The sequence below is a fragment of the Bifidobacterium mizhiense genome (assembly GCF_020884755.1).
GTDB lineage: Bacteria > Actinomycetota > Actinomycetes > Actinomycetales > Bifidobacteriaceae > Bombiscardovia > Bombiscardovia mizhiensis.
Genome location: NZ_BPWE01000001.1, coordinates 1 through 57671, shown reverse-complemented (window position 1 = coordinate 57671; position 57671 = coordinate 1). Strand labels below are relative to the sequence as shown.

Below are 57671 nucleotides of genomic sequence, written 5' to 3'. Positions count from 1 at the left end.
CGGCGCGGTATCGGCCCCCATGTTGGGCACCCGCTGGTACGCTGCGCAGGGTCAGGGAGCCTACATGGCGCGCCAGGGTGAAGCTCCCCAGGCCATCCACGTATCAAGAGTGGACCGGATGGAAGACGCCTCCATGTCCTTGTCGTCGCTGACTGGGTGGAAGGCCATAGGCCGACGGGAGAGACTTCTGGACTTGACCGATCGGATCTGGCGGCTGCGCGGATTCGGGGACTTTTGGCAGTACATGCTTCTGGCCCAGGGTGCCATCGACCTGGCGGCCGAACCGGAACTTGACCTCTATGACATGGGTGCCCTGGTCCCCATTGTGACCGAAGCCGGTGGCAGCTTTACTGACCTGGCGGGCAACCCGGGTCCATGGGGTGGCAATGGCCTTGCCAGCAACGGTCTTCTGCACAAGGAAGCCCTGGCGGCCTTGGGTGATTGAAACATATGACATATAGAAGAAGGCCGGTGACCACATGCATTGCTGTGGTCACCAGCCTTCTTGGTTCTCAGGACCAAGTTCTGAGGACCGAACCCTTATCTCAATCATCCCTCATTCGACCATCAGTCGGGTTGAGGGGGCAGGTCCGGTCAGCGGTCAGGCCTGGAACTTGTTGCCGTAGGCATCGCCCTGGCTGGCGACGACCTCGGCCTGACGGGCGATGGAGAGCTCCTCGTTGGTGGGGATGACGCAGACGGCGACCGTGCTGTCGGGGGTGGAGATGATCCGTGCCTCCTTGGAGCGCTGGTCGTTCTTCTCCTGGTCCAGCTTTACGCCGAAGGGCTTCAGCTGCTCGATGACCTGGCGACGCACGATCTCGTCGTTTTCGCCCACGCCAGCCGTGAAGGTGATGGCGTCCAGGCCGCCCATCTGGGCCGTGTAGTTGCCGATGTAGCCGACGATGCGGTGGACGTAGATGTCCAGTGCCAGCTTGGCATCCTCGTCGCCCTCGGCGATCAGCTTGTGGACTTCGCGCATATCGCCGTGGCCGGTCAGGCCGGTCATGCCGGAGCGCTTGTTGAATAGGGTGTCCAGTTCATCCACGCTCATGTGGGCGTTGCGGATCAGGTGGAAGACAACGGCAGGGTCAATGTCGCCGGTGCGGCCGCCCATGACCAGGCCCTCCAGGGGGGTCAGGCCCATGGAGGTCTCGACGGGATGTCCGGAGACCTGTGCTGACGCGGAAGCCCCGTTGCCGATGTGCAGGACGATCTGCCGCAGACCTTCTGCAGGCTTGCCCAGCAGGCCGGGAACCAGCTGGCCCACATACTGGTGGCTGGTGCCGTGGGCGCCGTAGCGACGGATGTGGTACTGCTTGGCGATGTCCTTGTTGAGGGCGTAGGTGGAGGCCTTCTTGGGCAGTTCGAAGAAGAAGGAGGAATCGAAGACGAAGACCTGCGGGGTCTGCGGCATCAGCCGGCTCATGACCTCGGCGCCCTCAGCCTCGGGTCCGTTGTGCAGGGGGGCCAGCACGGCCAGATCCTTGACCTGGCTCAGGGTCTTCTTGGTCAGGAGGGCAGGCTTGGGGAAGATGGCTCCACCCTGGACGACACGGTGACCAACGGCGATGATGCCGGCCTTGTCCAGATCAGGGCCATACTCCTTGAAGAAGCCCAGGACGCGCTTGAGTCCGGTCTCATGGTCGTGGATGGGCTCCTCAAGCTCATGCTTCTCGCCATTGACCTCGTGCTTGTAGTGGCCGTCGGTGGGCTCGCCGATCTTCTCGACCAGACCCGAGGCCAGGCTCTGGCTGGTCTCCAGATCGACCAGCTGGTACTTGATCGAGCTTGAACCCGAATTGATGACTAGGACGGTTTTCGCCATTGGGGCATCCTCCTGATGTGCTTGTATAGAGCCTGCGCTCCTCGATCAGTCTTCAAGATTACTCGTCGGCCCTTACAAGCCGCGGTATATAGCCAGGCCGACATGGTTTTGGGGCTGCTACCGGACCCTTCTTGAAAATAGGTTCCAGCAGCAGCCCCAGAGGTTCATATAGACCTTATAGGGACGGCGATCAGTCCTGGGCCTCGACGGCGGTCAGAGCCACGGTGTTGATGATGTCGGCCACCAGAGCGCCGCGCGAGAGGTCGTTGACCGGCTTGTTCAGCCCCTGCAGGACCGGTCCGATGGCCAAAGCTCCCGAGGTGCGCTGTACGGCCTTGTAACCGATGTTGCCGGCGCTCAGGCTGGGGAAGACGAAGACATTGACCTTTCCGGCAACCGGATCACCCTTGGCCTTGGTGGCTGCCACGGTGGGCGACCAGGCCGCGTCGAACTGGATGGGGCCCACGATGGGCAGGTCCGGCGCCTTCTCCTTGGCCAGGCGGGTGGCCTCTTCAACCAGGTCGACATCCGGGCCCTTGCCTGAGCCCAGGGTGGAGTAGGAGAGCATGCCCACGCGCGGATCCACGCCGAAGGAGCGAGCGGTTTGGGCCGACTGGATGGCGATGTCGGCCAGTTGCTCGGACGACGGGTTGAGGTTGATGGCGCAGTCGGCGAAGACCGCCACATGGTCGGGGAAGCACATGAGGAAGGCTCCGGAGACCAGCGAAGCGCCCGGCTTGGTCTTGATCACCTGCAGGGCTGGACGGACCGTGTTGGCTGTGGAGTTGATGGAGCCGGACACCAGGCCGTCGGCCTTGCCCAGCACTACCAGCATGGTGCCGAAGTAGGAGGGGTCGGCCAGCTGCTTGCGCGCCTGCTCCGGAGTCATGCCCTTCTTGGCACGCAGTTGGCAGAGACGATCAACCATGGGTGCCAGCACCTGCTCGTCGTCCATGGGCTGGAATGAAGCCTTGGCCAGGTTGTCGAGGCCAAGCTCCTTCCCGCGGGCCAGAATGGAATCCTTGTCGCCCACGATGATCAGGTCGACGATGTTCCGCGCCAGCAGGTAGTCGGCCGCCTTGATAATGCGGTCCTCGCCGCCCTCGGGCAGGACAATGGTCTTCTTGTTGGCCTTGGCCTTGGCCAGCAGATCGTTCTGGAATGCTACAGGAGTGGTGGCCTTGGGGCTGGCGGCGTCGGCGGCCTTCAGCACCTGGTCGACATCCACCTCCTGCTGGAATGTCTGGCTGGTGGCCTGGCGGGCCTGATCGGCGGACGGATCCGTGTCGAAGTCCATCTTGGAGACGGTCCAGGTCGGCAGATCGTATTCCTGGAAGGCCTGGGTAAGTGGCGCTTTCTGTTCAGGCTGGCATCCGGTGATGAAGACACCGGCGAGCACGGCTCCCTGCGCCTCGATGGTTCGCCGGCAGGCGGCCACGGTCTTTATGACCTGACCGGGTTCCCTGCCGATGGTGCAGACGGCCAGCATGACCGGGGACCTCAGGTCGGCGGCGATCTGCGCGTTCAGGGCAAACAGGCCGGGGTCGAAGAGCTTTGAGGCATCGCTGCCCACGATCAGGACGCGCTCGGGATGGGTGGCCTCCACCAGCCCGTCATAGGCATTGAGGACATCGGCCCGGGTCTGCATGGGATCCTCAGTGGCGTGCCCGGGGCACTTGCCACGGCAGATCTCTGGATCCGTGTCGGGGAATGAGCTGGCTGCAACCAGTTCCGGGGTCAATGGGTGCTTCCTGCAGGCGATTGGCCTGAATACGGCCGTTTTAGTTTTGGCGCTCAGGGCCTTGGTCAGGCCGTAGGCCACGACATTGCGGCCGTTGGCGGCTTCTGGGCTGATGATGGTGATGCTTGCAAGACTCACTGTGTCTTCTCCTGTCCGGACGTGGTTGCCTTGATGACTGCTTTGTTCACAACCTTGTCCAGTATACAGAAACCGCCCGCCATGCGGGCTGCGCATGACGGGCGGTTCCAGAGTCGGATCAGCGTATCACTCGTTGTCTCCGGCGGTCGCGGCGGTGGCGGAGATGGTCTCCTGGCCGGCGCGGTTGGCATCGGGCCAGACCCAATCGGTGTAATCGGGGTGGTCGTAGCCCTTGTCCACTGCGAACTGGAAGGCCTCGTCGCGGAACTTGGTCCACTTGTCGATCTGGTCGGCGTACTTGCCGGCGTCCACCAGCTTCAGGGCGGAGGCGGCCAGGCACCAGCGGTCCATGTTGTTGACGCGCACCATGTCGAACGGCGTGGTGGTGGAGCCCTGCTCCTCGTAGCCGTGCACGGAGAAGTTGTCGTGGTTGGGACGTCCGTGGATCAGGCGGTAGATGGAGCCGGGGTAGGCGTGGAAGGCGAACAGGACCGGCTTGTCCTTGCTGAAGAGCTTGGTGAACTCCTCGTCGGACAGGGCCTGATCGTTCTCCTCGGTGTCCTGGATCTTCAGCAGGTCGACCACGTTGACGAACTGGACCTTGAGGCCCAGCTTCTGCAGCATGTCGTCGGCGGCCAGGGCCTCCTGGGTGGGGATGTCGCCTGCGGTGGCGATGACGACATCAGCATCCTCGGCATCCTTGGCGTTGGAGGCCCAATCCCAGCGGGCGGCCCCCTTCTCCAGCTCGGCGGCGGCCTCGTCCACGCTCTGGTAGGTGGCGGCAGGCTGCTTGCCGGCGAAGATGGCGTTGATGCAGTTGGTCGACTTGTAGCAACGCTCGCCCACGTTCAGCAGCATGTTGGCGTCGGCGGGGAAGTAGATGTTGACCACGTGATCGTTGTTGAAGTTCTTGTTCAGCAGGATGTCGACGAAGCCGGGATCCTGGTGGGAGAACCCGTTGTGGTCCTGACGCCAGACGTGCGAGGTGACCAGGAGGTTCAGGCCGGCGATGGGCTTGCGCCACGGGATCTCGCGGACGGTGGCCTCCAGCCACTTGGCGTGCTGGTTGATCATGGAGTCGATGACGTGCACGAAGGACTCGTAGGAGCTCCAGATGCCGTGGCGTCCGGTCAGCAGGTAGCCCTCCAGGAAGCCTTCCATCTGGTGCTCGGAGAGCTGCTCGATGACCTGGCCGGTATGGGCCATGTGCTCGTCGGTCAGCTCCGACAGGTAGTCGGCATCCCACTGCTTGTTGGTCACTTCGTAGGCGGCAGCCAGACGGTTGGAGGCCGTCTCGTCAGGCCCGAAGATACGGAAATCGGTGGGGTTCTTGGCCAGCACGTCGCGGGTGTAGTAACCCAGGACGCGGGTGGCCTCGGTGGCGCCCCAGCCATGGCCGTGCTTCTTGACGTCGATCTCGTAGTCGTGGATGTCAGGCAGCTCCAGCGGCTTGAGCAGACGCCCGCCGTTGGCGTTGGGGTTCTCGCCGATGCGCAGGTCGCCCTTGGGCATGAAGCTGGTGACCTCGGGACGCAGGGCGCCCTTCTCGTCGAAAAGCTCCTGGGGCTTGTAGGAGGCCAGCCAGTTCTTGAGGACCTGGAAGTGAGCCTCGGTGTCGCGGGCGGAGGTCAGCGGCACCTGGTGGGCGCGCCAGGATCCCTCGGTCTTCTTGCCGTCGATGAACTTGGGGCAGGTCCAGCCCTTGGGGGTGCGGAAGATGATCATGGGGTAGAAGGGACGAGTCATGTCGTCGGTTTCGGCCCGGGCCTTGATGTCGCAGATCTTGTCGAAGACGGTCTCCAGCATGTCGGCGAAGCGACGGTGGATGGACAGATGATCCTCGTCGTCGAATCCGGCAACGAACTCGAAGGGCTCATAACCCATGCCATGGAAGTACTCATGCAGCTCTTCGTCGGAGATGCGCGAGAGAATGGTCGGGTTGGCGATCTTGTAGCCGTTCAGGTGCAGGATGGGCAGGACGATGCCGTCGGTGCGGGGGTTGACCAGCTTGTTGGACTGCCAGCCGGTGGCCAGGGGGCCGGTCTCGGCTTCGCCGTCGCCCACGATGCAGGGCACGAAGAGGCTGGGGTTGTTCATGATGGCGCCATAAGCGTGGGAGAGGGCATAGCCCAGCTCGCCGCCCTCGTGGATGGACCCGGGGGTCTCAGGCGCGAAGTGGGAGGGGATGCCGCCCGGGTAGGAGAACTGGCGGAAGAACTTCTGCAGGCCAGCCTCATCGTTGGTGATCTTGGGGTAGTACTCGCTGTAGGTGCCATCCAGGTAGGACTGCGAGGTGCCGGCGGGGCCGCCGTGGCCGGGGCCCATGATGATCACGGTGTTCTGCTGATGGTCGGCGATCAGACGGTTGATATGGCCCAGCAGGAAGTTCAGGCCGGGGGTGGTGCCCCAGTGGCCGACCAGACGATGCTTGACATCCTCCCGAGTGAAGGGCTCCTTCATCAGGGGGTTGCTGCGAAGATAAATCTGTCCGATGGAAAGATAGTTGGCCGCCCGCCAATACTTGTCGACGGCCTCGAGGGTCTCCTCGGCGATTGGGGTCTCCAGCTTCGCCCAAGGGGTGCCGATAACAGGATTCGTCATGTGTACTCCTGCACTTTAGTGCGATTGTTTATTTACCTCGGTTACGGGCTTGTACAGTGTCATTCCAGGCATCTGTCGGGTCCGTACCCAATGCCTACATGGTACGTGAACGAGCAGACTTTTCTGAACGTTTTCTTGCAGTGTGTGTTCGCTCTTGTGAGAAAATGCGAGGGAATTGTCTGCTTGCAGACATGAACTTCCATTGGGGCTGCCGATCTGGGCTCAATGACGGTAGCATTGTCGAAAACTGCAACCATACTGGACTTGTTCGAGGGCCTCGAATCGTCGCTCCCGGGCATCCATGGCAGATACAGCATACATATATAAGGAGTCTTATGGCACAGGGTCCCGTCCTGGTGGTCGATTTCGGTGCGCAGTACGCCCAGCTGATCGCTCGTCGAGTCAGGGAGGCGGGGGTCTACTCCGAGCTGGTGCCTCATTCGATGAGTCTGGACCAGATGCTGGCCAAGGATCCCAAGGCGGTCATCCTTTCCGGCGGACCTGCATCCGTCTACGTGGACGGGGCACCCACCATAGACAAGAGGATTTTCGAGGCGGGGGTGCCCGTGCTGGGCATCTGCTACGGCTTCCAGGTCATGGCTCATGAGCTGGGCGGCGAGGTGGACAAGGCGGCCCTGGGGGAGTACGGCAAAACCGAGGCCTTCATCGACAGCGCCAAGGGAATACTGCAGGATTCACCCGCCCGGCAGGATGTGTGGATGAGCCATGGCGTCGCCGTCAATCGTGCGCCTGAAGGCTTTGAGGTTCTGGCGCATACCGAGGGTGCTCCGGTGGCGGCCATGCAGGATCCCTCCCGGGGGCTGTACGGGGTCCAGTGGCATCCCGAGGTGACCAACACCCCTCTGGGGCAGGACCTGATCGACCGCTTCCTGCACCAGTGCGCGGGACTGCCGTCGGACTGGAACGCTTCGGGCATCATCGAACAACAGGTGGAGAAGATCCGCCGCACGGTGGGTGATGACCAGGTCATCTGCGGCCTGTCGGGCGGCGTGGATTCAGCTGTGGCGGCCGCTCTGGTCCACAGGGCCGTCGGCGACCAGCTGACTTGCGTCTTTGTGGATCACGGTCTGCTGCGTAAGGGGGAGGCCGAGCAGGTCAAGCATGATTTCGTTGCCGCCACTGGCATCAAGCTAATCGCAGTAGATGCCTCACAGGACTTTCTGACCGCGCTCAAGGGTGTTTCCGAGCCTGAGCGGAAGCGCAAGATCATCGGGGAGAAGTTCATCCGCACCTTTGAAAAGGCCCAGCGGCAGGTGATTGAGGAGGCCGGCAAGACCGGTAAAGAAGTCAAGTTCCTGGTGCAGGGCACGCTCTACCCTGACGTGGTCGAGTCTGGTGGTGGAGATGGAGCGGCCAATATCAAGTCTCACCATAATGTGGGCGGTCTGCCTAAGGACGTCAAGTTCAAGTTGATCGAACCTCTGCGTACCCTCTTCAAGGATGAAGTCCGAGCCATCGGCACCGAACTGGGCCTGCCTGACCAGATCGTCTGGCGTCAGCCCTTCCCGGGCCCTGGTCTGGGCATCCGCATCATCGGCGAGATCACCCAGGAACGTTTGGAGACCCTGCGTGAGGCCGATGCCATCGCCCGCGAAGAGCTGTCCAAGGCTGGGCTGGATCGGCAGATCTGGCAGTGCCCGGTGGTGCTGCTGGCCAATGTGCATTCAGTAGGCGTGCAGGGCGACGAGCGCACCTATGGCTCGCCGATCGTGTTGCGTCCTGTTTCCTCTGAGGATGCCATGACCGCCGACTGGACGCGTCTGCCCTATGATGTGCTGTCTACTATTTCCACGCGGATTACCAACGAGTGCCCGGGCATCAACCGCGTGGTCCTGGACTGCACCTCCAAGCCGCCGGCAACCATCGAGTGGGAGTAAGGCATCTGGGCTGATAAGCCGTATGGCAATGCATCATATGGCTTATCAGCCCATTCAGCTGGTTTCTAACCACTTGAGCGCCGAGAGCTAATAGAAGAGTTCAGGTGCTGTAATTCCTCGTTTACTTTTCGATGATGGCCGCGTTGATCCGGTCAACCAGCTCACGGGGATGTTCTACCCCGAGCACCAGTCGGTCATAGCGCTCACCCTTGAGTTGGATGACAATGGGACTTTCCGGTCTGGTGACATTCCAGAATGTCTTTTCCCCGTGCTCAATGTATGTGCCGGCCCATTTACCGGGAACATGAAGGCCGGGCGCACGCAGGCCTTTGGCATCATCAAGAATGCCCGGATCCTCGCTCGCACCCAGAACATGCTCAAGCGGCACGGCCAGTTTCCCCTTGAACGACCACATCTTATCCAAGCCCTGCGGTTCAACTTCCAGCGTCCGCCCGACAATTGCCACCTTGTTGTTCATGACTCGCTTCTTTCATCATCAGACTGCAACCGAATATGTGCACGCTGCAGTAGCGTCTCGCCAAGGAGCGTGGCGATATCAAGGGCCACAGCGTTGGTATCGTCAGATCCCGAGCTGGACAGCTTCGCAAGGTAATCCCTGACCAGCCCACGAACCTCAAGATCATGATCTGACAGCTCCATGAGTGCCACCAATACCAGATTGAGCACTCCTGAATCGCCCGACCCAGAATCCGTTGCATCACGGAGCGCAGCCACGAACATGCCACGCTTGCTGCCGAAGGCACCGTAGAGACTGCCCCGGAGCAGACCCGTGGCCTTGACGAGAGCATCAATCGACGTTCCCTCATAGCCATGCTCCAGGAAAACCTCGCGGGCGCGGGCAAGTACCTCATCATCATCGAAACTTCTCTTGCGACCCATGCCCGTCAAGATAGCATTAGTTGACTAATCGGTCAAGAATGATAAGCGGTCATTTGATGGGCGCCTTCAATGAATGTTCGTATTCCTGCAGCCATTCCTTAGTCACTGGTTCGATTCGTGTTCCGCCCTTGCCATCCGGATTGGCCATGAGTATGCGTATCGGCTCGCCCTTCTGGGCTGTGCAGAAGGTGAATTCCACGTTGGTGGCGACCCCCCATTCTCCTCTTGCGTTGAGTGCGATCATGGAGATCTCGCCGACCTTGCCGTAGCGGTTCCTCAGGAGGTCGTCAAATCCGTAGACTGCAGTATCGCAGGCCTCCTGAGGGGTCAATCCACTTCCCATAAGGGCAACGATCCGATAGGAGAGGCACCCTTTCATGATGTCTTCTCCCAGCCCGGTGGCGGCCGCCCCTCCGATGGTGCTGTCCACATAAAAGCCCGAGCCGGGTAGGGGAGAATCGCCTACTCTGCCAGGTTCCTTCATGAAGAGCCCCGATGTTGATGTACCGGCAGCCATCGAACCGTGTGCATCCAAGGAGATGGCCCCGACCGTATCGTGCCCTCGATAGGGGCCGGCAGACTCCGGTGTCGTGGTCTTGGCGGCTTCCAACTCCCAACGCTTTCTGGCCCTGTCCGTCAGCATATTGCGCATTTCGAACCCGCTGACCTGGGCGTAACGGGTCGCCCCCTGCCCGACCAGAAAGCTGCTGGTATGGCGTCGGCTCAGCCGTCTGGCCACGGATATGGGGTGGAGCACATGCTGGATGCCGGCCACAGCGCCCATTGCCATGCTGTTCCCGTCCATGAAGGCGGCGTCCATCTCCATCTCACCTTCCCGGTTGGGCAAAGCTCCATAACCGACGGAGGTGTAATCGGGGTTGGCTTCAACCTCTCGGATCAGCGCCTCGACAGCATCACCCGCCTGGCCACCCTCCTCAAGACCGGAACTTGACTTGACCATCCCTTCATAGGCCATCCGCCATGTAGCAATGGATGCCCAGGTGGACTGATCGTGGCTGACTATCTGTGGGGATGAATCACTCATTTCCTTGGTTCTTTCTGTCGGTGCGGTCGTTGACTGCTCTTGGGTGGAGCACAGAAACTGTTTTAAAGCAGAAGAGCAGGCGAGACCTCAGCCGGTCGATGAATGATCGAGCTGATGGACCCTGCTCCTGAGGGGACAGCCGTCAGTAGCGGGCTTACCTCGCCCGCATGCAGACAGCAACGATGTCCTCTGCCTTATCTCTTCTGTCAATGATAATTAATAAAGATACTTTTGTTTCGGAATGTCTTGCCAGCGTTCCAATTGCTTTATCGGCGTTAGCTTTTGCGTACATCCCTTAAGGCTGACATAAAAGGCCGAGTTTCAACAATTCGTTTGGTGATCGCTGTATGGCAGATCCGGCCGATTCGGCCTGACGCACCATCTTCGGCATGTACAGTTTCCAATTTGATATATACTATTAACAAACTATTATCTATTGAAATAGTTCGGGACCAAGATGGTCCATTGAATCAAGTTGTTTGCAGTACATGAGTGAATCAATCACTCGCCATCGTAAATGCGAATGCGATGACAGTTCCGAGGAAGGGACTTTCATGGAGTCAAAAGAGAAACAGGTGAACACCAGCTCACCGATTTTGATGTTGGGCATCTTGTCCATATCGTTCCTGATGTCGGTTTCCAATGCCGTATCAGGGACAATCCCGTTGATGAAGCAGTACTTTTCCAACATCTCGGAGGCCAACGTCGAGCTGTTGGTCGTCATTCCCACGGGAGGCGTCCTGCTGGGAACTGTGGTCAGCGGCCTGATATCCAACAAGCTGGGCAAGAAGTACACGGTCCTTCTGGGATTGATAGTCTCCTTGGTCTTCGGAGTCATCCCCGCCTTCTTCTACAACTACCCGGCCATTTTCCTGTCGAGAGCCATGTTCGGCGTGGGCATGGGCATCTTCACCCCGCTGAGCGTCTCCTACATCACTGATGTCTTCCCTGAGAAAATAAGGAACAGGCTCCTGGGTTGGAGGAACTCCGTCGGTGCCATCGGCGATTCGATCATGCTCTTCATTGCAGGATTCCTGATCAACATCTCCTGGCATGCCACTTACCTGGTCTTCCTCTTCCTGATCGTGCCAATCGTCCTCGTCTCCCTTTTCGTCCCCAAGCGGCTTGACCGAGTCATCGTGGAGGACGGCAAGGAGGTCGAGGAGGACACCTCCATCAAGCCGTCCACCAACGGTGGTGTCATCCAGCTGGCTATCCTCTTCCTCTTCGTCTGCCTCTTTTACTCGGCTATCTCCCTGAAACTGGCCAGCCATATGGTCGATTCACACATAGGCTCTGCAGCCGATGCCACCAGGATCTTCGGTTTCCTGGTACTTTGCTCGATTATCTCAGGCATCGCTTTCGAACAGCTCGCCAAGTGGTGCGGACGATACACTGTCTTCATCTTCGAGGTGCTGACGGCAGTGGTCATGATCGCCATGCCCTTCACCAACTCCATTCCGATCTTGCTGGTTCTGGTCCTGGTGGCGGGGTTCTGCAATGGCATCATCAATCCGGCTCTGACTGCCCGCATGGTGGCCTATTCGCCCAAGGGCTCCATGAATCTGACCACTTCGATCATCCTCATCGGCATCAACGTCGGCTCCCTGGTGGCTCCCTACTTCTTCCAAGCTTTGGGCGGGGTGCTTGGCAATAAAGACCCAGGTTTCATGATCATGTGTGCAGGAATCTGCTACGTGATTCTGGCCCTTTACGATGCCTTCGTCGTCAAGAAGGACAAGCTGACCATCTGAGAGTGGTCATTGCAACTCGTGTCAATCAACAGAAACAGAGGTAAATAATGAGCGATACCGTGGCATGGTTCAAGCAGGCCAAGTACGGAATGATGATTCACTGGGGTCTCTATTCACTCCTGGGAGGGGAGTACCAGGGGAAGTCGTCTAGCAACTATGCGGAATGGATCCAATCCAAGCTCCAGATCCCCAACAAGGAGTACGAACGCCTGACCCAGGCCTTCAACCCCATTTATTTCGACGCGGATGCCATAGTTGATCTGGCCAAGCGCTGCGGCATGCAGTACCTGGTCGTCACCACAAAGCACCATGACGGCTTTGCCATGTACCGGTCGCTGGTGGATCCTTACAATGTCTACGACGCGACGCCCTTCCACAGGGATGTGATCGGCGAGCTGTCTTTGGCCTGCCGCAAGGCTGGCCTGCGATTTGGTCTCTACTATTCGCAGGACCTGGACTGGCATGAACCGGATGGCGGCGGATACCTCTCGAACGACATCGAGACGGCGGGCACCACCTGGGACAACAGCTGGGACTTCACAGGGGAGAAGAACTACGACCGGGCGTTCGAGCATAAGATCATGCCGCAGATCGAAGAGATCATGAGCAACTATGGAGAGATCTCGGTTGCCTGGTTTGATGTTCCCATGACCCTCAGCGACGTGCAGAGCCAGACCATTTACGATACGGTCAAACGCCTGCAGCCCGACTGCCTGATCAATTCCAGGCTGGGCAACGGCCGCTACGACTATGTCTCTTTGGGGGACAACGAGATTCCAGAAGACTCGGACGCCAGCGACAAGGCCGCTTCGGATGGGAATGTCGATTACAACTCGATCGAAGGATTCAAGCCCTCAAAGCTTGGTCTTTACGAGACCGCTGGTACCATCAACGATTCTTGGGGATTCTCCTATCATGACCAAAATTGGAAGAGCCCGCAGACCATTCACGATTACAAGGCCCATCTGAATAAGTACGGCATCAACTACCTGCTCAACGTCGGTCTGGATGGATTGGGACGAGTTCCCATGGCTGCTGAGCAGGCACTCCTGGGAGCGCGAGCTCTGGAGGCTTGAGGATTTAGCATCAAGACAATTAGCAAGGGATACTGTTGTAACTATGTTGCTTCTGCGCCGCAGCATCCTTTGCCGGCTGTCCTTTTCACTCTGCAGGGCTTGGCGAGTCTTGATTTCTTCGAATCCAAACCTATTTGCAAGCATTCAGCTGCTATGGAGTATTGTTCTGATACCTTGTTTATCGTCTAAAGGTCTTTGGCATGAATCATCAAGTAGTCCCAGGCACGGGTGGGAAGCAGGGCATGAAGGGCGACTAGGGGTTTGGCGCCGAAGCCCAGTAGATAGCGTGGATGGGGATGGCGTACCGTCGAGGCTCGGACGATGGCCTTGGCAATGGTCGATGGTGGGGTCAAATGCCTGCTGGAATATAGCTTGTGCAACCCGGCAGCAGCTCGGGATCCTGACTGTTGATAGGCGCTCTTGCGGGTTACCTTCTGAAGATGGTCGGCGGCTATTGCGCCCCAGTTGGTGGCAATGACTCCGGGCTCGATCAGGACCACATCGATGCCGAAGGGTCGGGTTTCCATACGCAGAGCGTCGCTGAAGGCTTCAAGAGCATACTTGGTGGCATGGTACCAGGCACCCATATAGGTGACCATTCGGCCTGCCATGGATGAGGTGTTCACGATGCGGCCGCGTCTGGCTTGGCGCATGGCAGGCAGCACCAGCTGGGTCAATCGGGCGAGGCCGAATAGGTTGACTTCGAATTGCCGACGGACCTCGTCAATGGAGACCTGCTCGACCGGTCCATAGGAGCCGTAGCCGGCGTTGTTGACCAGCAGATCGACCCGCTTTTCCTTTTCCAGAATTCGTGTGACGGCCCTCTCAATGGATGCAGAATCGGTCAGGTCCATCTGCACGGCTGTCACGCCCTTGTCGGCCAGTGGCTTCAGTCGTTCGACTCGTCGTCCTGCAGCATATACCTTGTATCCATGATCGGCGAGCATTCGAGCTGTTTCAAACCCTATGCCGCTTGTTGCTCCGGTGACCAGCGCCACCCGATTGGTCATATTGATCACTCCTTCTGGCTGGTGTCTGTGAATCGTGACTCCTGCCTCTCTTTGAGGCACAGTATATGACAGCATTTTGCTGCAAGGACATAAAAAGCCAGACGCGGGCGGTCTACCCGTCCACATCTGGCAATGCGACCATGGTGAAAATCTTATACCTGCACCCTTTCCTGCAGCAGGTCGTTCAGCTCGGCGGTTGTTGGATAAGCCTTCTGGGTACCGCGGCGTGTGACGCTGATTGCAGCGTATCTGTTGGCGTGGCCCAGAGCTGTTGGCACATCCTCGCCCTGCGTGTAGTAGTGGGTGAACGAGCCGATGAAGGCATCGCCGGCGCCAGTGGTATCCACAGCTTCAACCGTGACCGCAGGCACCAGCAGCTCCTGGTCGGCGCTGACCCAGAGGGCGCCCTTGCCGCCCATGGTGACAATCAGGTTGCCTACCCCACGCTTAACCAAGTTCCGTGCTGCGGCTTTGATCTCGTCCAGTGTCTCTGTGGGCATTCCGGTGAGTGTGGCCAGTTCGGTCTCATTTGGTGCAAAGAAGGCCACTCTGGAGACATAGTCGATGTTCAGATCATCATTGGCTGGCGCAGGGTTCAGCAGGACAGGCACGCCGTAATCCTCTGCCAGTTCAATCGCATGGTAGTTGGTCTCCAGGGCGATCTCCTGTTGGAGAACGACCAGTTTCGACCCCTTGATCAGGTCTTTTTTACTGTCCAAGGCGGCAGGGGTCAGCTGCTTGTTGGCGCCTTTGACGATCAGGATCCGATTGTCGCCGCTGGTGTCCACAAAGATAGGCGCCACGCCGCTGCTCCCATCAGCGATGCCGATCCCATCGGATCTGATGCCGTTGCTGCGATAATTCTCCAGCTGCTGTCTGCCGAACTCGTCCTTGCCGACCATGGTGATGAAGTTGACCTGTGAACCCAAGCGGGCGGCGGCGATGGCCTGGTTGGCCCCCTTGCCGCCGAATCCCATCTCGAATTCAGGAGCTTCTACAGTCTCTCCTTCCACCGGCATGCGATCGACAAAGGTGGTCAGCTCGTACATATTGGAACCGATGACAGTGATGTCAGCCATATTGTTCTTTACCTTTCCAGGCCGGTGGTTACCAGGAATGAACGTGTTTCCTGAGGCTTCAGATGGATCAGGGTGCCCGCCTTCTCAGCGGCGGCACGGCCCTCGGGCGTGCTGGTGCCGGGCAAAGCGAAGGCCGCCACCTGCTGGTCGGCGTTGTACAGGATCCAGCGGGTGACGATGGGGAATTGCTTCGTGCTGAATCGCGTCAGGAAGTTGTGCTCGGCATTCAGATGAAGCCGGAACTCGGCCATATCCGTAAAGTGGGTCAAGTTCTGGGAGAAGAAGACGATCTCAGGATCGTAGTGGCTTTCATCGTTCAGGTCGTTGATCAGCTCGCCGCTGGCCTTGAGCTCTTCGTTGTAGGCCAGCCATTGTGGGGTGGGATGTACGTGGGCGGGAACGGTCTGGCGCAGACGGAAAGCCTCGTCAGGAACGTTCTGTTCCATATGCCCGTCATGCACATAGGCGTAGTTCATATGGCACATGTATTGCAGAGGCATGGCCTGGTAGTTGGAGAGGTTGGTGACCTCCAGGCCGATGTCGAAGAGTCCGGAATCCGCATGCAATGTTACGGACGGCCGACTCAGGTAGTGGTCGCCGAACCCTTTGACATATTCGAATTGTCCATGTATTGACATGGTTCCTTCTTCGAATCCCAGCCAGGCGCTGTCCATACGGCTGGTCGGAGCCTCGCCGTGAAGCTGATAGTCGTCCTCCGGGGCTGGTGTCCCTCCGCCGAGGAGTCCCGATGTGAACTGGAAGCAGCCGTAGGTATCGGCTATGGCGGTGCCGGGCAGGGGCTGCGAGAACATGTCTTTCATCTTCAGGCTGATGGAGTCGAAGACCGCATCCCAGATGATCAGGCCCATGTAGGGCAGGACGGTGAGCTGGCCGCGCGAGTTCTCCATGCGGACCGCTTCAACTCCTGATGGGTAGGTGAAGGTGACGGCTTTGAAATCATCGTCCTCATAGAGGGTGAATTCGGCCGGGCCGAACATGTCATGATTGAGATGAACTTGCTGCATGATTGGTTTTCCTTTCATTAGTTTTCTCGAGCGCCTTCAGCCTTGAAAGCGCGCATTTTTGCTGTGGAATAAACGCAGACGACCGCGAAGCAGATCACATCGACCAGGAAGGACAGGGACATGTTCGAGATGTCCGCGACGAATCCTTGCGCTACTGGGATGAAGGCCCCGCCCACAATGGACATGACGATGATGGCTCCCGCTGTTTCCGTGTGGCGTTTGTCGGTCACCGTATCCAAGGTCTGGGAGTAGATGGTGGCCCAGCAGGGTCCGAACAGGCCCGAGACGATGATGGCCGCATAGACGGCGCTCATGTTGCGCAGCAGGAGGATGTAGACCAAGGCAGCCAGTCCGAATGCCGAGAACCACTGCAGGACCCGGGCGGGGTGCATGGACTTCATCATGAAGTTGGCAATAACCTTGCCTATGAAGAAAGCGGCGTAGCTGTAGACCATGAAGGTCGATGCCGAGCGTTCGTTGATCGAGGAATTGAGCTCCATGGCCAACCTGATGGTGAAGGACCACACGGCCGTCTGCATGCCCACATACATGAACTCGGTGAAAATGCCCCAAAGGAAGCGGCGGTTATGCGCGAGATAGACCAGTGTCTCACCGATGCGCGCCTGAGGCTGCTGTTTGGTCGGATCCACCTTGGGCTTGCCTGAGGGGAATTACGTCAGCGCAAAAAGCACCAGGGCGACCAAGAGGACGAAGATGATGTATTTGTAAGGCAGCAGCGTATGCTGAAGGGCGCGCTCGCCGAAGGCGATGCGGGCCTGTCCGTGAAGTCCCTTCATCTGCCTTTCCAGGCTTTGGCCGGCACCGAAGATCAGATATTTGCCCAGTAGTATGCCGGCTATGGCACCCAACGGGTAAAAGGTTTCAGAGATGTTCAACCGCAGGGTGGAATACTTCTTCGGGCCCATCAGTGAGCTGAAGGTGTTGGCCGAGGTCTCCAGGAAGCTCAAGCCGCAGGCCAAGGCGAACAGGGCAATCAGGAAGAATCCATAGGTGGCCATGCGCGAGGCTGGGAAGAAGATTGAGCATCCGATGGTGTACAGCGAAAGGCCGATCATGATGGCGACCTTGTATGAGGTCTTCTTGATGATGAGCGAAGCCGGTATGGCAATCAGAAAATAGCCAAGATAGAAGGCCGTCTGCACAAAGGCGCTGGCAACATTGGACAGCGTGAAGATGGTTTTGAATTGGGTTATGAGTATGTCATTGAGACTGGCGGCTGCTCCCCAAAGGGGAAATAGGCAGGAGAGGAGGATGTACTGGAGCATTGGCGTCCTGTCCAGGTATCCATCATCCAATTCCTGTGCGTGCAGTTTGAACAGATGAAAGGTTGGCGATTGCATAACCCCTCCTTGGGTTTGCATTCGGCGGCCGCTGCGCTGCGCCCGCCGAGAATATAAGAATCGGCCCGGGGGTTGGCCCCCGGATGCCGAAGTCAGGCCTTGCCGATGATGGCCATGCTGGAGCTGGTGCCCAGGCGTTCGGCACCTGCGTTGATCAGAGCATCGGCCTCCTGCCGGGTGTGAATGCCGCCGGCGGCCTTAATGTGGATTCTTCCCTTGACTGCTTCTTTAATGATTTCGATGTCGTGCACGCTGGCGCCGCGGCTGGTAAATCCGGTGGACGTTTTGACGAAGTCGGCGCCCGCATCGGCCACCAGCACGCTGGCCCTTGCGATCTGCTCATCGCTAAGCAGGGCGGTCTCGATGATGACCTTGACCACTTTTCCTGCCTGATGGACCGCCTCGACGACAGCACGAATGTCCTTGGTAACCAGGTCTTCCCGGCCACCTGCCATTTCGCCGATGTTGATCACCATATCCAGTTCATCGGCTCCGTTCGCGATGGCTTCCTGGGTTTCGGCGACCTTGTTTGCTGTGGTGTTGGCGCCCAGGGGGAAGCCGATGACGCAGGCAGTCAGGACATCCGACCCCTTGACCCGCTCATGGACGTGGGAAACCCAGTAGGGATTGACCATGACCGAATAGAAATGATTGTTCAGGGCTTCGTCGATGACCTGGTCGATCTGTGCCAGCGTTGCGTCCGGTTTGAGCAGTGTGTGATCGATGAGGCGATTGATCTGCATGGTTGTTACCTCCTTGTGGGCCTCACTGTAACAGTGAATGCACAGAAGTAAAATGCTATAATGAACATATGTTCAAAAAGGAGAGCTCAATCACCAGCTGGCCATGAACCTCTTTTGCATGTTGGCTCCGCACAACCGGGAGAAGGGAAGGTTTCATGATCGACGATGAACAGCACAGGAATCAAGCTGTCACAGTCTGCCATTGGTATTACGAGGAGGGCTTAGGCCAGAGCGCCATCGCCCGCAGACTGAACGTTTCCCGTCCCACGGTTTCGCGTCTTCTGGCATTCGCCAGGCAGGAGGGGCTGGTCCGCGTACTCATAACTGATCCTCAGGCTGATTTGGAGTCCCTGGCCAGAAGGCTCAAAGTGGCTTTCGGCCTGCGCGAGGTCAAACTCACCTATGACTCGACCGGTGACGAAGACGCCATCAGGGACAAACTGGGCACGGTTACAGCAGATTACCTGGCCGAGATTGTCGGCGATCACGACCGTTTGGGAATCAGCTGGGGGAGGACCCTCAAGGCCGTAGCCGATCATCTGCGGCCCAATGAGCACAAGGATGTATCGGTGGTGCAGTTGAAGGGGAGTGTCTCCGCGTCCGATTTCAACAACTATGCTGCGGATATCGCCCTGAAATTCGGCATGGCCTTCGGCACCACCACCACAGTGCTGCCCTTGCCGGTCATTTTCGACAATGCCTTGACTCGGGATATTGTGCTCAAGGATCGTTTCATCGACGAGATTGTTCGTCAGGGGGAACGGACCGATATCGCCGTGTTCACCTGCGGAACCGTTCGTGATGATGCCATGCTTTTCAAACTGGGATATCTCTCCCGCAGAGAGATCACCATGCTGCAGCATAAGGCTGTCGGCGATGTGCTTTCACGATTTATAGCTCCGGACGGCTCCATTGCGGATGATGGCATTAACGCGAGAACGGTGGGGATACAGCTTGATCGGTTGCGCAAGAAGCCATGTTCCATATTGGTGGCGGGAGGGCCTTCCAAGATAGCATCCATGCGTGCGGCGCTTCTGGGCGGCTATGCCAATGTGCTGATTACGGATTCCCAAGCTGCCATGCGTCTGTTAGAGGAATAGGCGAACCTCTGCAATCGAGGGAATTGCACTGCTTGCCAGTACACAAGCGTTTGGTCAAATAATGGTCGCGCTCGTATGATTGTTGAAACACCGCTGTACGCTTACTATCAATGCTGATTGTAGATTCCGCAGGAGGTTTCAGCATGCAGGGCACACGATTTACCTATTGGTGGCACGGATTCGATCTGTGACGCCGCGTGCCTTGTAGGAACGGTTGCACGGATCGGAACCCACCGGCCCTGCAGTCGTCGACAGCATTTCCCGTGCATCGTCATCGCATAGTCGGTAGGGCAGCACCAGCGACAATGGTTGTAATAACCGCATGGGAAAGGACAAGCCAATGACATTGGCGGATCATATGAATGCCAGAGTCAAAGCTCTGGCGCCGAGCGACATTCTTGAGTTCAACAAGGAGATCGCCGGAATAGACGGCATCGTGAAGCTGACTCTTGGGGAGCCGGACTTCTTTACTCCTGAGCACGTCAAGCAGGCGGGCATTCAGGCCATCCAGGACAACCACAGTCATTACACCGAGAGTCGCGGTATGCCCAGTCTGCGCAAGGCGGCAGCCGATTATCTACACGCCAAGTACGGGCTGGACTACGACCCCGACACCCAAATGGTGATTACGGCCGGGGCCACCGGGGGCATCTTCTCGGGTCTTACCGCCATGATCAACCCGGGCGACACGGTCATCCTGCCCACACCCATCTTCCCTCTCTATATTCCCATCGCCCAGCTGAGCGGCGCCAAGACCGTCTTTGTCGACACCTCCGATGACGGCTTCATTCTCAAGCCGGACAAGCTGGAAGCCGCCATCGAAAACAGTGATGGTCCGGTCAAGGCCCTGGTGCTCAACTATCCGACCAACCCCACCGGCGTGACCTATGCCCGAGAGGATCTGGAGGCTCTGGCCCAGGTGGCGCGCAAGCACGGCTTCTTCGTGCTCAGCGATGAGATCTACGCCGAATTGACCTACCAGGGCACCCATGTATCCATGGGCACCATCCTGCCCGAACAGACGGTCGTGCTTGGCGGGGTCTCGAAATCCCATGCCATGACTGGATGGCGGGTCGGCATCGCCGCTGGCCCCGCCGACGTTATTGACCAGATCAGCAAGGTCAACGAATTCACCATCACTTCGGTAACCACCAACGCCCAGTATGCGGCCCAGGAGGCTCTGACCAAGGGCATGAATGACACGGATCCGATGCGCGAGGCCTACCGCAAGCGGCGGGACTATCTGGTCAAGGCCCTGCCCGAGGTCGGTCTGGACGTCATTGATCCCAAGGGCGCCTTCTACATCTTCGCCCGACTGCCCGAGGGCATGCGCGACAGCTGGAGCTTCGTCTACGACCTGGCTCGCAAGGCCAAGGTGGCGGTAATCCCCGGAGCAAGCTTCGGACCTGGGGGAGAAGGCTACGTCCGCATTTCCTACGCAGCCTCCATGGAGGATCTGCATACCGCCGTGGAGCGGATTGGCGACTACATGCGTGAAAATCGCGGCTGATTTCCCTGACGATTCAAATTACACCCATCAACGAAGACAGTTACCAAGGACTAGAAAATGACCAGTATTCTCATGTATTCAGTACGCCCCGACGAGCAGGAGGCCATTCAGGCCTGGGCGCAAGCCAATGATATCCAAGTGGATACCACAGACCGCGATCTGGGAATGAAGACCGTGGACATGATCAAGGGCTACGACGGCATCGTCATCCAGCAGCATGCGGCCCTGTCCGAGCCCGAACTCTACCAACGGCTCAAGGAGTATGGCCTCAAGCAGCTGACCCTGCGGATCACGGGCTATGACATCGTCAACCTGCAGGCCGCTCGGGAGAACGGGCTGGTCGTCACCAACGTGCCTGCTTACTCGCCCCGGTCGGTCTCCGAACTGGTCCTGGCCCAGGTCATGCGCCTGGTCCGGCATCTGGGGGAGGCCAGCGTTCGCGAGGCCAATGACGACTACACCTGGGATGGACTTCAGGCCCACGAGATCCACAACCTGACTGTAGGGATCATCGGAGCCGGTAAGATTGGATCCGCTGTGGCCAGGATCTTCCGGGCCCTGGGCTCCACCGTCATCGCCAACGATCCGGTTCACCGCCCCGAGCTGGCGGACACCCTGGACTATGTGGATCTGCCCACCCTTTTGAAGAGGGCCGACATTGTCACCGTTCATACGCCGCTGGACGAGACCACCCATCATCTGATCAGCGCTCAGGCCCTGGAAGCCATGAAGCCCTCGGCCTTCCTGATCAACGCAGCCCGCGGCCCCATTGTGGACACCCCGGCCCTGATTGAGGCACTGCAGACCAAATCCATCGCGGGTGCCGCCATCGACACCATCGAGGGGGAGGCGGGCATCTTCGAAAAGGATCTGAGCGGAACCAAGGTCGACAACCAGGCCCTGGAGACCCTCAAGGCCATGCCCAACGTAGAGGTTTCGCCCCACATCGGCTTCTACACCGATGCCGCCGTGACCGCCATGGTCAACATCTCCCTGAACGATGTAAAAACCATCCTTGAGGGCGGCACCAGCGAGCATCAGGTGGACTGACCCTATTATCTCCGCGACCCGGACCGGGCTCCGACCGGCTCAGTCGGTATTCTGAGCAAAGGTGATGGTGCCCTGGTCCGGGTCCATGCTTTCCACGATGGCCAGGGACTTGAGGTTGTAACCCTCTTTGCGCAGGGTTCGGCCCCCCTCCTGGAAGCCCTTCTCCACGGCGATGCCGATGCCCTCGATGACGACCTTGGCATCATGGCAGATGTCGATCAGACCGTGCAGGGCGTTGCCCTTGGCCAGAAAGTCGTCAAGAATCAGTACATGCTCGCCTTCCTTGAGGAAGCGCTTAGCCACGATGACGGGGTACTCCCGCTGCTTGGTGAAGGAGTAGATGCGGGCCGTGTACTGGTCGCCGTCAAGGTTGATGGACTGGGTCTTCTTGGCGAAGACCACCGGCACGTCGCCGAAGTGGCGGGCAGCCAGGCAGGCGATGCCGATGCCGGATGCCTCGATGGTCAGAATCTTGTCGATCCGGTGACCGGCAAACAGGCGGGCCCATTCAGCGCCCATGTGGTCAAAGAGTCGCACGTCGCACTGATGGTTGAGGAAGGCGTCCACCTTGAGTACGTTGCCTGGCTTGACCGTGCCCTGGCGGCGGATTCGCTCCTCAAGTTCCTGCATGTCATCATCCTTGTCGTCATGAAAGCGGGGCCCCTACGGTCCCGACGGATAGACACCAAGATAACCCGGTTCTGAGACTGTAGCCAGACCGCCCTGATCCGCCAGGTTTCACCTCCAGCGGATTGGAGTGTCTTCCTGGCGTGTCAGCCCGTCAATCCGCGGATCCAAGGCCCTGACTGTTACAGTGAAAATTGACCGCAATGGTCACGCATCGTAGCGGTGCGTTCAAGGACCTAAGGAGGACCATATGGGGATTCTGGATGATGCAAAGGATGCCATGAAGTCTGCCGGCGAGAAGATTTCCGACGTCGCAGGCGATGTAAAAGACACGGTTATGGACAAGGCATCCGATGCCAAGGACGCCGTTGCCGACAAGATGGGTGACGCCAAGGACGCTGCCCAGGACAAGCTGGGTGACGTCAAGGACGCCGCCTCCGACAAGATGGACCAGGCCAAGGCCGATGCCAAGGTCGGCAAGGCCAAGGCTGAGCAGGGCGCTACCGAGGCTGTCAACAACGCCAAGGATCAAATGCGCAACTGACTGGGTCATCTCGACTTCCCCGATTTACCCCGTTCGCTTTCCTTATCAAAGCGGACGGGGTCTTTTATGTCTGCTGGCTAACCGGTGAGCCAGGGTCGATGACACCGCTTTGTGGTAGAAATAGTTGGTTGCCGGGTGTGCGCCATCCGGCCTGTGACGGTGACCGAGACCAGATGGCAAGAGGTGGCTTGTGAACGAGGAACCGGACTTGATCCAGCGCAGCGCCAAGGAGCTGCTCAAGGGGCTCAACGATCGGCAGGCCGAGGCAGTACAATACCAGGGGCCGGCCCTGCTGATCGGCGCAGGCGCAGGTTCGGGCAAGACCAGGGTGCTTACCCGCAGGATTGCCTGGATTCTCAGCCAGTTCGGCGCCTGGCCCAGCCAGATTCTGGCCATCACCTTCACCAACAAGGCGGCTTCCGAGATGCGCGAACGTCTGCGCCGGCTGATCGGGCCCGTGGCCGACCGCATGTGGGTGTCCACCTTCCACTCGGCTTGCGTGCGCATTCTGAGGCGGGACGGCAAGGAAATCGGCCTGCGGTCGGGCTTCACCATCTATGACACAGCCGATTCCGAGCGCCTGATCAAGCTGATCGGCAAGGATCTCAACATCGATCTGAAGCGCTACACACCCAGAAACATTCTGAGCCACATATCCGACTACAAGAACAACCTGCAGGATTGGCGCACACAGTTGCAGGAGTACGCCCCCGACTACCGGCCCGGGCAGCGTGGCCAGCAGATCACCGCTCGCTTCGGCAACGAGGAGGAGCTCTACTCCGTGATCTACGCCGAGTACGAGCACCGGCTGGCTCAGGCCAATGCCGTCGACTTCGACGATCTGATCGTGCGCACGGTCCAGCTGCTTCAGCAGTCCCCGATGGTGGCCCAGTATTACCACCATCGCTTCCGGTACGTGCTGGTGGACGAGTACCAGGACACCAACCATGCCCAGTACGTGCTCATGCGTGAGCTGGCCGGCGCCGATGCTGGCAAGCAGGACCAGGCCTGGATCACCGTGGTGGGGGATTCGGACCAGTCCATCTATGCCTTCCGAGGGGCTGACATCAGCAACATCAGGGACTTCGAAAAGGATTTCCCCGGAGCCCGGACCATCCTCCTTGAGCAGAACTACCGTTCCACCCAGACCATACTGGATGCAGCCAATGCCATCATCGTCAAGAACGAGGGCCGTAAGCCCAAGAAGCTTTGGACCGCCTTGGGCAAGGGGGAGCCCATCGTGGGCTATGCCGCCGACAACGCCCAGCAGGAGGCTGCCTGGATCGCCACCGAGATCGCCCGGCTGCGCAGCGAGGAGGGCATTCCCTACTCCGACATGGCCATCATGTACCGGGCCAACGCCCAGTCCCGCGCCCTGGAGGAGGGGCTCATCAACGCTGGCCTGCCCTATCAGCTGGTGGGTGGGACCCGCTTCTACGAGCGCAAGGAGATCAAGGACGCCTTGGCCTACCTGCACGCCATCGCCAACCCCCAGGACGATGTGAACATGCGGCGGATATTCAATGTACCCAAGCGGGGCCTGGCCGCACGTGCCGAGGCGGCGGCGACCTCCTATGCGGATCTGCATCAGGTCTCCTTCTGGGAGGGGGTGCAGCATATCGAGGAGGTGCCCGGGGCTTCCACGCTGATGGTCAAGCGGATGAAGGCCTTCAGGGATCTGATTACCTCCCTGACCGACTTTGCCGCAGAACACGATACCAAGCCGTCTCAGATTGTTGAGAAGGTTCTGGAGGAGTCCGGCATGCTGGACGAGCTTCGCAAGTCGGTGGATCCGCAGGATGCCTCCAGGCTTGAGAACCTCGGTCAGTTGCAGTCTGTGGCCGCCGAGTTCGAACAGAAAACTCCCGACGCTACGCTGGCGGGCTTCCTGGAGACCACGGCACTGGTAGCCGACTCGGACCAGCTGCCGGGCCTGGGCGACGACTCGGGCAAGGTAACGCTGATGACCCTGCATACGGCCAAGGGCCTGGAGTATCCGGTGGTCTTCCTGACTGGCATGGAGCAGGGAACCTTCCCTCACTCTCGCTGCCTTGAGGATACCGATGAGATGCAGGAGGAGCGCCGACTGGCCTATGTGGGCGTGACCCGTGCCAAGCGTCGACTCTACCTGACCCGGGCGGCCGTCCGCTCCCAGTGGGGGCAGGTCAATGAGATGCTGCCCAGCCAGTTCCTGGACGACATCCCTGACGATCTGATCGACTGGAAGCGTCGGCAGGCCGGCAATGAGCGGATGCGCGCAGGCTGGGATCTGGGTGACGACGAGGACGAATTCGGCGGTTTCGAGGATGAAAGCGATGGTCGCGCATTCGGTCATCGTTCATTCGGCGGGTTCGGCTCCGGGTCCGGGTTTGGCGCTTCCCGGATTGGGTACGGGCGCTCGCGAACCTCCTCACAGCATTCGTTCGGATCATTAGGGTATGGCTCTCGAGGCTCGTCCTCAAGAAATGGAAGAGTCACGACCAGACGCAGCACAGCAAGCTCATCGTCAACCTCACACGCTGGCAGGGCCTCGGCCCAACCCAAGTCGAATGGCCTGTCCATTCAGGACTTCTCCCTGGGGGACAGGGTGGCCCATGACCAGTATGGCCTGGGCAAGGTGGTCGATATTCAGGACAAGGGGCACAACTCGGTCCTGACCGTAGACTTCGGTTCCGAAGGGACCAAGAGGCTGATGCTGCGCTTGGCGCCGATCGAAAAGCTCTAAAGGATCGAGACTCCAAAAGCTGTATGCTGCTTATGACTCTTGTGAGGACAGCCATTCCACAGCGAGTTGGGTGCGGTTGGCCAGGTTAGTCTTGGCCAGGATGGCGGAGATGTGATTGCGGACGGTGCCTTCACTGAGATAGAGACGCCTGGCGATGGCCTGGTTATCGAGGCCGTCGGCCACCAGAGCGACGATTTCCCGTTCGCGGTCGGTCAGGGTTTGGAAGCGCCGGGGAACAGGCTCAGCTGTATCCTCTGTATCCTTTCGCGCCTGCTCCTCCTGTTCGCCAAGCGATAGGTTGGCAACGGCTTCAGCTCCAAGAACCGTCTGACCGGCCATGACGGCTTGGAGGGCCGGCACCACTGAGGCCACGTCCTGCTTGATCACATAGCCCTTGGCACCCAAGGCCAAAGCACGGGAAATATACTCCTTGTCGGCAAAGGTGGTCAGAAAGAGCACCCGGGCAGTCGAATCCATAGCGAGGATGTGCTCCGCCGCCTCCAGGCCATCCATGCCAGGCATCTGCACATCAAGAAGCAGCACGTCAGGCCTGCCGCCAGCTGTCTGAAAACTCTCGAGGGCTGATTGACCGTCATTGGCGGTCCAGAGCACATCTGCAGTACCGGTTGCCGTCAAAATCGTTGATAGGGACGAGCAGACGATCGGATCGTCATCAGCGATAGCGACTTTCATGCCATGACCTTCTTATCTTCTACATGCTCAGCTGTGCTGCGGTCGGACCAGGGTTCTTTAGGCAAGGATACGAAAACCTTCCATCCTTGTCGGTTGGGACCGCTGTTGGCCGTGCCGCCCAAGGCTCTGGCTCTGGCTTCCATATCGGCCAGCCCCATGCCGCGCTGGAGTTCTGGCTCCTTTGGGTGCGAGCGGTCAGGCTGTAATTGCTGAATGCCGCCGTCGTCCTGCACCACCATCTGCCAGAAGGCCGGGAGGTCGCGCAGAATGACCTGTGCCGACCTGGCTGAAGAATGGCGGACCGTATTGGTAAGGGCCTCGCGGACGATGGTGGCCAGGCAACGACACACTGGTGCGGGAGCCGTCTCGATGCCGTTGTTCAGATCGACCTTTAGCCGCCCCATAGAAGCCTCGGAGCTGGCATCCTCCATCTGGGATGCGAAGTCGGTGCCTGCATCCTCCAAGTCATGCACCGAACGACGGATTGTGGTCATGGCCTCATCCAGGGTCTTGCCGACATCGTTCAGTATCTGTTCGGTACTCTGATCGCCCTTGCTCTGAGCAACCACCCGGCCAGCCTGGATCTGCATGATGGCTCGGGTGAGCAGGTGACCCACATTGTCATGAATATCCCGAGCGATCCGGGTCCGCTCGGATAAGTGCGCCATTCGGGTCGCCTGGGCCCTCTCCTCGTCCAGGTCGTTGATGCGGCCGTGCAGTTGGCGAATCCGGTAGCGCTCGGTGTCTTCAATCTGCCAGACACGACCCTTAGCCACGGCCAAGTGTGCACATGCCAGTCCGCCGCCTTGTGCCAGTGCTGAGGTCAACAAAGCCAGCAGGGCATAGCGCTGGGTGAGGCCTGTAAATAATATGAGGTCGGCCATGGCAGGTATCAGCCAAAAGAATGCCGGCAGCAAGGCCAAGAGCAGCCTGGGCCGGGCCAGCCCGGAGTCCTTGGCCCAGGAATCTTTCATGCCGGCTGATCTGGTAGCAGGAACCATAGCTCCGAGTCCGACCCCCGCCTCGAAGGCCAGGGCTGGCAAGAAGAAAAGCCAGTCTGGAATGAACGTTGCCAAAAGCGACACCAGAGCACCGCCCCAGATGGAACCTGGCGCTGGCAGCAGCCATTCACACAGGGCTCCTGCGGCTACCGAGGCCAGAAGCCCGGCGATCAGGGTTCCTGAAACCCCTGAACCGTACCATGATCCGCACAAGGTCCCCAGACCAAGCAGGATCAGCCAGCCAGCTATCCTGCCCATGAATGTCTCCTCGCCCTGTCGTCCTATTGCCTCAAATAGTAATTCTCGGGCTACCCGTTCCTGAGCCTAGGCACAGGCAGGACCACCCGTGACAAATGTCATAGGTTTGATTTGAGCATCCACAACTTTGATGACGGCTGTCATGGTGTTGGGCCAGCCCTGGCTGGGATGATGGAGTTATGAACAGTTCACGTGAGCAAGAGCCGGCCTTGAAGGTCAGCGGATTGGTGAAGCGCTACGGTGACATGGTGGCCTTGGACCACTTCGACATGGAAGTCAATCGAGGTGAAGTATTCGGACTGCTCGGCCCCAATGGTTCAGGCAAGTCAACCGCCATCAACTGCATACTGGCCCTGCTCAGCTTTGAATCGGGGACGGTTCGGATATTCGGGCAGGAGATGACCCCGACTTCCTACGACTTGAAAAGTCATATCGGCGTGGTTCCACAGAATGTGGCCGTCTTCAACGAACTGAGCGTGCAGGAGAACATCGACTATTTTTGCTCCCTCTATGTGCCTAAGAAGGCCGACCGCAAGGTTCTGGTTGAGCAGGCCATTGACTTCGTGGGGCTGGACGACTTCCGCAAGTTCCGTCCCGGCAAGCTGTCGGGCGGTCTGCTGCGCAGGCTCAACATAGCCTGTGGCATCGCCCATCAGCCCGATCTCATCTTTTTCGACGAGCCCACCGTCGCCGTTGACCCCCAGAGCCGCAACGCCATCCTGGAGGGCATCGAACGGCTGAATGCCCAGGGGGCCACGGTGGTTTACACCAGCCATTACATGGAGGAGGTGGAGCAGATCTGTACACGGATCATGATCATGGACCACGGCCGTCAGATCGCCCTGGGCACTGCCGAGGAGCTCAAGGGCATGGTCCAGGCCGGCGAGCAGGTCACCGTCGAGACCCTGGATCTTCAGGACTCCACTCTGGCCCAGATTCGTGCCCTGTCTCTGGCCCAGTCCGTCGACTATGACGGCAAGGAACTGGTCATCCACTGCCGACAGGGCGAGCACAACCTCCAGGACGTGCTGACGGTCCTGGAATCCACCAAGACCAGCTACGGCCACCTGACCAGCCGTCCGCCATCCCTGAACGACGTGTTCCTGGAACTGACCGGCAAGGAACTGCGCGACTGAGCGCGGTCCCCAGGCTCAATTGCCGTAAGGAGCACCTATCTATGTGGAACTCATTCCTGATCAACGTCAAGACCTCGATACGCAACACCTCCTCCCTATTCTGGGTTCTGGCCTTCCCGGTCATTCTGGCCGCTCTGATGCTGGGCATCATGGGCAACCTGCAAGACAGTTACACTGCCGAGGCACAGCACTTCGCCATAGTCTCGGATGCCAATTGGAAAGCCAGCCCAGGTGCTGACGAACTGGTCTCATCGCTATCGAAGAAGCCCAAGGCTGGGTCTGACGACACTCAACTGCTTATCCCGACGACAGTGGCTTCAAGGGAGGAAGCGAACACGCGTCTGGATAGCCGGAAGGATATCGGCTACCTGTACGCGGGCCCTGACGGACTGGTCAACATGGTCCTGTCCGACCGCGAAGCCGCCAGCATCCAATCCGATGCGACCGCCTCAGAAGGTATAGCGGTCTCCATTCTGTCCGCCTCGCTGGGCAGTTTCAACCAGGCCAACTCCGCAAGGGCAGCCATTGCCTCACCAAGCAATCAAGTTCTGCTGCAATCCGGCGGACAGACCTACACCAAGCAAATCCGCCTGACGCACATCCACCCTTCTATGACCGCGCCCTACTTTTTCGCTGTGCTCGCTATGGCCTGCCTTATCGGTGCCAGCACCGCAGCCGAGATGATAGCCAAGACTCAGCCCAACCTTTCAGCCCTGGGAGCCCGACGGGCCAGCTCTCCCAGTCCCAAGTGGCGGCAGGCAGCGGGCGCCTTTCTGGCCTCATGGTTCTTCTCCGCAGTCAGCCTCCTGGTTGCCTACATCTTCGTCCGCACAGTCTGTGGAGTGCACACCGGTGGTCGTGACCCGATAGCCCTCATAGCTATCGCTGTAGGCACCTTTATGGCTACCGCTTTCGGCTCTATGATGGGCGCGATTCCCAAACTCCCCACCGAAACGAAGGTTGGTCTGGTCATAGGCATCGACTGCACGCTGAGTGCCTTTATCGGCCTCTACGGCAGCCTGGCCATGGACCTGAACAATGCCATCCAGGAACATGCCCCCATCCTTCACCTGCTCAACCCGGTCAAGCAGGTCTCCAACCTCTTTTACGACATCGTCTACTACGACAGCCTGGCACCCTTCGCCCGCACCTGCGGCATTCTGGTCACTATGGCTGCCATCTTCCTGGCCATCTGTGGTCTGCTCCTAAGGAAACAACGGTATGAATACTTGTAAAACAGCACTGCGCGTGATCTGGGCGCATAAGTTCTACCTCCTCCTGTATTTGGTGGGCATGAGCCTGATCATGATTGTCATCGGTTCCACGAACATGCAGGCCGCGGTACGTGCCAATACTTCAAGCTCGGTTGGTCGCTTTGAACCTGCGCAGGCGAAAATAGTCGTCATCAACCGGGACTGCGATAACCAGGCTGGTTGCGCGATGGGCCAAGGTCTGGAGCGGTATCTGGGCAAGTCGGCCCAATTGGTGACAGTCAAAGATGAGCCTCAAGCTCTGCAGGATGCCAATGTGTCCGGTAAAAGCGATTTGACCGTTATCATCCCAGCCGGATATGGCCAACGGTTCCTTGATGCGCTTGAAGACACTGCTGCCCAAGCTCACAGCGACGGTAAGACGCCGAGTTTTCCTAAAGTTGAAACGGCTGCCTCCTATAATTCCAGCCGCGGCAGTCTGGCACAATTGCAGGTGGACAGTTATTTTGATGCTCTTCGTACTGCCTTGCTGACGGGTTTAGGCCAAAAAGGTTCGATGGAGATGCATTCATCTGCAGCGGTCAAGGATGCGGCTGCCTATGCAGTGGCACACTATGCCGGCAACCAGCCACATATGGGCATTCATGCCAGTCCCAAGACTGATAACCATGGAGCTTTGTTGAAAGGCTTCGCTACGACAGTCGGCCTGGCCGCTTTTCCCTTGATGACAGCGCTGACGGTCTGCGTTGCCACGCTCTTCGGGGCCTTCAGTTCTCCCGACCGACATCGACGTCTGCTTGCCTCTCCAGTGCGGTCAAGCAGCCTGAATGGACAGGAGCTCACGGCAGCCCTCATCCTGGCAGGCTTCTCCTGGGTATACTACGTGGTACTCGTTGCCTTCAGCATGGCGGCATCGGGGGTGTCCTTGGCTTCCCTTGGCTGGGGGAGGGTGCTGCTGAGCTTTGTCGTCATGCTGGTATTCGCTGTATCGGCGGCATCCTTTGGATTCATGCTTGCTCAGTTCAATCCTTCTTCTTCGCTCATAAACTCCGTCGGGGTCACCTTCGGCCTGGTGGTTATGTTCACCTCCGGGTCAAGTTCCGGCGGCCCCCTGCCTCCGGTCATGCAGACGATCGGCAAACTGACGCCGGGCTGGTGGTACAACACAGCAGTCCAATCAATCATGGATTCAAGCACAGCAAGTCTGGCCTCCTGGGGTCTTCCGCTGACCGTGGTTGCCCTCTTCGCTCTGGCCTATGCCTGTGTCGGCCTTATGGTCTCACGCCTGACACGCACTCGGGCCACCCTGGTCGCTCCTGTCAGCTCCGACCCCAGTATGATCGGATGATGCCGGATTCGTGGATCATCGCAAATGCGTCCGCCCTGCTGATTGTTTGTCCGGTTTCATGGCCATCCTGGCGATTAGACATGTCAGCAGTGTCACCATGACCACCCCGGTGATGATCAGGGTCATAGGGCAGTGGTCGATCAGCGGCCCGAAGGCGGCCTGTCCCAGCGGAATCGCGCACATGCATAGACTGTTGGTCAGTCCTATTACCTTGCCTATCAGTCTTGCGGGGGTGTGAATCTGTTCATAGGACAGGGAAGTGATGTTGACCGTCTGCACCATTCCCGCAGCCAGAGCCATGCATCCGGTTACCAGTGCGAAGAGGACATGTGTAGGCGAATGCATGAGCAGTCCTGCTGCAATGGGCAGGAGAACCAAGGCGCTGCCCGAGAGCAACATGGGTATCCGTTGCAGATAGAACCAGGCTGGACGGATGGATACGAGAATGGCTCCAAGCAGGCTCCCGCAGGCCAGTATTCCTTCGGCCAGTCCCTGCAGGGCGTTACTTAGACCCAGCGTGCGAGTGACCATATAGGGCAGGGCCACATTGACATAGGATGCAAAGATGAGGTTGGCCGCCAGGCTGAGTCCTATGACCACTTTGAGGTTGCCATGTCTGACCAGAAATTGTGTAGCCTCTTTCGTGTCAGCGACCAGATGGCTCACCAGTGCTCTTAGGCCTTGGAAGTGGCTTTGTGCTGGTTCGGGAATTCTGACGGCGATCCTGATCCAGGCAGCCGACAGAAGGCAGGCCAGGGCGGAAACTCCGACTACCTGCATGATTCCGAAGAATCCCATGACCATGCCAGCCGATACTGGTCCGATCATTCCCACCAGGGAGATCGCCTGGGAAACCAGGGCCGATGCGCGGGTCAGGTCGTTGCTGTCTACCAGGCAGTGAAGGGCTGCTTGCACCGTTGGGCTGTAACAGGCCCTGTAGGCATTCACCAGCATCATGCAGGTCACAGTCAAAAAAACCGGGTCGATCCTGTGGCTGATCAGGATATATAAGAAGGCAGTCAACGCTGACAGAATGTCCAGCACTGCCATGGTGGACTGCTTGTGCAGCCGGTCGGCCAGAGCTCCGCCCAGAGGTGTCAGGAGTATGGATGGAAGGACGGCCATAGCGGAGGCCATGCCATAGAGGGATGCTGATCCTGAGATGTTCAGCAAATGAAGCGGAAGGGCGAAGACCAAGCATGTCTGCCCTAGGCTGGAGAGAATCTCAGTCGTCAGAAGAGCAAGGAATGGCGGTGCCAGCAGTCCTTTGCTTGAGGTTTGGGCCTGATCGGGCGAGCTCATATCCCGGCTTCGCCTTGGGCGTCGGTGCCGAAGGATGCGAGCAGGTCGGAGAATCCCTGATCCTCCAGGGGGATGCCCAGGCCCTGCATGACCGAGAAAAAGCAAGCGGCTCTGGTGCGCAGCTCAGTCTGTGTTCCCCGGCGAAAGAAGGGTAGCAACCACATATTAGCCAGCAGCCGGAAAATCTCTGCAGTTTGTTCGATATGGTCCACATGCATTGAGCCGTCCCGATTCCCCTCTTTGATCAGGCCGACAAAGTCGCTCCGCTCATCCACCAAGGCGGTAAATTCCATGCCGATCATCTTGGGATTGGCCTTTGGGTTGAACTTGCGGAACATCAGGTCCGCGGCCTCCAGTCTCTTGCGCGCTCGCTCAGGGGAGAAGAGCGACTGCAGCTGTTCCAATGCCGTGCCTTGCTTTGACCCGGCATGGGCCTTGTTGGTCTCTTCGCTCATGGTGTTCATCAACCTGTCGGCCACAGCATCAAAAAGGTCTTCCTTGGACCGAAAATGGTGGTAGACGGCCCCTTTGCTCAAGCCGTCGGTCGCATCGATGATGTCCTGCATGCTGGTTTTGTCGTAGCCCTGGCTGGTGAAGAGTTCGGTGGCGGCTTCGATGATTCTCTCCTGCGTCAGCTCTGGATGTGCGTTGCGGGCCATGGTCGTCTTCCTTTCAGGACGTCGGGTTGGATCTTCATTGATGGGTAGGGGAGTCCAAGCCTTGAATCAATATCATACCGACCGTTGGTATGAATATATCACAACATACATGTACTCCCAGGTCGGGCTCATGTGGTTTAATAAACACTTGGTTTGCGTATTTGTGCGCGAACCTATCTGGAGTCTCAGCCCATCAATGGGTCGGCGGCCACAAGGTCGTTCGTGCTTGGCACGGTGAAGCATTGGAGAGGCCTGACTCGACGGTTTCGGCCGTCTTCGTTCAGATAACGACAGAAGCAAGTAAGGATTGCATCAATGACTAACATTCAGCGTGCGCGTCGCCAGGTCCGCCTGTCCCGCGCTCTGGGCATCGCCCTGACGCCCAAGGCCCAGCGCCTGTTCGAGAAGCGCCCCTATGGCCCCGGTGAGCACGGCCGTAGCCGCCGTCGCACCGAGTCCGACTACGCCGTCCGTCTGCGGGAGAAGCAGAGGCTGCGCGCCCAGTACGGCGTCTCCGAGAAGCAGCTGCGCGCCGCCTATGAGCGGGGTACCCACGAGTCCGGCCAGACCGGTGCCGCCATGCTTCGCGAGCTGGAGTGCCGCCTGGACAACCTGGTTCTGCGCGCCGGCATCGCCCGCACCACCGCCCAGGCCCGTCAGTACGTGGTTCACCGCCACATCCTGGTCGATGGCAACATCGTGGATCGTCCCTCCTACAGGGTCAAGCCCGGCCAGACCATCCAGGTCAAGCCCAAGAGCCAGACCATGGTACCCTTCCAGATTGCCGCCGAAGGCGTCCACCGGGATGTGCTGCCCGCAGTTCCCGGCTACCTGGACGTGGACCTGGCTTCTCTGAAGGCCAGCCTGGTCCGCAAGCCTGAGCCGGAGGAGATCCCGGTTCAGATCAACATTCAGTACGTGGTCGAGTTCTACGCTCGCTGACCACCAAGAACTTTGGGGCCCCGGTTCGTCCGGGGCCCTTTGCGTGTCAGGATCTGCGACTCCTTCCGAGGTATGGGTGGGATAATAGGGACATGTTGCTCCATCTGTATGCCGTCCGCCATGGGCAGACCTATTTCAATCGTTACAACCGTCTCCAGGGCTGGTCCAACTCACCTTTGACCTCATCGGGGCTGGAGGATGCCGACCGTGCGGGCCAGAAATTGAGCAAGGTGAGTTTTGCGGCAGCCTACTGCTCGGACACCACACGCGCCCAGGAGACAGTCCGCAGGATCCTGGCCCAGAACCAGTCGGAGAAGAAGCCCGAACCGGTCAGCGACAGTCACTTCCGCGAGCAGTTCTATGGCTACTTCGAGGGACAGGACATGGCCATGGCCTGGTGGGCTGCAGGCGCGCCCCATGGAGCAGGCACCTACCAGCAGATCGTGGACCAGTTCGGTCTGGCCGCCACCAGGGACTTCCTCAAGCAGGCCGATCCCTTTGGCGATGCCGAGTCCGACAGCGAGTACTGGACTCGCATTGCCGCCGGATTCGCCCTGATTGCCGCCGACCAGCATGTAAAGAATGGCGACCGCGTCCTGCTGATCTCGCACGGCAACACCTTGCTCAGTCTGGTCAACCGCTTCGGCGGCGGGCGTTACGACACCAGCAGTCGCCCAAGCAATGGAAGTGTCACCATATTCGACTTCGATACGGAGGCTCCTTTTGAGCGGGCCCTCCAGGTTCGGTCCTTCAATCAATGAACCGGCTTCAATAGGCCAGTCATGGCCTGAACTGATAGACGGCGCGTGCTAGCGTTGTCCCCAGTATCGTACCAATGGAAGAGAGGTAGCAGATGGACGTAGGACAGATTGCCGGCCTGATAGCGGCCATTGCCTTCGCTATCCTGGCGGGGTTTCTGATCTATCCCCTGATTCGTCTGGGGAAGCTCTTCGATCAGCTGGCGCAGACCATCAAGCAGGCGGGCGACCATGTGGTGCCCACCCTGGACGAGTCCACCAGCACGGTCACCCAGCTCAACCAGACTCTGACTGACGTCAATCGCATCTCCGCAGCGGCTTCGACCACGGCAGGCAACGTTGGCGCCCTGACCGACCTGTATGGATCAATGCTGGGAAAGCCGGTCATCAAAGTGGCGGCCTTCTTCTACGCCCTGCGCAAGACGATCTCGTCATTCCTTTCAGGAGGCCGCAACAGCGCCGAATCCAAGCCCTCCACCGCACCAAAGACCACCGCACAAAAGGCCAATGAGGGCCAAGGGAACGAGGGGAGGACCCGCTGATGTTCAAACGGATCTTCTGGATGGGGCTGGGCGTCACGGCAGGCGTGGTCCTGGTGACCAAGGCCGAGGCCTATGTGAGGGCCAATACCCCCAAGCGCGCAAGGGAATTCGTGCTGGGCGAGGATCAGGACCAGGTGGCTTCACGGACCCTGTCCGGCCTGGTGCGCCAGTTCACCCAGACGATGCACCAGCGGCAGGACGAGCTGGACCGCCGCTATCTGGACCGTTTCCAGGGCTGAGCCTGGGGCGGACAGGCCGGGACAGATGGGCCTGGCCGGTGTAAAATCACCATATTCAGCTATGAGTCCGGAGTGCGGGCGACTTGTTCGCGCCCTGGGCAACCGAGTCATTTGGACAACCCGTAATCCCCTCGGCATTCAACGGGTCTGAAGGAGCAGAAGCAGCATGCGCACATCGGAAATCGCCAAGCGTTTCCTCGATTATTTCCAGGGCAAGGATCATCTGGTGGTTCCCTCCGCCTCCCTGATCTCGCCCAATCCCACCACGCTCTTCACCATCGCTGGCATGGTTCCCTTCATCCCCTACCTGCTGGGGGAACAGACCCCGCCCAAGAGCCGGATGGCCAGCAACCAGAAGTGCGTGCGCACCCTGGACATCGACGAGGTTGGCAAGACCACCCGTCACGGCACCTTCTTCCAGATGCTGGGCAACTTCTCCTTCGGGGACTACTTCAAGGAGGAGGCCATCCACTACGCCTGGGACCTGCTGACTAAGCCCCAGGACCAGGGCGGCTATGGCTTCGATCCCGAAACGATCTGGGTGACCACCTACACCGACGATGAGGAGGCCCGCTCCCTCTGGAAGAACGAGGGCTTCGACCCCGAACACATGGAAATCCTGGGGATGGAGGACAACTTCTGGACCACTGGCGGCCCTGGACCCGGTGGCCCCTGCTCCGAAATCTATGTGGACCGCGGCCCCGCTTATGGCAAGGAGGGCGGTCCCTCGGCAGACGAGAACCGATACATCGAGATCTGGGATCTGGTCTTCGAAAACTACGAGGTGGACAACGTCCGATCCAAGACCGACCTGCACATCGTAGGCGAGCTGGAACACAAGAACATCGACACCGGCGCCGGACTGGAGCGCCTGGCCTACCTGCTCCAGGGCAAGCAGAATATCTATGAGACCGACGAGGTCTACCCCGTTATCCAGGCGGCCGAGGGTCTGTCTGGCCGGCACTACGGTGACAATGCCCAGGATGACGTGCGCTTCCGTGTGGTGGCGGATCACGTGCGCTCGGCCCTGATGATCATGAGCGACGGCGTCCGCCCCAGCAACGTCGGCCGCGGCTATGTGCTGCGTCGTCTGCTGCGCCGGACCATCCGCTCCATGAAGATGCTGGGCGTGGACCAGGAGGTTCTGCCCCAGCTCTTCCCGGTCTCCAAGGAGGCCATGGCCCCCAGCTACCCAGAGCTCAACGACACCTTCTCCGATGTTGCCGAATCCGCCTACGGCGAGGAGCTGGCCTTCCGCCGGACCCTGGACAAGGGGACCACCATTCTGGATACGGCCGTCAACAAGGCCAAGAGCGGGAAGGGTGAGCCCGAGGTCTCCGGCAAGGATGCCTTCACCCTGCATGACACTTATGGGTTCCCCATCGAGCTGACCCTGGAGATGGCTGCCGAACAGGGCGTCAAGGTCGATCAGGACGAGTTCCGAAAGCTGATGAATGAGCAGAAGTCCAGGGCCCGCGCCGATGCCATGAAGAAGCGGCACAACGTGGACTTGAGCGTCTACGACGATATGCGCAAGAGCCTGGACGAGCCTCAGGTCTTCCTGGGCTACACCGACTTCTCCAGCCGCTCGACCGTCCTGGGCATCATCCAGGAGGGCAAGGGAGCGGTCCCGGCCGTCAAGGCACCTGCCCAGGTTGAGGTGATTCTGGATCGCTCGCCCTTCTACGCCGAGGCCGGTGGTCAGTTGGCCGACCAGGGTGAGATTCTGACCGACGATGGGGCCGTGCTAGAGGTGGACGACGTGCAGAAGCCCATCAAGGGTCTGACTGTTCACCGTTGCCGGCTGACCGAGGGGACGCTGATGCTGCAGGCCAAGGTCACGGCCACCATCGACCGAAACCGGCGTGGAGCCATCGCCCGTTCGCACACGGCCACGCACATGGTCCACAAGGCCCTGCGCGAGGAGCTGGGCCCCCAGGCCACCCAGCGCGGCTCCGAGGATGCGCCCAACAGACTGCGCTTTGACTTCCAGTGGTCGCAAGCCCCCAGCCGTCAGGCCATGGATGCGGTGGAAGCCCGTGTCAACGACCGGCTGCGTGACAACTTGGCCGTCACCACCCAAGAGATGAAGTATGACGATGCCATCGCCCTGGGTGCCATGCATCTGTTCGGAGAGAAGTACGGCGACGTGGTACGTGTGGTCTCCATAGGCGAGGACGGCTGGAGCCGGGAGCTCTGCGGGGGAACCCATGTGGATCACGTGGGCAAGATCGGCGCGGTCTCCATCATGTCCGAGGCCTCGGTGGGCACCGGTGTTCGCCGCGTTGATGCTGTAGTGGGCCAGGGGGCCTACGAGTACAACGCTCGTGAGCATGCCCTGGTCTCACAGCTCTCAGACAAGCTCAACGCCCGCCCTGACGAGCTGGAGTCCAGAATCTCGGCCCTGCTGGCCAAGCTCAAGGAGTCTGACCGCCGACTGGCGGCCACCTATGAGCAGCAGATGGCCCAGGCTGTGCCCGAACTGGCCAACCAGGCCCTGCATGCCCCGGAAGATGTCAAGATCGCATCCCGGAATATGGGCCGTTTCGGTTCTGTGGATGCCCTCCGCAAGACGGTGACCGACCTGCGGGCCCGCATGGGCGAGGAATACCCGGTTGTGGTCGCCTTGGCCGGTGTCAGCGAGGATGAGAAGCCTGTCATCTTCGTAGCCACCAACCAGGCGGCCCGTGATCGCGGTCTCAGGGCTGGCGACCTGGTCAGGACAGCCTCCAAGGTCCTGGGAGGCGGCGGAGGAGGCAAGCCTGACTTCGCCCAGGGTGGCGGTCAGGATGCCTCGGCCATTGACCGGGCCTTGAAGGCCCTGAGTGATCAGGTCCGAGAGGGCTGAGCTTCTCGTGCGATCACATACAGCCGTATGGCTGGGGGTGGATCTTGGGGAAGCCAGGGTGGGTCTGGCCCTGTCGGACCCGGAGCTGACCCTGGCCTTTCCTGCTGGCAACATCAGGGTTCAGGGCGACTACTTTCAGGCTCTGGACCAGGTGGAAGACCTGATTATGGATAAATGTGTGTCCAAGGTCGTAGTCGGATACCCTCTGCTGCTGAGCGGCCAGGCTGGTCGCAGCGCCAAAAAGGCGACCCGTTGGGTGCGTGCCCTGACCGGTCGCCTGCAGGAGGCTGCGCAAGATTCCGGCGTTGCCCCTGAGCAGCAGCCCAGTATAGTATTGCGAGACGAACGACTGACGACCGTCAGCGCCCATCGTCAGCTATACGATGCCCGCGTGGACGGGCGAAGACATCGTCCTGTGGTCGATCAGCAGTCCGCTGTTGTGCTGCTGCAGTCGGCCCTGGACAACCAACGTGCCGACAAGGAGTGGTAATTGGCCGACGACATGCAGGAATTCTTCCAGGATAAGGTCCAGTGGGTGGCCGATGGGCAAGCCCCGGTCTCCGCCATGCCGCCACGTCCTCCTCGTTCGCGTCGTGAGATGCGTCGTCGGCGTGAACGCCGCAAGCGCCGTCAGCGGATTATGGTCCTTCTCATCGCTTTGGCCGTGGTGGTTGCTGCCTCCTGCGTGGTGATTCTGGTGGGTGGGCTACGCCATGGAACTCCCAGGATCGTAGCCACCAAGGAGGTCGCCCCTGATTATCCCGGCCCTGGTGGAGCGCCGGTGGAGTTCACGGTCGAGAGCGGCCAGGGGGCTGATCAGGTCGGTGCCAACTTGGTCAAGGCTGGAGTGGTCAAGTCCACGGAGGCCTTCTTGCACGCCATCACCAGCGCCCAGTCCGAGTCCAGGCTGGTGCCTGGCACCTTCGATCTGCGTCTGCGGATGAAAGCCTCCGATGTCGTGACCATTCTGACTGACCGGAACAAGGCCGGGGGCTTCCTGCAGGTGCGGGCCGGCGAGCGGGTGCGTGATGTGATTGCCAGGGCCGCTCAGCTCTCTGGGGTGCCGCAGAGCGAATTCGATGCCTTGGTTCAAGCCAAGGGGGATGGGATTCTGCCCCAGGAGGCCCAGGGAGACTTTGAAGGCTGGCTGCAACCCGGGGAGTACGATGTGCGCAAGGCCGGGTCGGCCAAGGCCATCCTGACCAACCTGGTCTCCAAGCGTATTGAGCATCTGGATCAGCTGGGCGTACCCGGAGGTCAGGAACGGCAGACCATCCTGAATACAGCCTCGATTACCGAAGCCGAGGTCAACAAATCGGAATACTACGGCAAGGTGGCAAGGGTTATCGACAACCGCTTGGCCAAGGGAATGCCCTTGGGCATGGACAGCACGGTGGCCTACTCCAACAACGTCTCGGCCTTGAAGCTGACCGATGCCATGCTGCAGAATGCCGACGACCCCTACAACACCAGGGTCCACCAGGGCCTGCCTCCAGGCCCCATCGGCAGCCCGGGAGACGAGGCCATCCAGGCGGCCATGCACCCGGAGTCGGGCAACTGGCTCTATTTCGTGACCGTCAACATGGACACTGGGGAGACCAGGTTCAGCGACAACCAGGATCAGTTCAACCGAGATGTCAAGGAATACAAGGCCTGGGAATCCAAGCACAACGAGCAGAACAATTAGCACATTTTCCTTGGATTTGAGGATCCCAACCCCGGTCAGGTGCTTGTCGGTTCTAGATGGCATCAATGGCCAGGGCCACTGCCGCTGCTGCGAGGATGACCGGGACATAGGCCAGCGAGAGGGGGTTGTTTGGTCTGGCTGGTCCGCTGCGGTGACGGGCCAACCAGGCCAGGGCCAGGGCAACCAACCCCAGCAGTCCCATCATCACCCACCAGACCAGGATCGTTGTCCATCCCAGAACCGACAGGCTCAGGGCCACCAGACCTGTGGCCGTCACGTCGCCCAGCCCCAGGGCACCGGGTCGGATCAGGGCTAGCATGAGCTGAAGGCCTGCAGAGGCCAGAGTCAGCAGCAGGCACTGCACCAGCAGCATCGGTTGCGCTTGGATCAGTGAAAAGACCAGCAGGGTCACGGTCTGCAGCACCAGCCCCAAGAGCACTAGAAGACGTGGGACTCGCCGGGAGCGGATGTCGATCAGGGCCAGGAGGAGGGCGGTCAGCAGTCCCGGCGCTGGGATGAGGTAGACCATCTTCTAAGATAATCATACGTAGCCCTAACCTGGCAAACGAGGAACAAACGAGGAGCTTGAATATGTTGCGCTGGCAGACGGCAGGGGAATCCCATGGAGAGGCCCTGGTGGCCATGATGGAGGGTCTGCCCGCAGGGGTCGCCGTGTCCACCAAGGATATTGAATCGGCCTTGGCCCGTCGTCGGCTGGGCTATGGTCGTGGGGCCAGGATGGGCTTTGAACAGGACAAGGTTCGGCTGCTGACCGGGGTCAGGCATGGACGGACGCTCGGTTCTCCGGTGGCTATCGAGATCGGCAACACGGAGTGGCCCAAGTGGCAGCAGGTCATGAGCGTGGACGAGCTGCCTGCCGACCAGGAGCCCCCGGCGACCGGTCGCAACGCCCCACTGACCCGGCCCAGGCCCGGCCATGCCGATCTCACCGGTATGCGCAAGTACGGGTTTACCGATGCACGTCCAGTCCTCGAACGCTCTTCGGCCAGGGAGACCGCATCCCGGGTGGCCCTGGGATCGGTAGCGGCTGACTTCCTGCAGCAGGCTTTAGGAATACGGACCGTCTCCCATGTCATCTCCATAGCCGGGGTCGGCCTGGAGGGTCATGAAGTCACGCCCGGCCCCGAAGACGGACCTGCACTGGACGCTTCGCCGGTCAGGACCCTGGATAAGGACGCCGAGAAGCGGATGATGGCCAGAATTGACCAGATCAAGAAGGATGGCGACACTGCCGGCGGGGTCTTCGAGGTTATCGCCTATGGTGTGCCGGCAGGTCTGGGCACCTATATGGAGGACGACCGACGTCTGGATGCTGCCCTGGCCAGTGCCTTCATGGGTATTCAGGCCATCAAGGGCGTGGAGATCGGTGATGGTTTCCGCGAGGCTGATCGCCCCGGTTCACAGGCCCATGACGAGATGGAGCCCGGTCCGGACGGCACCATCCGCAGACTCAGCAACCATGCTGGCGGCCTGGAGGGTGGCACCTCCAACGGCCAGCCCATCAGGGTGAGGGCCGCCATGAAGCCCATCTCCTCGGTGCCTCGGGCCCTGCGCACGGTGGATGTGGCCACCGGCCAGCCTGCCCAGGCCATCCATCAGCGTTCCGACGTGACCGCCGTGCCTGCCGCCGCAGTGATCGGCGAAGCCATGATGAATCTGACCCTGGCACGGTTTTCCTTGGAGAAGTTCGGCGGTGACTCGCTTGAGGAGGTTCGGCGCAACGCTCAGGCCTACCTCCAGTCCTGGCCCGAGCATCTACGGTGAGGGGCGGACTTGCATGATTGAAAGCAGCAGCATGCCCAAGGCTGTCGTGATTGGCATGCCCGGTGCGGGCAAGACCCGTCTGGGCAGGGAGACGGCCGCCCTGATCAAGACGCCCTTCCGGGATACGGACCAGTGCATCGAGGAGGAAGCAGGCCAATCGGTCAGCGAGATCTTCGACACTCAAGGTGAGCAGGCCTTCCGCGATATGGAGACCAGGGCGGTCCTGGACCTCTTGAAGGACTTTTCCGGCGGTATCCTGTCCCTGGGAGGAGGCGCTCCCATGAGCACCGAGGTCTTCCAGGCCTTGCAGGACTATCGGCGGGCAGGTGGCGCTGTGGTCTACCTGCAGGTCGACCCCGAGGAGGGGGTCAGCCGAGCAGCTCGGTCGGATCATCGTCCCTTACTCCGCGGCGGCGCATCGGAGCGCTGGATGGCTCTCTACCGTGAGCGTCGCAGCGTCTACCAGGAGCTGGCCACCATCACCCTTAAATCCAGGAACACCACCCCCCGAGCCCTGGCCAGACGGCTGGCGGATGCCTTGACTGAGCGGGTGGTTCACGTCAGCGGTCCCGACCCCTACGATGTGAGGATCGGTGCAGGCGTGACCGGGCGGCTGCATGAGCTGCTTGGCGACCAGACCATGCGTGTGGCCCTGATTCACACCCAGCCGGTTCAGCGTCATTCCGACCATGCCCGGGCCCTGCTTCGACAAGCCGGTTACCAGGTAGTGGATCTGACCATTCCCGACGCGGAGGCCGGCAAGACCGTCAAGGTCAGCCAGGGTATCTGGGAGCGCCTGGCCACCGAGGGCTTCACCCGTTCCGACGCGGTTGTGGGACTGGGCGGGGGAGCGGCCACAGATCAGGCCGGATTCATCGCCGCCACCTGGATGAGGGGCATCCGTTATGTGAACTGCCCCACCTCCCTGCTGGCCATGGTCGACGCCTCCACCGGAGGCAAAACCGGCATCAATCTGGAGCAGGGCAAGAATCTGGTCGGCAGCTTCTATACCCCTGTCGGCGTCCTGGCTGATCTGCGGACCCTGCGGACCCTGCCCAATGAGATCTTTGTGGAGGGCCTGGGCGAGGTGGCCAAGTCCGGCTTCATCATGGACGGGGGCATCCTGCGCGAGCTGGAGGAGCGGGCTGAGTCTCTTCGTTCCTTTGACGGACAGGAGTCCGACCAGTGGCTGGGCACGGTGGTCCAGGATCTGATCGAACGCACCGTCGAGGTCAAGGCCCGGCACGTCTCGGTGGACCTCAAGGAGTCCGGCTTGCGGGAGTTCCTCAACTATGGCCACACCCTGGGCCATGCCATCGAAAAGATCGAACACTTCACCTGGCGGCATGGTCAGGCCGTGTCCGTGGGCATGGTCTTTGCAGCCGAGCTGGCAAGGATCACCGGTCACCTGGATCAGGAGGCGGTCGACTATCATCGGCAGCTTCTGTCCTCCCTGGGTCTGAGGACCTGGTGGAACGGGGGCGACTTCGACCAGGTGCTGGCCCTCATGCATCGGGACAAAAAGGCCCGTGGCAACAAGTTGCGGTTTATCATTCTTGATGGTTTGGGCAAACCCACCCACCTGGACGACCCACCGGTCTCGGCGATCAAGGAGGCCTTCCAGGCCATACGCAAGGAGGAATGACAGATGGCGGATGCCGACAAGGGCAGGCAGACGGTTCTGGTGGTCAACGGACCCAACCTGGGTCGGCTGGGTGTGCGCGACCCTGATGTCTACGGTCGTCAGGATCTGGCGACTCTGACCCGGGACTGCGAAGACTGGGGCCAGCAGCTGGGTCTGGATGTTCAGGTGCTGCAGTCGGACGACGAGGGCCAGGTCATTCGCTGGATGCACCAGGCGGTGGATCAGCGCAGTGCAGTGGTGCTCAACCCCGCCGCCTTCACCCACTACAGTTACGGGCTTTCCGATGCCGCCGTCCAAGTCACGCAGGCAGGGCTGCCGCTGATGGAGGTCCATATTTCCAATCCGGCATCCAGGGAGGCCTTCCGTCGACGTAGCGTCATCTCGCCGGTGGCCACAGGCACCATCACCGGCATGGGCTTCTACGGCTACCGGCTGGCCCTGGAAGCAGTGGCCCACCTGCTGGAGAACGCATGAGCGACAGCGGGGAGACCGGCAAAAACCTCTCCGCACCGCCCAAGGCCATCCTTGTCCGCGGCGCCAGGGTCCACAACCTGCGCAACCTGGATGTAGACATTCCTCTCAATCGCTTGGTAGGCATCGCCGGGGTCTCTGGTTCCGGCAAGTCCTCCCTGGCTCTGGGGGTCCTCTATGCCGAGGGGTCCCGGCGTTACCTGGAATCCCTGTCCACCTACACCAGGAGGCGGATGACCCAGGCCCAGCGTCCCCAGGTGGAGTCGGTGCGTTTCCTGCCTCCTGCCCTGGCCCTGCGTCAGCGGCCGGGCGTGGGCGGCATGCGCTCCACCTTCGGCACCGCCACCGAGCTGCTCAACGTGCTCAGGTTGATGTTCTCCCGGCTGGCCAGCCATGTCTGCCCCAATGGTCATCGACAGGAGCCCACTCTGGCTGTGGCAGCCGAGATGCCCATCACTTGCCCCACCTGCGGTGCTAAAGTCGAGCCTCCCAGCGCTGAGGAGCTGGCCTTCAACTCCTTGGGAGCCTGCCCCACCTGCCAGGGGACCGGGACCGTGCGCGAGGTGGACGATGCCACCCTGGTTCCCGATGACAGCCTGACCATCGACCAGGGGGCCGTGGTGCCCTGGCGGACCTTCGGCTTCAATGTCCAGCCCGACATCGTGCGCGAGTTCGGAGTCCGCACTGACGTGCCCTGGCGGGATCTGACCGATCGGGAGCGGAAGATCGTCTTCGAGGGGCCTGCCGAGAAGAAGCACATCACCATTACTTCGATCAAGGGTGTCCACGAGCTGGACTTCACCTTCCGCAACGCACGGCTGACCGTGACCGAGGAGCTCAAGAGGGCCAACGACGACAAGCGTCTGGCCAAGGTGGCCAAGTTCCTGACCGAGCGGACCTGCCCGGACTGCAAGGGCACCCGGCTCAACCAACGAGCCCGTCTGCCCCGAATCAACGGGGACAATCTGGCCGAGGTCACCTCCTGGCCCCTGGATAAGGTGCTGGACTGGGGCCGGAAGCTGCCACCCACGCTGCCTGAACCCATGCAGCCCATGGCCTCGGCCCTCTGCAAGACCTTGGACGAAATGGGTAGGCGGTTGATCCAACTGGGACTGAGCTACCTGACCCTGGATCGTTCCAGCGCCTCTCTGTCCACAGGCGAGCGGCAGCGGGCCCAGTTGGCCAGGGCTGTCCGCAATGAGACCACAGGCGTGCTCTATGTGCTGGACGAGCCTTCGACCGGTCTGCATCCCGCCAACCTGGAGGGGCTGATAGGGGTCATGCGCGACCTGCTGGCCGACGGCAATTCCGTGGTTTTCGTCGATCATGACGTCAAGGTTTTGCAATCAGCCGACTATCTAATCGAAATGGGTCCCGGAGCAGGGGAGCGTGGCGGCAGGATTCTGGCCCAGGGAGCCCCTGAGCGGATCGCTGCAGACCCGGACTCGCGCATTGCAGGTTTTCTGGATGGACGCGAGCCTGTTCTGGTACGAGACCGCCACCCTATGCCTGCAGAGGATGAATGGATCCGCATGCAGTCAGGACCCATTCACACGGTCCACCCGCTGGATCTGGCCATTCCTCGGGGATGCATGACGGCGGTGACCGGCGTATCCGGCTCGGGCAAGACCACCATGATCCTGGAGTCCCTGGTCCCGGCCCTGCAGGCCCAAATTCAAGGCGACCCCATGCCCAAGCATGTGCACAGTCTGGACCCGGCGGGCATCGACAGGGTTCGCCTGGTGGACTCCTCGCCCATAGGCATCAACGTGCGTTCCACAGTGGCCACCTACTCGGGGCTGATGGACCGGCTGCGCCGACTCTTCGCGGCCACTGACCAGGCGGAAAAAGACAAGCTGGGCATCTCCGCATTCTCCTACAACACAGGATCGCTGCGCTGTCCCCAATGCGACGGCACCGGCCAGATCAGTCTGGATGTGCAGTTCCTGCCGGACATCCCCATTACCTGCCCCAGCTGCCAGGGTCGTCGATACCGCCCGGAAACCGAGCAGTACCGTCTGTCCACGCCGGCCCACCCGGAGCCGCTGAGCCTACCCGATCTGCTGGCCATGGAGGTGGGCCGAGCCCTGGAGGTCTTCGCGCAGGGCCGGGAGTACACGGCCATCCGCCGAGGCCTGCAGACACTGAAGGATCTGGGCCTGGACTACCTGACCCTGGGGGAGGACACCCCATCCCTGTCTGGCGGGGAGGCCCAGCGGCTGAAGTTGTCCAACGAATTGGGCCGCAGACAGAATGGCTCCATGTTCGTCCTGGACGAACCCACCACCGGCCTGCATCCCTTGGATGTGCGCGTCCTGATCGGGGTGCTGGAGCGCCTGGTCAGCAAGGGGGCCACGGTGGTCTTCATCGAGCATGATCTGGACATGATCGCCAACGCAGACCATGTGGTCGATATGGGCCCGGGGGGTGGTGACCGAGGCGGAAGGATCGTGGCCCAGGGCGACCCTGAATCAGTGGCCCGTAACCCTGATTCGGTGACCGGCCGCTACCTGGCCGACCATCTGCATCTGAGCCGTCCCTGAATCGGTCTGTCCTCCTCGTGTGTTGGCCGGTTTCTGGTCGCTCCTGCCTGATAGGCTGAAGTTCCATGGTCAGAGAACATGGAAATTCGCAAGGGCATATCACCAAACACATTTTCGTCACCGGCGGCGTGGTCTCTTCACTGGGCAAGGGACTGACCGCATCCTCTCTGGGCCGACTGCTGAGAAGCCGCGGAATTCGCGTTCTTCAACAGAAGCTGGATCCCTACATCAACGTCGATCCGGGGACCATGAATCCCTTCCAACACGGCGAGGTCTACGTGACCGAGGATGGGGCCGAGACCGATCTGGACATCGGCCACTATGAGCGCTTCACTGACGTCTTCCTCTCCCAGAAGGCCAACGTGACCACGGGCCAGATCTACCAGTCTGTTCTGCGCAAGGAGCGGGCGGGGGAGTACCTGGGCCAGTGCGTCCAGGTCATTCCCCACGTGACCAACGAGATCAAGAGCCGCATGCGGGCCCAGGCCAGCGACGACGTGGACGTGATCATCACCGAGATCGGCGGGACTGTGGGCGACATCGAGTCCCAGCCCTTCATGGAGGCCGCCCGTGAGGTTCGTCGGGACATCGGCCCGGACAACTGCATGTTCGTCCATGTCTCCCTGGTACCCTACGTGGCCGCCGCCCACGAGCTCAAGACCAAGCCCACCCAGCACTCGGTCATGGCCCTGCGCCAGCTGGGCATCGCTCCCGACGCCCTGGTGCTGCGCTCCGACCGGCCGCTCAACCAGGCCATCAAGGACAAGATCTCCCTGATGTGTGACGTGGATGCCGAGGGCGTGGTCAACTGCGTGGATGCGCCCAGCATCTACGACGTGCCCAAGATCCTCTACAAGGAGGGTCTGGATGCCTACGTGGTGCGCAAGCTGGGACTGCCCTTCCACGACGTCGACTGGAACGAGTGGGAGGATCTGCTGGACCGGGTCCACAACCCCCGCACCAAGGTGGCCATCGCTATCGTTGGCAAGTACATCGACCTGCCTGACGCCTACCTGTCGGTCATCGAGGCGCTGAAGGCCGGCGGCTTTGCCAACCGGTCCCAGGTTCAGGTCAAGCTGGTGGCTGCTGACACCTGCGAGACCATGGACGGTGCACGCAAGGCCTTGGAGGGTGTCGACGGCATCGTGGTTCCCGGAGGCTTCGGCATCCGCGGCATCGAGGGCAAGATCGGCGCCCTGCGTTACGCCCGCGAGACCGGCCTGCCCGCCCTAGGACTCTGCTTGGGCCTGCAGTCCATGGTCATCGAGTTCGCCCGTCACGTCCTGGGGCTGGAGGATGCCAACTCCTCGGAGTTCGAGCCTGACTGCGAGAACCCGGTCATCGCCACCATGGAGGAGCAGAAGGACATCGTGGCCGGCCATGGCGACATGGGCCACACCATGCGGCTGGGTGCCTACCCGGCAGTGCTCAAGCCCGACTCCCTTGTGGCCAAGCTCTACGGTTCCACCGAGATTTCGGAGCGTCACCGCCACCGCTACGAGGTCAATGTGGCCTACAAGGAGCGGCTGGACAAGGCCGGTCTGCACATTTCGGGCACCAGCCCTGATGGGCAGCTGACCGAGTTCGTGGAGCTCTCCCAGGACCAGCACCCCTTCTATGTGGGCACCCAGGCCCACCCGGAGTTCAAGTCCCGCCCCACCAAGCCGCATCCCCTCTTCGCCGGTCTGGTCAAGGCCAGCCTGGAGCACGGAGGCCAGGAGGCGGCCTGAGCGGCTGATCCTTTTCAGGCATTTCGGTATGATCGCTCGTTTCCCTTCTGCAGGGAGGCGGGCGATTGTCCGTATCAACGACTTTGTCAAGAGTACCGGCTGGATTCCTTAGAGAGCGTAAGCCCGGGTCTGGCGGTTTACTGCCGTCCTGGTTATTCTGTAATGGTGTGATCGGCCGCATATGGCGGCCGTGCGTGTGTTAGGAGGTCTCAGCTCGTGGACAGCACCTCGCAGCGGACAGACACATCGCGGGATGTGGAAATGAGCCAGTACGTGGCCGACCGCTCCCGCGTCAATGAAGAAAAAATCAAAAAAGACGACCAGATCATCTCCGAGTTCGGCGACTATACCTATGGTTGGCACGACTCCGACGATGCCGGGCGCAATGCCCACAAGGGCATTGACGAGGACGTGGTCAGGGCCATCTCGGCCGACAAGGGCGAGCCTGACTGGATGCTGCAGATGCGTCTCAAGGGCTACCGGGCCTTCATGGAGAAGCCCATGCCCAAGTGGGGCGTGGATTTAAGCGGGTTCGATGCCGACGACTTCAAGTACTACGTCAAGCCCTTGAAGGAGCAGGCCAAGGACTGGAAGGACCTGCCCGACGACATCCGCACCACCTATGACCGGCTGGGCATTCCCGAGGCCGAGAAGAAGCGGCTGGTCTCCGGCGTGGCTGCCCAGTACGAGTCCGAGGTCATTTACAACTCCATCCGTGAGGATCTGCGCAAGCAGGGGGTCATCTTCCTGGATACGGACACGGCCCTCAAGGAGTACCCGGACCTCTTCCGCAAGTACTTCGCCACGGTCATTCCGCCGGACGACAACAAGTTCGCCGCCCTGAACACGGCGGCCTGGTCGGGCGGTTCCTTCGTCTACGTGCCCAAGGGGGTCCATGTGGACATCCCCCTGCAGGCCTACTTCCGCATCAACACGCCCAACATGGGCCAATTTGAGCGCACGCTGATCATCGCCGACGAGGGTTCCTACGTCCATTACGTGGAGGGCTGCACAGCCCCCATCTACTCCACAGACTCCCTGCATGCGGCCAATGTGGAGATCGTGGTCGAGCCTCACGCCCGTGTGCGCTACACCACGGTCCAGAACTGGTCCAACAACGTCTACAACCTGGTTACCCAGCGTGCCTATGTGCGCGAGGGCGGCACCATGGAATGGGTGGACGGCAATATCGGGTCCAAGGCCACCATGAAGTACCCGGCCTGCATTCTGGCCGAGCCCTACGCCAAGGCCGAGACCCTCTCCCTGGGCTTCGCCGGCAAGGGCCAGTATCAGGACACGGGCGCCAAGATGATTCATCTGGCACCCCACACCTCCTCCACCATCGTCTCCAAGTCCATCTCCCGCAACGGAGGAAGGGCTGCATACCGGGGCCTGGTCAAAATCATCAAGGGAGCTGAGAAGTCCTCCTCCTCGGTGGTCTGCGACGCCCTGCTGGTGGACGACTACTCCCGTTCGGATACCTACCCGCACGTGGACGTTCGCGAGGACGACGTCTCCATGGCCCACGAGGCCACCGTCTCCAAGGTCTCCGAGGACCAGCTCTTCTATCTGATGAGCCGTGGCCTGGAGGAGAAGGAGGCCATGGGCATGATCGTGCGCGGGTTCGTGGAGCCCATCTCCCGGCAGCTGCCCATGGAGTACGCGTTGGAGCTCAACCGCTTGGTCGAATTGCAGATGGAGGGCTCGGTAGGCTGATGTCACAAAACAGCGAAATAACCATTCCGCATGCGGATCCCAAGGATCCCTATGCTTTCCCGGCTACCATGCCGTCCAGCGCCGACAAGGAGCCCCGCTCCTTCAATCCTGACGACTTCCCCATGCCTACCCGAAAGCAGGATGACTGGCGGTTCACCCCCATCGACCGGATGGAGGAGTTCTTCACCGTCTTCCAGCCCAGCGGCCTGACCAAGGTCTCGGTCACCATGATCGACGGATCCGAACCGCCCGCAGATCAGGTCAGCTTCAGCCGGATTCCCATGGATCAGGCCCCCTGCGGCACGGTCCTCAAGCCCAGTGACCGAGCGGCCGCTGTGGAGTGGGCCAGCGGCAAGCAGGCGACTGTGGTCAACCTCAAGGGCACCCTGGATCAGCCTGTGCTGGTTCGCGTCAACGGCGGTGGCCCTGAGCTGGATGCATTCCATCTGGTCATCAAGGCCGAGGCGGGCACCAAGGCCGATCTGGTGGTCGAACACCAGGGCCAGGCACGTCTGGCCGAGGGCGTTGAAATCGATATCGGTGACAATTCGCAGATGTCGACCACCTTCATCCAGGAGTGGGACAAGGGCAGCAAGCATGTAGGCAACCACCGCATTCACCTAGGAGCCGAGGCTTCTCTGCGTCACTCGGTGGTCAGTCTGGGCGGCGATGTCGTACGGCTGCGCATGGACCAGGACTTCGGCGGCGAGCAGGGCAACCTGAACATGCTGGGCATCTACTTCGTCGATCCCGGCCAGCACATGGAGCACCGGACCATGGTGGTGCACAACCATCCCAACTGCAAGTCCCGTGTGGTCTACAAGGGGGCCTTGGACGGCATTGGCGCGCACACCACCTGGGTGGGCAACGCGCTCATTCAGCCCACCGCGCCTGGAACCGACTCCTACGAGCTCAACCGGAACCTGGTGCTGACCCCTGGGGCCATAGCCGACTCGGAGCCCAACCTGGAGATCGAGAACGGCGACATCATCGGTGCCGGGCATGCAAGCTCGGTCGGCCGCTTCGACGACGAGGAGCTCTTCTACCTGCAGTCTCGCGGCATTCCCGAACAGGAGGCCCGCAAGCTGGTGGTTCGAGGCTTCTTCGGCGAACTGGTGGAGGAGATTGACGTCCCCAGCGTCTCCGGGCACCTGATGGGGGTCATCGACCGCAGGCTGGCGGCCGGCGAGGATCAAGAGATGCAGCACGTTTTGGAGGAGAACTGACATGTCCACATTGGAAATCAAGGATCTGCACGTCTCAGTGGAGACCAAGGAGGGTCGCAAGCAGATCCTCAAGGGGGCCACGCTGACCGTCCACTCCGGCGAGACCCACGCCATCATGGGGCCCAACGGGTCGGGCAAGTCCACCCTGGCATACACCCTGGCCGGCCATCCCAAGTACGAGGTGGATTCGGGCCAGGCCCTGCTGGATGGGCAGGATCTGCTCAAGATGACCCCTGACGAGCGGGCTAAGGCAGGGCTCTTCCTGGCCATGCAGTACCCGGTCGAGGTGCCCGGCGTGTCCATGACCAACTTCCTGCGTACAGCCAAGACCGAGGTTGACGGCAAGGCCCCGGCCATCCGCCAGTGGACCAAGGACCTGAACGATGCCATGAAGCGGCTGCGCATGGATCCCAAGTTCGCTCGGCGTTCGGTCAACGAGGGCTTCTCCGGAGGCGAGAAGAAGCGTGCCGAGGTCCTGCAGCTGGAACTGCTCAAGCCCAAGTTCGCCATCCTGGACGAAACCGACTCCGGTCTGGACGTGGACGCCCTGCGCATCGTCTCCGAGGGTGTCAACAGGGCCAAGGAGAACACCGGTATGGGTGTGCTCATGGTCACCCACTACACCAGGATCCTCAAGTACATCAAGCCCGACATCGTCCACGTCTTCGCCGATGGCCGCTTTGTGAAGACCGGCGGCCCCGAGCTGGCCGACACCCTGGAGGAGACCGGGTACGACCAGTACCTGCCCGAGGGTGCTGACTCCGAATCGGCTCTGGCCTGAGGATAAGAGAAGGGGTCCGCAATGGTCATTGATGACAGCATTCGGCAGCAGTTTCCGATTCTGGACCAGCAGGTGCATGGCCACCCCCTGGTCTATCTGGATTCGGCCGCCACTGCCCAGAAGCCCCTGGCGGTCATCGATGCCGTTCGGGACTTCTATCTTAAGGACAACGCCGGGGTGCACCGGGGCGCCCACGAGTTGGCCGCCCGCAGCACCATGGCTTTCGAGCATGCACGTTCACGCGTGGCCGCCCTTGTCGGCGCAGAGGGCCAGGAGGGTGGCGAGGAAATCGTGGTCACCGCCGGGGCCACGGCTGCTCTGAACCTGCTCGCCACCGCCTTCGGCAATGCCAGCCTGGGTCGCGGAGGCAAGGCGGCACAGCGATTCGCCCTGAAGCCTGGGGATGAGGTCGTGGTCAGCAAGGCCGAGCACCACTCGGTCCTCCTGCCCTTCCAGGAGCTCTGCTACCGGACCGGAGCAGTGCTCAAGTACTTCGATCTGGATCAGGAGGGTCGTGTTCTGGCCGATACTGCCGACCAGGTCATCACCGAGCGGACCAAGGTGGTCGCCGTCACCCACGTCAGCAACGTGACCGGTGCCATCACAGACATCAAGCCCATAGTTCGCCGTGCCCACCAGGTGGGCGCCCTGGTGGTGTTGGATGTTTGCCAGTCGGTGCCTCATCTGCCTGTGGACCTGCACGCCATGGACGTGGACTTCGCCGCCTGGAGTGCCCACAAGATGTATGGCCCCACGGGCGTGGGCTTCCTCTATGGCCGCCGAGAGCTGCTGGAGGCCCTGCCTCCTGCTTCGTTCGGCGGATCCATGGTGGAGCTGGCCTATCTGGACCGTCCAGCCAGCTACATGGATCCTCCTGCCAGGTTTGAGGCCGGCACACAGCCGGTGGCACAGATGATCGGGGCTGGTGCGGCTGCCGATTGGCTGATGAATTTGGGCATGGAGAATGTGGCCGAACACGAGAAGGCCATCACCATCGGTCTGTTGAGGCTGGGGGAGTTGGACGGAGTACGCATCCTAGGGCCGACTACTCCAGAGGGCCGAATCGGTACGGTCGCCTTCGATGTCCAAGGTGTCCATCCTCATGACGTTGGCCAGTATGTGGATTCGCGCGGCATTGCCATCCGCGTAGGGCACCACTGCGCCCAACCGGTGCATCGTCACTTTGGCTTGATGGCATCCAACCGGGCCTCGACCGGCGTTTACAACACCGTGGCCGACACGGATGCCCTGCTGGATGCCGTCTCTGGAGTCCGCAGGTTCTTCCAAGTGGCCTGAGGGCATTCACCGGCAGCGCATAGACGGATTTAGCAAAGACATACTGGTAGGTTTAAGGACATGGCGGATTTCGGGATGGATGACGAGGAACTGGAGCAGATGTACCAGGAGGTGATCCTGGACGCCGCCCGGAAACCTCACGGACGTGTAGGAGATCAGGCTGATGCGGCGGAGGACCCGGATGGCGACGGCGTGACCATCAGGGTGGAGCACGAGGCCTGCCTGGCAGCCGAGTCCCATCAGTTCAATCCGACCTGCGGAGATCAGGCCACCATCCATGTGGAAGTGGCGCCTGGCGAGCAGGGCGGCCCCGATCTCATCCAGCGAATCGTCTGGCAGGGTTCAGGCTGCTCCATCAGCCAAGCCAGCCTATCCATCATGGTGGATCTGGTCCAGGGGCAGACCGTTGACCATGCCATGGATCTGGCTGCCGACTTCCGCAAGCTTATGGAATCGCGCGGAGCTGGCATCGAGGACGAGCAGGCGCAGGATGCTCTCGGTGATGCCATGGTCTTCCAGGGCGTGTCCAAGTACCCCATGCGAATCAAGTGCGCACTGTTGGGCTGGGAGGGCATGAAGGCTTCGGTGGCCCAGGCTCTGTCGGCTGGGCAAGAGGGCGACAAAGGTGAGAAGGAGGAGCAGGTATGAGCGGCAATACGAATCTGGTGCCCGAACCCCAGGACTCCATCCTGGCCTCGGTGGGCAGAGCCATCAGCGATCCAGGTACGGCACAGGCCTTGGCCAGCAATCCCCTGGGCGCGGAAACGGTTTTGAAATCGGCCGAGGGTGGTTCCATGCGTCAGGTTGATGGCCAGGCAGGCAGGAAGTCCGATTCGGCTAAGTCCGACGATCAGCCTGCCGACCACGGTGCCCCTGACGCTTCCGCTGAAAGTTCAGCGACGGCTCAGGGCTCGAATGATGAATCCTCGACTAGTGCCTCAGCCGCCAATGGCGAGAAGGCTGCGGATCAAAATGCAGCTGATGCCGAGGCTGCCGCTGAGGAAGCCATCCCTCTGAAGGCCGTCGACGACATAGGCCGGGCCACCGCTGAGGATGTCAGGGAGGCCCTGCACCAGGTCATCGATCCCGAGCTGGGCATCGATGTGGTCGACCTAGGGCTGGTCTATGGTATAGAAATCGACGAATTGGGACGAGCCATCATCACCATGACCCTGACCACGCCGGCCTGCCCGCTGACTGATCTGATTGAGGACCAGTGCGCCAGCGTCCTGGCGGGTCTGGTCGAGGAGTTCCGCATCGATTGGACCTGGTCGCCGCGCTGGACTCTGGACATGATCACTCCTGAAGGGCGCGAGCAGCTGGCCGCCATCGGCTTCAACTTCGATAACATGCCGACCTATCAGTGAGACCATCCTCCCGGTAGACTATCCCGGGTCCTCCCATGTGAATATACTGATGTTTCCGGTCCGCCGTGACCGGCACGGCGCATGAGAGAAAGCACAGTGAAATGGCATTGTCCATGGGCTGGAAACTGCATGGGGACGGGAAAACATTGGCTCCGGGCGAAGTGGTGGAACCCGATGAGCGACTCACATGGCCACGTACGGCGGGAATCGGTGCCCAGCATGTCATCGCCATGTTCGGCTCCACATTCCTGGTTCCCATTCTGACCGGCTTCGACCCCTCTACAACCCTCTTCTTCACGGCCATGTCCACGGCCCTATTTCTGCTGATCAACCGTAACCGTCTGCCCTCTTACCTGGGCAGCTCCTTCGGCTTCATCGCCCCGGTTCTGGCGGTGACCACCGCCCACAAGGGTCTGGCTGTGGCCTCCTTCGGAATCATGGTCACCGGCGCCCTGCTCTTCCTGATCGGCCTGATCGTCCACTTTGCCGGCTCGCGATGGATCGATATGATCATGCCGCCGGTGGTCAACGGTGCCATTGTGGCCATCATCGGCTTCAACCTGGCTCCCTCGGCATGGAAGAACTTCAAGTCGGCCCCGCTGACCGCCCTGGTCACCCTGGTGGCCGTCATGCTGATAGCAGTCCTCTTCAAGGGTCTGATCGGCCGTCTCAACATCCTTCTAGGTGTCATCGTCGGCTACATCTTCGCGGTCACCCAGGGGCAGGTCGACTTCGCGGCTGTGGAAAAGGCCGCCTGGTTCGGTCTGCCTCACTTCCACACACCTCAGGCGGACCCATCCGTCCTGGCCATGTTCATCCCCGTGGTGCTGGTCCTGGTGGCCGAGAACATCGGTCACGTCAAGTCGGTGGCCCTGATGACCGGCCGCGATTATGACGATCAGATCGGCACCGCCCTGATGGCCGACGGACTGGGCACCACGCTGGCCGGACTGGGCGGAGGCTCGGGAACCACCACCTATGCAGAGAACATCGGCGTCATGGCCGCCACCAAGGTCTACTCCACGGCCGCCTACTGGTGCGCCGCCATTTTCGCTTTCCTGCTCTCCCTCTGCCCCAAGTTCGGAGCCATCATCAACACCATCCCCACCGGCGTTCTGGGCGGGGTCACCACCATGCTCTACGGCATGATCGGCATGCTGGGCATCCGTATCTGGGTGGAGAACAAGGTGGACTTCGGCAAGTCCGTCAACATGACCGTGGGTGCCGTCGTCATGATCGTGGGCATAGCCGACTTCACCTTTGCGGTTGCCGGGGTCAGTTTCAACGGCATCGCCATCGGCTCTGTGGCTACGCTGGTCATGTACCACGGTCTCAAGGCCATCGGCCGCTGGCGGGGAACCATCGACCCTGACGACTACATTCATGAGGATTCGCAGGCCGTCTCCCATCAGAGCTGATTGCGCCTGAGTTGCCAACCTTCCTTGGTTACTTGACACGCGAACTTTGGTCTGTTGCCAAGTATTGCCTGATGTTAATGGTTACCCGATATTGAGCCATGAAGTGAATAGACTCAGGTCAGCAGGAATTAGCTACGCAGCAGAGGGCTCAGTTGGCTGGTTGGTGCAGTCAGCCGGCAAGGCTCAGCTACCATGCTGGGGTCTGGTTGCGTAGAAGGCTACGGCGCTTGAGGCGGCCACATTCAGGCTGTCCACCTCGTGGCTCATGGGGATGCGCACGGTCAGGTCCGCTCGGGCAATGGTCCTGTGGCTTAGCCCATCGCCTTCGGTACCGAATATTAAAGCCAGGCGATCAATCTGGTCGGACCCAGGCCCCAGCCGTTCCGCCAGTTCATCCAGGCTGATGGCATCCCGGTTCAGGGCCATGGCTGCCGTGGTGAAGCCCAAATCGTGTAGTTGGCGCATGCCCTGGTCGGGCCAGGCGTGGACGTCGTCGCCACCAATCCTGGTCCAGGGAACCTGAAAGACAGTGCCCATGGAGACCCTTGCAGCCCTGCGGTAGAGAGGGTCAGAGCAGGAAGGGGTTACCAGTACCGCATCCACCTGTAGGGCTGCCGCAGAACGCATCAGTGCGCCGATGTTGGTGTGATCAACAATGTTCTCCATGACGGCCACCCGCCTTGCCGAGCGGCAAACCTGCTCCACAGTGGGCAGAGGCCAGCGTCTCATGGCGGCTAGTGCGCCCCGATGCAGCCGGTAGCCGGTGATGGCTTTGAGCTGTGCTGGGCTGGCGACGTAGACGGGAATGTCGGGTCCGAAGGTTGCGTCCACCTGGTCGAACATGGAATGCATCCCCTCCAGCCAGGGCTCTTCCACCAGGAAGGAGATAGGCTCAACCCCGGCATCCAGGGCGCGGGCGATGACCTTGGGGGATTCGGCGATAAACAGGCCCTTAGCGGGTTCCAGGCGGTTGCGCAGCTGAGGTTCGGTCAGCCTGGTGTAGGCCTCGATTCTGTCATCCTCGATGGAGTCGATTCTCACCTTGAGCACGCCTTCCGTTCCTCCTTCTGGTCCTGGTTACAGCATAGGCGGCGCGACTGAAAACCGAGCATGAGACATTTTCGATGGAGAGCTCGAATAATAGGTCAGAAAGAGCCGTACCGATCAGGGCTATAGGAACTAAACGCGTTGTTTATGTTGGGGGTTTGGCCTTGTGGCTGTAAGCGTGTTGGGTGGTTGTTAATAGGTCGGGTTGTTAATAGGGGTCTTGCAGGGGTGCCCGTTCCTGTTCGATTGGGGAATGAGAACCAGATC

Annotated in this window: 50 protein-coding genes (1 of these 50 running past the window's edge); 31 read left to right on the top strand and 19 right to left on the bottom strand. The window is 60.3% G+C overall.

Translation table 11 applies throughout. The features are described from left to right. A protein-coding gene (gene hisN / locus LPC22_RS00250; RefSeq protein WP_229131595.1) for a histidinol-phosphatase crosses the window boundary here: on the top strand, positions 1 to 445 show its 3' portion. Its footprint begins 356 nt before the window's first position; only the last 445 of its 801 coding nucleotides appear in the window; its start codon lies off the left edge, out of view; the stop codon is at positions 443 to 445. A gap of 156 nt (positions 446 to 601) precedes the next feature. Here hisN and LPC22_RS00245 read toward each other — a convergent pair whose 3' ends face one another. The 3 genes from LPC22_RS00245 to LPC22_RS00235 form a co-directional block, all read right to left on the bottom strand. Next, the gene (locus LPC22_RS00245; RefSeq protein ID WP_024627366.1) at positions 602 to 1828 is read right to left on the bottom strand and encodes an acetate/propionate family kinase; all 1227 of its coding nucleotides are present in this window, start codon (positions 1826 to 1828) and stop codon (positions 602 to 604) included. Positions 1829 to 2018: 190 nt separating this feature from the next. Further along, positions 2019 to 3707 (bottom strand): phosphate acetyltransferase, encoded by a 1689-nt coding sequence (pta, locus tag LPC22_RS00240; RefSeq protein ID WP_229131594.1) that lies wholly within the window; start codon positions 3705 to 3707, stop codon positions 2019 to 2021. Between the two features lie 126 nt (positions 3708 to 3833). Continuing rightward, positions 3834 to 6308: a phosphoketolase gene (locus tag LPC22_RS00235; protein WP_229131593.1), complete on the bottom strand. Its 2475-nt coding sequence runs from the start codon at positions 6306 to 6308 to the stop codon at positions 3834 to 3836. Between the two features lie 335 nt (positions 6309 to 6643). Here LPC22_RS00235 and guaA point away from each other — a divergent pair, with 335 nt between their 5' ends. Beyond that, a complete protein-coding gene (guaA, locus tag LPC22_RS00230) occupies positions 6644 to 8206 on the top strand; it encodes a glutamine-hydrolyzing GMP synthase (protein WP_229131592.1) in 1563 nt (520 codons plus the stop codon). A gap of 121 nt (positions 8207 to 8327) precedes the next feature. On the opposite strand, the gene LPC22_RS00225 is transcribed toward guaA, so the two are convergent. From LPC22_RS00225 to LPC22_RS00215, 3 genes are read right to left on the bottom strand one after another with little or no spacing between them, the layout of a single operon-like run. Next, entirely contained in the window at positions 8328 to 8684 is a 357-nt protein-coding gene (locus LPC22_RS00225) for a PH domain-containing protein (RefSeq protein WP_229131591.1), read from the bottom strand. Continuing rightward, the gene (locus LPC22_RS00220; protein ID WP_229131590.1) at positions 8681 to 9106 is read right to left on the bottom strand and encodes a helix-turn-helix domain-containing protein; all 426 of its coding nucleotides are present in this window, start codon (positions 9104 to 9106) and stop codon (positions 8681 to 8683) included. Before LPC22_RS00220 ends, LPC22_RS00225 begins: the two co-directional genes overlap by 4 nt. A gap of 49 nt (positions 9107 to 9155) precedes the next feature. Further along, positions 9156 to 10151, bottom strand: coding sequence for a glycosylasparaginase (locus LPC22_RS00215; RefSeq protein ID WP_229131589.1), 996 nt, complete (start codon positions 10149 to 10151; stop codon positions 9156 to 9158). A gap of 488 nt (positions 10152 to 10639) precedes the next feature. Here LPC22_RS00215 and LPC22_RS00210 point away from each other — a divergent pair, with 488 nt between their 5' ends. Continuing rightward, positions 10640 to 11905, top strand: coding sequence for an MFS transporter (locus tag LPC22_RS00210; protein WP_308443375.1), 1266 nt, complete (start codon positions 10640 to 10642; stop codon positions 11903 to 11905). A 47-nt stretch (positions 11906 to 11952) separates the two neighbouring features. Then, on the top strand, positions 11953 to 12981 hold the full coding sequence (locus LPC22_RS00205) for an alpha-L-fucosidase (protein ID WP_229131587.1): 1029 nt from the start codon (positions 11953 to 11955) through the stop codon (positions 12979 to 12981). A gap of 185 nt (positions 12982 to 13166) precedes the next feature. Here LPC22_RS00205 and LPC22_RS00200 read toward each other — a convergent pair whose 3' ends face one another. The 6 genes from LPC22_RS00200 to deoC all read right to left on the bottom strand — a co-directional run bounded on the left by LPC22_RS00200 (position 13167) and on the right by deoC (position 18199). Further along, a complete protein-coding gene (locus LPC22_RS00200; protein ID WP_229131586.1) occupies positions 13167 to 13991 on the bottom strand; it encodes an oxidoreductase in 825 nt (274 codons plus the stop codon). A gap of 152 nt (positions 13992 to 14143) precedes the next feature. Next, positions 14144 to 15070, bottom strand: coding sequence for a ribokinase (gene rbsK / locus LPC22_RS00195; protein ID WP_229131585.1), 927 nt, complete (start codon positions 15068 to 15070; stop codon positions 14144 to 14146). Positions 15071 to 15078: 8 nt separating this feature from the next. Further along, on the bottom strand, positions 15079 to 16095 hold the full coding sequence (locus LPC22_RS00190; protein WP_229131584.1) for an aldose 1-epimerase family protein: 1017 nt from the start codon (positions 16093 to 16095) through the stop codon (positions 15079 to 15081). A 17-nt stretch (positions 16096 to 16112) separates the two neighbouring features. Beyond that, complete coding sequence (locus LPC22_RS00185; protein WP_229131583.1) at positions 16113 to 16745, bottom strand: MFS transporter; 633 nt, start codon at positions 16743 to 16745, stop codon at positions 16113 to 16115. 21 nt (positions 16746 to 16766) lie between these two features. Continuing rightward, on the bottom strand, positions 16767 to 17456 hold the full coding sequence (locus LPC22_RS00180; RefSeq protein WP_229131582.1) for an MFS transporter: 690 nt from the start codon (positions 17454 to 17456) through the stop codon (positions 16767 to 16769). A 92-nt stretch (positions 17457 to 17548) separates the two neighbouring features. Next, positions 17549 to 18199, bottom strand: a complete 651-nt coding sequence (deoC, locus tag LPC22_RS00175; RefSeq protein ID WP_229131581.1) for a deoxyribose-phosphate aldolase — start codon at positions 18197 to 18199, stop codon at positions 17549 to 17551. Positions 18200 to 18354: 155 nt separating this feature from the next. On the opposite strand from deoC, the gene LPC22_RS00170 reads away from it, so the two are divergent. From LPC22_RS00170 to LPC22_RS00160, 3 genes are all read left to right on the top strand, one after another. Beyond that, on the top strand, positions 18355 to 19299 hold the full coding sequence (locus LPC22_RS00170; RefSeq protein WP_121914742.1) for a sugar-binding transcriptional regulator: 945 nt from the start codon (positions 18355 to 18357) through the stop codon (positions 19297 to 19299). A 340-nt stretch (positions 19300 to 19639) separates the two neighbouring features. Then, the gene (locus LPC22_RS00165; protein ID WP_121914741.1) at positions 19640 to 20809 is read left to right on the top strand and encodes an aminotransferase class I/II-fold pyridoxal phosphate-dependent enzyme; all 1170 of its coding nucleotides are present in this window, start codon (positions 19640 to 19642) and stop codon (positions 20807 to 20809) included. 57 nt (positions 20810 to 20866) lie between these two features. Next, positions 20867 to 21859, top strand: coding sequence for a D-2-hydroxyacid dehydrogenase (locus LPC22_RS00160; protein ID WP_229131580.1), 993 nt, complete (start codon positions 20867 to 20869; stop codon positions 21857 to 21859). Between the two features lie 39 nt (positions 21860 to 21898). Here LPC22_RS00160 and LPC22_RS00155 read toward each other — a convergent pair whose 3' ends face one another. Beyond that, complete coding sequence (locus LPC22_RS00155) at positions 21899 to 22489, bottom strand: xanthine phosphoribosyltransferase (RefSeq protein WP_024627384.1); 591 nt, start codon at positions 22487 to 22489, stop codon at positions 21899 to 21901. 247 nt (positions 22490 to 22736) lie between these two features. Between LPC22_RS00155 and LPC22_RS00150 the strand changes: the two genes are divergently transcribed. Both LPC22_RS00150 and LPC22_RS00145 read left to right on the top strand, forming a co-directional pair. Beyond that, positions 22737 to 23030, top strand: coding sequence for a hypothetical protein (locus LPC22_RS00150; RefSeq protein ID WP_229131579.1), 294 nt, complete (start codon positions 22737 to 22739; stop codon positions 23028 to 23030). 190 nt (positions 23031 to 23220) lie between these two features. Continuing rightward, positions 23221 to 25755: a UvrD-helicase domain-containing protein gene (locus LPC22_RS00145; protein WP_229131578.1), complete on the top strand. Its 2535-nt coding sequence runs from the start codon at positions 23221 to 23223 to the stop codon at positions 25753 to 25755. Positions 25756 to 25785: 30 nt separating this feature from the next. On the opposite strand, the gene LPC22_RS00140 is transcribed toward LPC22_RS00145, so the two are convergent. Both LPC22_RS00140 and LPC22_RS00135 read right to left on the bottom strand, forming a co-directional pair. Next, positions 25786 to 26448, bottom strand: a complete 663-nt coding sequence (locus LPC22_RS00140; protein WP_229131577.1) for a response regulator transcription factor — start codon at positions 26446 to 26448, stop codon at positions 25786 to 25788. Further along, complete coding sequence (locus tag LPC22_RS00135; protein WP_229131576.1) at positions 26445 to 27707, bottom strand: sensor histidine kinase; 1263 nt, start codon at positions 27705 to 27707, stop codon at positions 26445 to 26447. The genes LPC22_RS00140 and LPC22_RS00135 overlap by 4 nt, the downstream gene beginning before the upstream one ends. A gap of 179 nt (positions 27708 to 27886) precedes the next feature. On the opposite strand from LPC22_RS00135, the gene LPC22_RS00130 reads away from it, so the two are divergent. The 3 genes from LPC22_RS00130 to LPC22_RS00120 are packed head-to-tail and all read left to right on the top strand — an operon-like array spanning position 27887 to position 31402. Next, complete coding sequence (locus LPC22_RS00130; protein WP_229131575.1) at positions 27887 to 28843, top strand: ABC transporter ATP-binding protein; 957 nt, start codon at positions 27887 to 27889, stop codon at positions 28841 to 28843. 41 nt (positions 28844 to 28884) lie between these two features. Continuing rightward, the gene (locus LPC22_RS00125) at positions 28885 to 30078 is read left to right on the top strand and encodes an ABC transporter permease (RefSeq protein WP_229131574.1); all 1194 of its coding nucleotides are present in this window, start codon (positions 28885 to 28887) and stop codon (positions 30076 to 30078) included. Next, on the top strand, positions 30065 to 31402 hold the full coding sequence (locus tag LPC22_RS00120; protein ID WP_229131573.1) for an ABC transporter permease: 1338 nt from the start codon (positions 30065 to 30067) through the stop codon (positions 31400 to 31402). The genes LPC22_RS00125 and LPC22_RS00120 overlap by 14 nt, the downstream gene beginning before the upstream one ends. 15 nt (positions 31403 to 31417) lie before the next feature. Here LPC22_RS00120 and LPC22_RS00115 read toward each other — a convergent pair whose 3' ends face one another. Beyond that, entirely contained in the window at positions 31418 to 32704 is a 1287-nt protein-coding gene (locus LPC22_RS00115; RefSeq protein ID WP_229131572.1) for an MFS transporter, read from the bottom strand. Beyond that, positions 32701 to 33363 carry a TetR/AcrR family transcriptional regulator gene (locus tag LPC22_RS00110; protein ID WP_229131571.1) on the bottom strand — a complete coding sequence of 221 codons (663 nt, stop codon included), beginning with the start codon at positions 33361 to 33363 and terminating at the stop codon, positions 32701 to 32703. The genes LPC22_RS00115 and LPC22_RS00110 overlap by 4 nt, the downstream gene beginning before the upstream one ends. A 315-nt stretch (positions 33364 to 33678) precedes the next feature. Between LPC22_RS00110 and rpsD the strand changes: the two genes are divergently transcribed. The 7 genes from rpsD to mltG all read left to right on the top strand — a co-directional run bounded on the left by rpsD (position 33679) and on the right by mltG (position 40379). After that, the gene (rpsD, locus tag LPC22_RS00105; RefSeq protein WP_015021916.1) at positions 33679 to 34305 is read left to right on the top strand and encodes a 30S ribosomal protein S4; all 627 of its coding nucleotides are present in this window, start codon (positions 33679 to 33681) and stop codon (positions 34303 to 34305) included. A gap of 92 nt (positions 34306 to 34397) precedes the next feature. Next, a complete protein-coding gene (locus LPC22_RS00100; RefSeq protein WP_229131570.1) occupies positions 34398 to 35066 on the top strand; it encodes a histidine phosphatase family protein in 669 nt (222 codons plus the stop codon). A gap of 92 nt (positions 35067 to 35158) precedes the next feature. Continuing rightward, positions 35159 to 35605, top strand: coding sequence for a DUF948 domain-containing protein (locus LPC22_RS00095; RefSeq protein WP_229131569.1), 447 nt, complete (start codon positions 35159 to 35161; stop codon positions 35603 to 35605). Beyond that, positions 35605 to 35844, top strand: coding sequence for a hypothetical protein (locus tag LPC22_RS00090; RefSeq protein WP_024627396.1), 240 nt, complete (start codon positions 35605 to 35607; stop codon positions 35842 to 35844). The genes LPC22_RS00095 and LPC22_RS00090 overlap by 1 nt, the downstream gene beginning before the upstream one ends. Positions 35845 to 36010: 166 nt before the next feature. Further along, the gene (alaS, locus tag LPC22_RS00085) at positions 36011 to 38692 is read left to right on the top strand and encodes an alanine--tRNA ligase (protein ID WP_024627397.1); all 2682 of its coding nucleotides are present in this window, start codon (positions 36011 to 36013) and stop codon (positions 38690 to 38692) included. 7 nt (positions 38693 to 38699) lie between these two features. Further along, positions 38700 to 39182, top strand: coding sequence for a Holliday junction resolvase RuvX (gene ruvX, locus LPC22_RS00080; protein WP_229131568.1), 483 nt, complete (start codon positions 38700 to 38702; stop codon positions 39180 to 39182). Then, entirely contained in the window at positions 39183 to 40379 is a 1197-nt protein-coding gene (gene mltG, locus LPC22_RS00075) for an endolytic transglycosylase MltG (protein ID WP_229131567.1), read from the top strand. It begins immediately after the preceding gene. A gap of 52 nt (positions 40380 to 40431) precedes the next feature. Here mltG and LPC22_RS00070 read toward each other — a convergent pair whose 3' ends face one another. Beyond that, on the bottom strand, positions 40432 to 40908 hold the full coding sequence (locus LPC22_RS00070; protein ID WP_229131566.1) for a hypothetical protein: 477 nt from the start codon (positions 40906 to 40908) through the stop codon (positions 40432 to 40434). 62 nt (positions 40909 to 40970) lie between these two features. On the opposite strand from LPC22_RS00070, the gene aroC reads away from it, so the two are divergent. The 12 genes from aroC to LPC22_RS00010 all read left to right on the top strand — a co-directional run bounded on the left by aroC (position 40971) and on the right by LPC22_RS00010 (position 56357). Continuing rightward, positions 40971 to 42164 (top strand): chorismate synthase, encoded by a 1194-nt coding sequence (aroC, locus tag LPC22_RS00065; protein WP_229131565.1) that lies wholly within the window; start codon positions 40971 to 40973, stop codon positions 42162 to 42164. Between the two features lie 13 nt (positions 42165 to 42177). Further along, positions 42178 to 43809: a bifunctional shikimate kinase/3-dehydroquinate synthase gene (locus LPC22_RS00060; protein WP_229131564.1), complete on the top strand. Its 1632-nt coding sequence runs from the start codon at positions 42178 to 42180 to the stop codon at positions 43807 to 43809. Between the two features lie 3 nt (positions 43810 to 43812). Further along, the gene (aroQ, locus tag LPC22_RS00055) at positions 43813 to 44283 is read left to right on the top strand and encodes a type II 3-dehydroquinate dehydratase (RefSeq protein WP_024627403.1); all 471 of its coding nucleotides are present in this window, start codon (positions 43813 to 43815) and stop codon (positions 44281 to 44283) included. Next, positions 44280 to 46823, top strand: coding sequence for an excinuclease ABC subunit UvrA (locus tag LPC22_RS00050; RefSeq protein WP_229131563.1), 2544 nt, complete (start codon positions 44280 to 44282; stop codon positions 46821 to 46823). The genes aroQ and LPC22_RS00050 overlap by 4 nt, the downstream gene beginning before the upstream one ends. A 65-nt stretch (positions 46824 to 46888) precedes the next feature. Further along, a complete protein-coding gene (pyrG, locus tag LPC22_RS00045) occupies positions 46889 to 48553 on the top strand; it encodes a CTP synthase (protein WP_024627405.1) in 1665 nt (554 codons plus the stop codon). 261 nt (positions 48554 to 48814) lie between these two features. Continuing rightward, on the top strand, positions 48815 to 50269 hold the full coding sequence (gene sufB / locus LPC22_RS00040; protein WP_154313578.1) for a Fe-S cluster assembly protein SufB: 1455 nt from the start codon (positions 48815 to 48817) through the stop codon (positions 50267 to 50269). Then, a complete protein-coding gene (gene sufD, locus LPC22_RS00035; protein WP_229131562.1) occupies positions 50269 to 51495 on the top strand; it encodes a Fe-S cluster assembly protein SufD in 1227 nt (408 codons plus the stop codon). Before sufB ends, sufD begins: the two co-directional genes overlap by 1 nt. 1 nt (position 51496) lies before the next feature. Beyond that, on the top strand, positions 51497 to 52276 hold the full coding sequence (gene sufC, locus LPC22_RS00030) for a Fe-S cluster assembly ATPase SufC (RefSeq protein ID WP_229131561.1): 780 nt from the start codon (positions 51497 to 51499) through the stop codon (positions 52274 to 52276). 21 nt (positions 52277 to 52297) lie between these two features. Continuing rightward, positions 52298 to 53572 carry a SufS family cysteine desulfurase gene (locus tag LPC22_RS00025; RefSeq protein ID WP_229131560.1) on the top strand — a complete coding sequence of 425 codons (1275 nt, stop codon included), beginning with the start codon at positions 52298 to 52300 and terminating at the stop codon, positions 53570 to 53572. A gap of 60 nt (positions 53573 to 53632) precedes the next feature. Beyond that, on the top strand, positions 53633 to 54220 hold the full coding sequence (gene sufU, locus LPC22_RS00020; protein ID WP_229131559.1) for a Fe-S cluster assembly sulfur transfer protein SufU: 588 nt from the start codon (positions 53633 to 53635) through the stop codon (positions 54218 to 54220). Further along, positions 54217 to 54939: a metal-sulfur cluster assembly factor gene (locus LPC22_RS08385; RefSeq protein WP_308443374.1), complete on the top strand. Its 723-nt coding sequence runs from the start codon at positions 54217 to 54219 to the stop codon at positions 54937 to 54939. The genes sufU and LPC22_RS08385 overlap by 4 nt, the downstream gene beginning before the upstream one ends. A 101-nt stretch (positions 54940 to 55040) precedes the next feature. Then, the gene (locus LPC22_RS00010) at positions 55041 to 56357 is read left to right on the top strand and encodes a uracil-xanthine permease family protein (protein ID WP_229131558.1); all 1317 of its coding nucleotides are present in this window, start codon (positions 55041 to 55043) and stop codon (positions 56355 to 56357) included. A 183-nt stretch (positions 56358 to 56540) separates the two neighbouring features. On the opposite strand, the gene LPC22_RS00005 is transcribed toward LPC22_RS00010, so the two are convergent. Continuing rightward, a complete protein-coding gene (locus LPC22_RS00005) occupies positions 56541 to 57407 on the bottom strand; it encodes a TrmH family RNA methyltransferase (RefSeq protein ID WP_024627413.1) in 867 nt (288 codons plus the stop codon). Positions 57408 to 57671 lie beyond the last annotated feature (264 nt).

Coding starts and splice junctions, on each gene's coding strand:
- LPC22_RS00225 (WP_229131591.1), bottom strand. CDS start 8,684: ATGAACAACAAGGTGGCAATTGTCGGGCGGACGCTGGAAGTTGAACCG.
- LPC22_RS00235 (WP_229131593.1), bottom strand. CDS start 6,308: ATGACGAATCCTGTTATCGGCACCCCTTGGGCGAAGCTGGAGACCCCA.
- rpsD (WP_015021916.1), top strand. CDS start 33,679: ATGACTAACATTCAGCGTGCGCGTCGCCAGGTCCGCCTGTCCCGCGCT.
- guaA (WP_229131592.1), top strand. CDS start 6,644: ATGGCACAGGGTCCCGTCCTGGTGGTCGATTTCGGTGCGCAGTACGCC.
- LPC22_RS00120 (WP_229131573.1), top strand. CDS start 30,065: ATGAATACTTGTAAAACAGCACTGCGCGTGATCTGGGCGCATAAGTTC.
- LPC22_RS00115 (WP_229131572.1), bottom strand. CDS start 32,704: ATGAGCTCGCCCGATCAGGCCCAAACCTCAAGCAAAGGACTGCTGGCA.
- LPC22_RS08385 (WP_308443374.1), top strand. CDS start 54,217: ATGAGCGGCAATACGAATCTGGTGCCCGAACCCCAGGACTCCATCCTG.
- LPC22_RS00125 (WP_229131574.1), top strand. CDS start 28,885: ATGTGGAACTCATTCCTGATCAACGTCAAGACCTCGATACGCAACACC.
- LPC22_RS00245 (WP_024627366.1), bottom strand. CDS start 1,828: ATGGCGAAAACCGTCCTAGTCATCAATTCGGGTTCAAGCTCGATCAAG.
- LPC22_RS00190 (WP_229131584.1), bottom strand. CDS start 16,095: ATGCAGCAAGTTCATCTCAATCATGACATGTTCGGCCCGGCCGAATTC.
- sufC (WP_229131561.1), top strand. CDS start 51,497: ATGTCCACATTGGAAATCAAGGATCTGCACGTCTCAGTGGAGACCAAG.
- LPC22_RS00155 (WP_024627384.1), bottom strand. CDS start 22,489: ATGCAGGAACTTGAGGAGCGAATCCGCCGCCAGGGCACGGTCAAGCCA.
- alaS (WP_024627397.1), top strand. CDS start 36,011: ATGCGCACATCGGAAATCGCCAAGCGTTTCCTCGATTATTTCCAGGGC.
- LPC22_RS00050 (WP_229131563.1), top strand. CDS start 44,280: ATGAGCGACAGCGGGGAGACCGGCAAAAACCTCTCCGCACCGCCCAAG.
- LPC22_RS00095 (WP_229131569.1), top strand. CDS start 35,159: ATGGACGTAGGACAGATTGCCGGCCTGATAGCGGCCATTGCCTTCGCT.
- LPC22_RS00160 (WP_229131580.1), top strand. CDS start 20,867: ATGACCAGTATTCTCATGTATTCAGTACGCCCCGACGAGCAGGAGGCC.
- LPC22_RS00110 (WP_229131571.1), bottom strand. CDS start 33,363: ATGGCCCGCAACGCACATCCAGAGCTGACGCAGGAGAGAATCATCGAA.
- rbsK (WP_229131585.1), bottom strand. CDS start 15,070: ATGGCTGACATCACTGTCATCGGTTCCAATATGTACGAGCTGACCACC.
- LPC22_RS00060 (WP_229131564.1), top strand. CDS start 42,178: ATGATTGAAAGCAGCAGCATGCCCAAGGCTGTCGTGATTGGCATGCCC.
- LPC22_RS00205 (WP_229131587.1), top strand. CDS start 11,953: ATGAGCGATACCGTGGCATGGTTCAAGCAGGCCAAGTACGGAATGATG.
- LPC22_RS00170 (WP_121914742.1), top strand. CDS start 18,355: ATGATCGACGATGAACAGCACAGGAATCAAGCTGTCACAGTCTGCCAT.
- LPC22_RS00135 (WP_229131576.1), bottom strand. CDS start 27,707: ATGGGCAGGATAGCTGGCTGGCTGATCCTGCTTGGTCTGGGGACCTTG.
- LPC22_RS00200 (WP_229131586.1), bottom strand. CDS start 13,991: ATGACCAATCGGGTGGCGCTGGTCACCGGAGCAACAAGCGGCATAGGG.
- sufD (WP_229131562.1), top strand. CDS start 50,269: ATGTCACAAAACAGCGAAATAACCATTCCGCATGCGGATCCCAAGGAT.
- deoC (WP_229131581.1), bottom strand. CDS start 18,199: ATGCAGATCAATCGCCTCATCGATCACACACTGCTCAAACCGGACGCA.
- pyrG (WP_024627405.1), top strand. CDS start 46,889: ATGGTCAGAGAACATGGAAATTCGCAAGGGCATATCACCAAACACATT.
- LPC22_RS00215 (WP_229131589.1), bottom strand. CDS start 10,151: ATGAGTGATTCATCCCCACAGATAGTCAGCCACGATCAGTCCACCTGG.
- LPC22_RS00140 (WP_229131577.1), bottom strand. CDS start 26,448: ATGAAAGTCGCTATCGCTGATGACGATCCGATCGTCTGCTCGTCCCTA.
- LPC22_RS00130 (WP_229131575.1), top strand. CDS start 27,887: ATGAACAGTTCACGTGAGCAAGAGCCGGCCTTGAAGGTCAGCGGATTG.
- LPC22_RS00090 (WP_024627396.1), top strand. CDS start 35,605: ATGTTCAAACGGATCTTCTGGATGGGGCTGGGCGTCACGGCAGGCGTG.
- aroC (WP_229131565.1), top strand. CDS start 40,971: ATGTTGCGCTGGCAGACGGCAGGGGAATCCCATGGAGAGGCCCTGGTG.
- LPC22_RS00150 (WP_229131579.1), top strand. CDS start 22,737: ATGGGGATTCTGGATGATGCAAAGGATGCCATGAAGTCTGCCGGCGAG.
- LPC22_RS00010 (WP_229131558.1), top strand. CDS start 55,041: ATGGCATTGTCCATGGGCTGGAAACTGCATGGGGACGGGAAAACATTG.
- LPC22_RS00220 (WP_229131590.1), bottom strand. CDS start 9,106: ATGGGTCGCAAGAGAAGTTTCGATGATGATGAGGTACTTGCCCGCGCC.
- LPC22_RS00100 (WP_229131570.1), top strand. CDS start 34,398: ATGTTGCTCCATCTGTATGCCGTCCGCCATGGGCAGACCTATTTCAAT.
- LPC22_RS00210 (WP_308443375.1), top strand. CDS start 10,640: ATGAGTGAATCAATCACTCGCCATCGTAAATGCGAATGCGATGACAGT.
- sufU (WP_229131559.1), top strand. CDS start 53,633: ATGGCGGATTTCGGGATGGATGACGAGGAACTGGAGCAGATGTACCAG.
- aroQ (WP_024627403.1), top strand. CDS start 43,813: ATGGCGGATGCCGACAAGGGCAGGCAGACGGTTCTGGTGGTCAACGGA.
- LPC22_RS00025 (WP_229131560.1), top strand. CDS start 52,298: ATGGTCATTGATGACAGCATTCGGCAGCAGTTTCCGATTCTGGACCAG.
- LPC22_RS00180 (WP_229131582.1), bottom strand. CDS start 17,456: ATGCAATCGCCAACCTTTCATCTGTTCAAACTGCACGCACAGGAATTG.
- sufB (WP_154313578.1), top strand. CDS start 48,815: ATGAGCCAGTACGTGGCCGACCGCTCCCGCGTCAATGAAGAAAAAATC.
- LPC22_RS00165 (WP_121914741.1), top strand. CDS start 19,640: ATGACATTGGCGGATCATATGAATGCCAGAGTCAAAGCTCTGGCGCCG.
- LPC22_RS00070 (WP_229131566.1), bottom strand. CDS start 40,908: ATGGTCTACCTCATCCCAGCGCCGGGACTGCTGACCGCCCTCCTCCTG.